Source organism: Streptomyces sp. NPDC058457, from assembly GCF_042720695.1.
GTDB lineage: Bacteria > Actinomycetota > Actinomycetes > Streptomycetales > Streptomycetaceae > Streptomyces.
In genome coordinates, this window is the sequence record NZ_JBHXLU010000072.1 from 1 (window position 1) to 57671 (window position 57671).

Sequence of the window (57671 nt, forward strand, 5' to 3'; positions counted from 1 at the left end):
GGCGCGTTCCACGGGGCGATGCCGACGACGACGCCGACCGGCTGACGCACACCGAGGGCGGTCAGGCCGGGCACGTCCGACGGGATCACCTCGCCCACGGCCGCGTAGGCCTGGGCGGCCGCCTCGACGAGCATGCCCTTCGCGACGTGCACGTTGAACCCGCACCAGGGCAGAGTGGCACCCATCTCACGGCTCATCGTGGCCACGATCTCGTCGGTGCGCTCACCGAGCAGGACCGCCGCCCGCTCCAGGACCGACCGCCGCGCGGCCGGCGGAAGACCCGACCACTCGGAAAGCGCGGCCGCCGCCGCGTCCACCGCACGGTTGACATCATCGACGGAGGCTGCCGCGACCCTCGCGATCGACTCACCCGTCAGGGCCTCGGTCGTCTCGAAGTAGCGGCCGCCCTTGGCCGGGACGTGCTCGCCCGCGATGAGGAGGTCGCTGGTCCGGACCGCGCCGGACGTGGGTGCCTTGATCTCAGTAGCTGACATTGTTGTCGCCTCGCCTCCACAACAGCGGCGATCGTCGTCGATCGCCGCGGGAACCTTCATGTCGAACTCTCTGCCGCCGGGCGCCCGCCCTGAAGCCTCTTGTCCGTTCATCGAACAGCAGCGTGAGGGGGATGCGGCCGGCCTTCTCGGGTGTCAGGCCGGCGGCATGCGCTTGGACTGGTGCATGTGCGCCAGGCGCCAGCCCTCCGCGGTCTTCTCCCAGACCCGGGTCATCACCTCCTGTACGGGGAAGGGCGGGAGGTTCTCGTCGAAGAAGATGTGCATCTCCTGGAGACACGTGGTGATCGCGGTGTCGCCGTGGACCGTGATGCTCAGTTCCTCGGCCTTGGCGAAGACGGTGCGGCGACGGGTCGAGGCGAAGTGGGCGAAGGCCTCCCGGCCGTCGATCTTCCCGACCGGGCCGTGGACGACGTGACTGTCCTCGAGCATGAGGGCGATCAGCGCCTTCTCGCCCTCGACGAGAGCCACGAGCCAGGCGGCCTCCGCCTGTTCGATCGCCTGGAGGGTCGCGGTGGGTGCGGTGGACGTGGTCGTTTTCATAGGTCCAGCTCCAGAATCGGTGAGAGTGCTCGCGATGAGCAGGTGGTGAACATGCCGTCGGCGCGTTCCTGATCGGTGAGGACGTCGTCGCGGTGGTCGGGCTCTCCGGCGAGGACACGCACGATGCACTCACCGCAGATTCCCTGCTGGCACGAGTAAGGGGCGTCCACGCCCTGGGCGAGCAGGACGTCGAGGACGCTCTGGCCTTCCTCGATCCGGTACTCGCCGCCGGTCCTGGCGAGCCGCACCCGGAAGGCCCCGCCGGCCTTGTGCGCCTCGGCGTCCTCGACGGGGGCGAAGCGCTCCTTGTGGATCGCTTCGGCAGGCCATCCCGCTGCGAGCGCGGAGGAGATCACGAAGTCCATGAAGCCTCCCGGCCCACAGACGTAGATCGCCGTGTGGGGATCGGGCTGGCCGACGTCGGTGCCGATGCCGAACCGCTGGTCGTCCGGGCCGTCGTCGAAATGGAGCCGGACCCTGGGGTTGTGCTCCAATTCGTCGAGGAACGCCGAGTCTCCCCGGCTGCGCGCGCAGTAGTGCAACTCGTATTCCGCGCCGCTCGCTTCGAGCACGTGCGCCATGGCCAGCAGTGGAGTGATGCCGATACCGCCGGCCACCAGCAGATGGCGGCGTGCCTCGCCCGAGATTCCGAACCTGTTCCGGGGACGGGAGATCCGCAGCCTGTCGCCCTTGCGGAGCCGATGCATCCCCAGCGAGCCGCCGCGCGACGCCGTCTCGGCCAGCACCGCCAGTCGATAGCGGGTGCGATCGTGCGGCGGCCCGCACAGGGAGTACTGGCGGACCAGCCCGGCGGCACTGTCGACCAGTACGTCGACATGGGCGCCGGCGGCGAACTCCGGAAGCTCGACGTCGTCGGGACTGACCAGGTCGAGCACCACGATCCGACTGGTCGCGTCGCGCCGGGCGTCCACGATGGTGTCGAGCCACTCGTTGCTCATGATCGTCGCTCAGATTCCAGCGGTGGCCGGGGCGTCGGCGTCGTCGCCCGCCGGGCGCTTGCCGAGGGTGAAGAGCCCGGACTGGGTGCGGTGAACCTCCGAGGGGTCGCGGACGATGTTGATCGGGTCGCGCCCGGCCTCGACGTCGTCGACCATCGTGAGCAGCATGCGGCGCAGCATGACGACGCCGCGGTCCGAGGTGGCCAGGGTCTCCACGGAGTCCAGGGTGATCGCTCCCTGAGAGCCCTGGGCCTCCGCGTCGCCGGGGAACCGGTGGCGCTCCTCGTCGGTCAGCTCGTGGTTCTGCTTGCCGTTCTGCGTGATGCCGATCACGAAGCGGACCATGCGCTCGGGATCATTGGTGCGGATCGAGAAGAAGAGCCGGTTGGTGGTGTCGTCGGAGGGTACGAGCCACAGCAGCTGGTCCGGATTGTCGGGGCTGATCTTCACGTAGTCTGGCAGGCCGAAGATGTTGGGAAGGTGCTGCTCGACCGCGAAGCCGTACTCGGTGACCTCACCGTCCTCGCCCTCGACCTCGAATCGCTGGGTGTACTTCACGCCGTGGTCGGTACGCTCGTATGTCACGCGCTCGGCGATAGTGGCCGGGTCGAAGAAGCTCTCGGGGTAGCCGAACGTCCCGGTGCCCAGCATCTGGTACCCGCTGTGCGTGGAGTGGAGCCAGGTGACGTGCGTCGGGTCGGCGCCGTTCTCGTACATGTTGAGCCAGTTGAAGTCCGCCGGCATGCCGAGGACCGCGGCGTGCGGGACCGGCCAGCTGGCGAAGTACTTCTCGTCCTCGGCGGGGTTTTCCAGCGCGTCGTAACGCGGGAGTTCGGGCTTGAGCTCGGGCGGGCCCATGTAGACGAAGACCAGGCCGTAGCGCTCCTGGACGGGGTACCACGGCTGGCGGGCGGCGTCGCGCCTGCGCCCCAGGGCCGGCTCACACGCCTGCTCGATGCAGCGGCCCTCGACGTCGAACTTCCAGCCGTGGTAGCAGCAGCGGATGCCGTCGTCCTCGACGCGGCCGTAGTAGAGGCTGGCGCCGCGGTGGGTGCAGCGCTCGATCACGACACCGGGCTTGCCCTGTCCGTCCCGGAACACGACCAGGTCCTCGCCCAGTACGCGGGTCTTCTGCGGCAGGGCACCGGCGACGAGCGTCTCCGAGCTGGCGATCGGGTGCCAGTAGCGACGCAGGGCCTCCCCCATGGGCGTACCAGGCCCGACCTCGCGCAGACGGGCGTTGTAGGAGGGCTTCGGGCGACCGTATCCGGTACCGGTGTCGACCTCTGAAGTGGTGGTCATCGTCTTGTCTCCCGTGCGGCTCGGGCGCACAGCTGGTGGCGCGTGCAGGGCTGTGGGTAACACCTGCGAGAGCACCGTCTCGCGCGACCCTCGAATGAGATTGTTGATTCACATTCGCATTTCACTTCGCGGTGCGTCAAGGGTCATCTCCAGGTGTCCGCCCGGCGAGGAGAGGCCGGTTTCCTGACGCTTGCGCCCCAGCCCCGAGCCGGTCGTGCACGGTGCCACCTCTGCACGGCGCTCGCTCGCCGGCCCGATCGCGCCACTGCTCACGGCCCAGCAATGCCAGGCGCAGGGCCGCCGGAACGAATGCCGGCGGCGTATACGCTGAGGCGGTGAGTACCGAACCTTCACTCGATCTGCCGCCGGCGCAGCAGGCGCGCAGCCGACTGACCCAGCAGCGGATCCTGGAAGCGGGTACGGCCCTCCTGACAGAGGGCGGCACCGAGGCGCTCACCATCGCGGCCGTCGCCGCTCGGGCGGGCGTCTCCGTGGGGAGTGTCTATCGACGGTTCGGCGACAAGGACCGCCTGATCGCCGCACTGCAGCACGACATGATCGATCACTTTCGCGCCGACATCATCCGCCGCTTCGCTCCACTGCGCACAGACCCGACCACACTGATCGCCTCGGCGGTCGCCGGGATCACCGAGACGTTCGAAGCACACGCACGCCTGATGCGCGTCTTCATCACCGCGGGCACCACCGACCCCGCAGTGTCCGAAATCGGGTCCGACGCCAGCATTGACTCCGGCCAGGTGTTCCGTCAGTTCCTGGAACCGATCATGCCGATGATCAGCGCCCCAGAGCCGGACTTGCGGATGGATGTCGCCTTTCGCCTGGTGTACGCGGCGTGCATGAACCGCGTGCTGCACGGCGAACGATTCGAGTCCGAGCGACCGCTGACATGGCGTCAACTCACCGACGAGCTGGCGAACATTGCCTGCCTGTATCTACTGGGCGCGTCGACGGAGTGAGCTCCGGGACCCCCTGATGCGAATGCGAGGTACGCTTCACATTCACCTCGGGCCGCGACACACTGTCGCGGGTTTCCAGCATGTCCGGAATCAGCGATGACCTGGACTGTCGACGCTCCGGGGATCCCACGGAAGACGTCCGGTCGACCACTCGGCCGCCAAGGGAAGGAACCGCCCCATGCGAGAGCCGCTCAGCTACGAGATCGCGCACGGCGCCGCTCTGGCCGCTCTGGAAGCAGGAAGGGCCGAGGGGCACCAGGTGTGCGCCGTCGTGGTCAACCGAAGCGGTGTCACGAAGGTTCTCCTCAGCGACGACGGCGTTGGTCTCCTCGGTGTGGAAACCGCGCGACGCAAGGCTTACACCTCGGCCGTGAGCGGTGTCCCGACGGCCAAGTTCGCGGCCTTCGCCGCGTCCCCCCAGATGCAGGTGGCGCCTCCTCACCTGGTTGATGCCAACCTTCTGCCGGTCGCCGGCGGCGTGCCGATCGTGACGGCCGACGGCGAGGTCATCGGCGCCATCGGCGTGGGCGGGGCGGACGACGTCACTGACGACCGCATCGCGCATCAGGCGCGAGACTCCGTCGCGAAGATCGTTGCGTAGGCATTCCTCCCGGTCGGTGAGGCAGCGACGTCGGGCCTTGCGGCGGTCGTCGCGCGCCCTGGGCTTGCCCGGAGCGCGTGTGCGCCTCGCCCAGCAACCGTCGGCCGGCCTGAAGGTGTCGCTTCCTCGCGTTGCCCGACGAGACCGGGAAACGGCCGTCGAGGAGGCGCTCCGCACGCCGATGACTCCGACGGTCCGACCCGACCCGACGCCCGCACCGGGCCGCCCGCACTCCCGCCACCCGCAAGGCAGGGCTGTTGCGCCATGCCAGGGCCGGCCCATCCAGCTTCGGTCGATCCGTCAGAACATCGCCTCAATGATCCCTACGGTGCGCACAAGGTGCGGTTCGGAGCGGTCGGCACGGTGGGCGACGGCCAGTTCCACCCGCGCGTCGGCCCCTGCCAGCGGTAGGTAGGCGACGCCGTCGAGCGCCAACGCAGTCACGGGCTCGGGCACGACGGCGACGCCGAGACCGCCGGCCACGAGCGTGACCAACGTCGAGGTCTCGCCGACCTCGTGGCGAATGTGCGGTTCGACGCCGGCGTCGCGCAGCAGGCCCAGCACGACGTCGTACATCACCGACCGGCGGTCGGCGGAGTGGACGATCAGGTCGGCACCGGCGAGGTCCGCGGCGCGCAGGCGTTTCCGGCGGGCGAGGAGGTGGTCGACCGGTACGGCGACGACGAGCCGGTCCCTGCGCAGGATGCTGACGGTGAGGGAGAGGTCGGCCACCGGAGGACGCAGCAGCCCGACGTCGATGGCGCCGGTGCGCAGCGCCTCGACCTGGTCCGGCGCGAGCATCTCGCCGCGGAACGAGAAGTCGACGCCGGGCAGCTCCTCCGAGAGCCGCCGCGAGAGCGCGGGCAGGAGGCTGTACGTCGCCGAGCCCACGCACCCGATCGCGAGGCGGCCCGCCGAGCCGGCGGCGACGAGCCGCGCATGCTGGGCGGCCTCGTCGATGTCGGCGAGGATCGCGCGCGCCCGATCGAGGTAGGCCCGGCCGGCCTCGGTGAGGTCGACCCGGCGTGTGGTGCGGTGGAGCAGTTCGATGCCGAGCTCGGTCTCCAGTTGGCGGATCTGTTGGGAGAGTGGCGGCTGGGCCATGTGGAGCCGCTCGGCGGCACGACCGAAGTGGCGCTCCTCGGCCACCGCTACGAAGTACCGAAGATGGCGCAGATCCATATGTCACCCATATCAATCAGCTCGCATATGTGTACTTCAGAATATCGCGGGCCGGGGCTAGCGTCGGTGCCATGAGCGCTTTCATCTACGCCGCGACGCGCACGCCGTTCAGCCGCTTCAACGGCGCGCTGGCCGGCGTCCGCCCCGACGACCTCGCCGCCGCCGCGATCACCTCGACGCTCGCCGCGGTGCCGGACCTCGACCCCGCCGCGATCGGCGACGTGGTGTGGGGCAACGCCAACGGCGCCGGCGAGGAGAACCGCAACGTCGGCCGCATGGCGGCACTGCTCGCCGGGCTTCCGGTGAGCGTGCCAGGCACCACGATCAACCGGCTGTGCGGCTCGAGCCTCGACGCGGCGATGACGGCCAGCCGGACCATCGAGTCCGGCGATGCCGAGGTGGTGCTGACCGGCGGCGTGGAGTCGATGACACGTGCGCCGTGGGTGCTGCCGAAGTCGGCGAAACCGTTCCCGGCCGGCGATGTCACCGCGGTGTCGACCACGCTCGGCTGGCGGCTGGTCAACCCGAAGATGCCGAAGGAGTGGACGGTCAGCCTCGGCGAGTCCAACGAGCAGCTCCGCGAGCGCTTCGGGATCTCCCGCGAGCGGCAGGACGCGTTCGCCGCCCGCTCCCACCAACTCGCGCACCAGGCTTGGGAGTCGGGCTTCTACGACGACCTGGTGGTGCCGGTCGCAGGCATCGACCTGACGCGTGACGAGGGCATCCGGCCCGGATCCACGCCGGAGGTGCTGGCCGGTCTCAAGCCGGTCTTCCGGACCCAGGAGCAGGGCGGCACCATCACGGCGGGCAACGCCAGCCCGCTCAACGACGGCGCCTCCGCAGTGCTGCTGGGCAGCGAGAAGGCCGCGGCCGCCATCGGGGCCGACCCGATCGCCCGTGTCGCCGGCCGCGGAGTGATGGCGCTGGAGCCGCAGGCATTCGGCTACGCACCCGTCGAGGCCGCCAACCGTGCACTGGCCCGGGCCGGGATCGGCTGGCACCAGGTGGGCGCGGTCGAGCTCAACGAGGCCTTCGCCGTGCAGTCCCTCGCCTGCCTCGACGCGTGGAAGGTCGACCCCGCCATCGTCAACCAGAAGGGCGGCGCCATCGCGATCGGACACCCGCTGGGCGCCTCGGGCGGTCGCGTCCTCGCCACCCTGGCCAAGGTGCTGCGCGAGACCGGGCAGCGCTACGGCGTCGCCGCGATCTGCATCGGCGTCGGCCAGGGCCTGGCTGTCGTTCTCGAGAACTGCGACACGACGGGTGCGGGCCGGTGAGCCGGGCGGAGATCGTCGAGAGCACGGACGCGGCGGTGGCCGGGATCGAGGACGGGTCCACCGTGCTCGTCGGAGGCTTCGGCCTGTCCGGGATGCCGTTCGATCTGATCGACGCGCTGATCCGGCAGGGCGCGAAGGACCTCACGATCGTGTCCAACAACGCGGGCAACGGTGATGTCGGACTGGCCGCGCTGCTGGCCGCGGGCCGGGTGCGCAAGGTGCTCTGCTCCTTTCCGCGTCAGGCCGACTCCTGGGTCTTCGACGGCCTCTACCTCGCGGGGAAGATCGAGCTGGAAGTGGTGCCGCAGGGCAACCTCGCCGAGCGGATGCGCGCGGCCGGTGCCGGCATCGGGGCGTTCTACTGCCCGACCGCGGTCGGCACACCGCTGGCCGAGGGCAAGGAGGAGCGGAAGATCGACGGCCGCAGGTACCTGCTGGAGTACCCGATCAAGGGTGATTACGCGTTGATCGGCGCGCACGTCGCGGACACTCTGGGCAACCTCGTCTACCGCAGGACGGCCCGCAACTTCGGTCCGGTCATGGCCACGGCCGCGACGACGACCATCGTCCAGGTCCACCAGGTCGTCGAGCCCGGGAAGCTCGACCCGGAAGCCATCGTCACCCCGTCCATCTACGTCGACCGGATCGTCCAGGCGACGGCCCGTCACTACACCGTGCAGGGGGCACGATGACCACCACGTACACAGGGGCGCCGACGGGCGCCGACCACCGGCTCTCGATGGACGAACTGGCCGCCGTCATCGCACGCGACATCCCGGCCGGCGCCTTCGTCAACCTCGGTATCGGGCAGCCCACCAAGATCGCCGACCATCTGCCGGCCGACTCCGGCGTGGTGCTGCACACCGAGAACGGCATGCTCAACATGGGTCCGAAGGCCGAGGGCGACACGGTCGACTCCGACCTGACCAACGCCGGCAAGGTCCCGGTGACCGAGCTGCCGGGGGCCGCGTACTTCCACCACGCCGACTCCTTCGCCATGATGCGCGGCGGACATCTCGACGTCTGCGTCCTCGGTGCCTACCAGGTCGCCGTCAACGGAGACCTCGCCAACTGGACCACCGGCAGGCCCGACGACATCCCCGCCGTCGGCGGCGCCATGGACCTCGCCATCGGCGCCAAGGACGTCTACGTGATGATGACGCTCTTCACCCGGACCGGCGAACCCAAGCTCGTACCGCGCTGCAGCTACCCGCTCACCGGCATCGGCTGCGTCAGCCGCGTCTACACCGACCACGGCGTCTTCGACGTCGGCCCCGACGGCATACGGATCCGGGAGACGTACGGCATCAGCGCCCACGAACTCGCGGAACGACTCGGCATCACGCCACCGGCGCGTCAGCCTCCAGCATGACCTGGATGTGTTTGAGCAACTGAGGTCGTACGGCAGATGGACGCGTTCGTCGCAACCGTTCACGGGTACCTCAAGTGCGAGCCGAGCGACAGCGCCATTTGAGGTACTCCGTCTGCGCGGTTCGGCGGACACAGGTTCACAAGGCCCCGGCGCAGGCTCTTCTGCGACCGGTACCAGGCCGGACTCATAGGCGAAAACCACCGCCTGGACGCGGGCACGGATTCCGATCTCGGCGTGGATGTGAGGGACGTGGGACTTGACTGTGGTCGAGGCGCCGGACAACTGTTCGGCGATGTCGTCGGCATCGGTTGGCCCGACGCCACAGCGGTGAGGACGTCACATCCGCGTCCGGTGAGGGTGTCGAGACTGATGTCGCGCTTGACCGGGCGGATGGTGGGTCATCGGCGGACAATCGATGAGCACACCAGGCAGACGGTGAGCGACCCGGTGGCAACAGCGCGTACCGCGAGGAGCTTTCAGGGCTTCGGTGACACCCTCGGGGACCTGGACCTGGCCGTCGGCGAACTGCGTACCGCCAGCCGCCAAGGTGACGCCGAGGCCTATGGCGCACATCGCCCCGGCCTGCAGCTCGTAAGTCAACCACTACGGCTCGATCACCCCCGGCCCCCATGAGCACGAACTCGCCAAGCTCGACGACCAGGAACACGGGCCCCGCGCACTTCCGCAATGAACGATTCCGGAGCCGGGTTGCGGCAGCCATCGGCTCGGCGCCACCCGAGAACGGGCGGCGCCGAGAACACCGCCGACGAGGCTCGTGCGGTCAGACAGTGGGCATCATGCCTGGGCGGGGGCTGTTCCGCGGACGGCCACTGTCCGCCGGTCAGTTCCACGTAGGGGGTGCCGGTGACCGGGTCCGCGGTGGCTGCTGCGCGCGGGCGGTCGAGGTGGTCCAATCTTCATATTCATCTGAGAGCCGTCAAACCGAGCCACGTGGACTGGCACAGTCTCGTCGCAGGACGGCCGGGACGGGAGGCGGGGTTGGGCGAGCACATCGGAGCGTGGGTGAAGCGGTTGCGCCCGGCTGTGAACCCCGGAGAGCCCACCTGCACTCGGGAGACGGTACGCCGTGCGACCGACCAGGTCGGTGACCAACCGGTCGCGTGGGCGGTCAGGGTGGCGGCCGACATCGTCCAGGGCGGCGCATTCACCGATCTGACCGGCGCCGGCCTGAAAGGCGCGCAGGTCATGCGCTCCGCCATCGAGTCGATCGTCATCTCGACGCTCCTCGCCATCGAGGCCGACGGCCACCCGCCGGCGCAGCTCCCGCCCGAGGCGGAGGCGCAGATCGTGGATCTGGTCCACCGCCGGGTTCCTCTCGACCTGATCCTCACCCATCAGCGCAGGATCCACTCACAGCTGGCCGACCACTTCATGGGCGGCTGCCGCTCCCTGGTATCGCTCCCCGATCTCGCGGCATCACTCGAGCACGTGTCTCATGTGCTCTTCGAGTTCGCCGACACGTTCGCCACCATGAGCGCCGAGTCGTACACCGCCGAGAACGAGCGATTCCTGAGAAGCACCGCCGCCGCCAGGTACGAGACGGTTCTGGCGTTGCTGGCGGGAGAGGGCTCCGTCGACGTGGCGTCCCGACAGCTGACCTACCCCCTGACGAACGCGTACCACATCGGCCTGGTGCTGCATCCCGCGACCTCGCCGAGCCATACCGGGGATCACCTGGACCAGGTGGCCCGGTCCCTCCTGCGCAGCATCGGCGCGAACGCTCAGCTGGTGGTGCCGGTGGACCGGACCGAGGCATGGGCGTGGGGAGCGTTCCGGGCGCGGCCACCGCGTGAAACGCCGCTGCTGCCCGGCGGGTCCGACGTGCTGGTGGGCATGGCGTCCCCTCACCGAGGCGTCCAGGGCTTCCGGTGCACCCACGAGGAGGCCCTCGACGCGGCGCGGGTGGGGGCTCTCGGTGTGCGCTCGACGGCGGACGCGAATGTCGTCCGGTACGACGAGGTCCGGTTGCTCTCGCTGCTGATCGCGGACCCCGAGAAGGCCGCTCGCTTCGTGCGGGACGAACTCGGCGTACTGGGATCGAGCGCGGGTTCCACACGGGTTCTCCGCCGGACAGTCCGGGTCTACCTCGACTGCCACGGCAGTCCGCAGGAGGCCGCCAGGGAGCTGCAGGTCGCGAAGAACACGGTCATCTACCGGGTCAAGCGGGCCGAGGAACTCCTGGGCCGCTCCGTCCGGGACTCCCAGCTCGAGTTGCACGCGGCGCTCCGCCTCGCGGAGCTCCTCCCCGATCTGGACGACACCGGTCACTGACGGGCTCACGTGACGCATCCCGCCCGCCGCCCTGGCCGTCGGGCTCTTCGCCACGCGCCGAGGGTGCGGGCTGATCGGCCTCCGGCTCGCGCCGTTCGACCCGCGAGCGCGGCAATCGCACCACCGTTTTGGGCCCCGGGTCCAATCGGCGTCGAAACCTTGGCGGGTCAGGCATACAGACCTGCGTCACACGCGGACTTCAATCAACAGCAGGACGACACGACCGGCCACCGCTTCGGCAGGTGAGCCCCCGAGGCAAGGAGGCCTCATGACGACTCTTGACGACGTCACGACGTTCGGACCGGAGACGCAGGGCGAAGCTCGCAAACGTCTCCTGCAGACCGCCCTCGACCTGCGGCCGCTCCTGCGTGAGCACGCCGACGAGTCCGAGCGCAACCGCCGTCTGGCCGAGAAATCGGAGCAGGCCCTGCGCGAGTCCGGGTTGTTCCAGGCCCTGACGCCAAGCCGGTCGGGCGGGGCCGGCGGAGACGTCCGGACCCTCATCGAGCTGTCGGCCGAGATCTCGCGAGGGGACTCGTCCGCGGGCTGGGTCGCCTTCATCGCCAACACGACCGCGTTCGGCATGGGCCTCTTCCCCGACGACGTGCGCGAACTGGTGTACGGCCCGGACCCCCGCAACGTCGCGATCAGCCAGTTCGCACCCAGCGGGACCGCCGAGAAGGTCGACGGTGGCTACCGCATCAACGGCAAGTGGGGTTTCGCCTCGGGCTGCTACCAGGCCCAGTGGACGCTGAACGCGTTCCTCGTCCTCGACGCGGAGGGCCGGCCCTCGGAGGTGCGGTGGGCGCTGATGCCGCTGGCCGACATGCGGATCGAGGACACGTGGTACGTCGTCGGCATGGCGGGGACCGGCAGCAACACCCTCGTGGCCGAGGACCTCTTCGTCGAGGACCGGTGCACCCTGGACCTCGAGACGTTCATGGGCACGGCCGTGTTCCCGATCTGGCACGAGGACGAGACCAACTACCGGGCGTCGCTGAACAGTCTCGCCTGTCTCGGCCTGTGCGGTCCGCTGCTGGGCATGGCCGAGGCCGCCTGGGACTTCACGATGGAGAACATCGGCAAGGGCCGCCCCATCAGCTACTGGGCCTACTCGGACCGTCGGGACGCCCCCAGCTACCGCCTCGCTCTCGCCGACGCGCGGGTCGCGATCGACGCAGGCAGGATGCACCTGCTCAGGTCCGCCGACGAGATGGACACAGCCGCCCGCGAGGGCCGGGTCCTCGACACGGCGGCCCGGGCGCGGATCCGCGGCGACTCCGAGATCGCGACGCGCAACTTCCGCCAGGCCGTGACGCTCATGCTCGACATCGTCGGCACGAGCAGCTTCGCCCAGTCCAACCCGCTCCAGCGCGTCTGGCGTGACCTGACCGTCGCCAGCGGCCACGGCCTGAACAACCCCCTGCTGAACCGGGAGGTCTACGGCCAGAGCCTCGTCGGTCGCGACACCGCGGAGATCGGTTCGCTCTGAGGTCGTCACGGGCCTGGGTCCTCGTGGCCCGGCCCTCGGGCCTCCACGGCGCGACTCGACACGTCGAAAGGAACTTCCGCCATGACGACATTCGCCATGCCCGAACACACTCATCCCCCGATCCACCTGACCGCAGCGGAACGGACGGAGTCACTGCCGGCCGAGACCTTCAGGTCGGCGTTCCGGATGCACCCCTCCGGCGTCGCCGTCGTGACCGCCGACCTGGGTGCGCGGCCGGTCGCGATCACAGTCAGCTCGCTGGCGTCCGTCAGCGCCGAACCGCCGCTGATCGTCTTCTCCGTCTCCTCGGGGGCCTCCAGCAGCTCGGTCCTGCGGCGGGCCGACAGCGTCGTCGTCCACATGGTGGGCAGCGACCTGCTCTGGCTCGCACAGCTCGGGGCCACCAGCGGGGTCGACCGCTTCGCCGATACGAGTACCTGGACGCGGTTGGCCACGGGCGAACCGGTCTTCACGGCAGCCCCGGTGTGGGTACGAGGGAAGGTGGTCTCCCGTATCGAGGCGGGAGAGGCCTCGATCTTCGTCGTCCACGCGGTGGCGGCGGCCGTGCCCGAAGGGGCTGCCGAGCCCGTGGCGGCTCCCCTCGTCTACCACTCCAGGTCCTGGCACCGGCTCGATGAACGCTCGATGCTGGCGTGACCCGGGCTGCGGTTCCCGTGACCGAGCGTCCACCCTTCGGCGAGCACCGCTCGGTGGAGAGCGTGGCCGCCGGCTTCGCGCGGTGCCAGGACCCCCGACTCCGAGATCGTCACCGTCGTCGGTGACCCATCCGATCTCCGCGGCATCCGAACACAAGTCGTCTCCGATCCACGACAGCCCCCGAGGAAATCTGAATGCCTGCGCTGCCGGGCCCGGGAGTCAGAACCACATTGGTGGTGAAGATCAGTACTCGGGAAGCCGATTCCGCTTGGAAGTCGGACTCAGCCAGGCTTCACATTCGTCCTTGATCTGTCCCTTGAGCCACGAGACCGCATCCGGGGCCTGCTGCCCCGTCCGCTGGCGGAACTTGGCCTGTACCACCCCGTAGCCGTCCCTGGCGTCAAGCACACTCGGATACGGCACTCGCCCCTCGAACGTCGCCTCGCGCCCGCCGTCCTTGCCGTCCCCGAAGACGGAGACACCGGGTCCGAGGATCTCCTGGGCCAGCGCTTGTGACACATGCTCGAAACTCACGGGTACTCAAGCCGTTGAGGTTGTGATCCACCCGACCATGATGCCGCTACGGCCTCCTTCCCGAGGATCCAGCAGAACTTTCACCAGCCCTCTGGCTCCAAAGGTGTGCCCTATGCGCACTTGCGTGCGCCCATCGTTCGACTCGTACCTTGCAGCGTCGACCTTAGGTCTCGCTGCGATCCACCGGGGAACAGGGGGAACAGGTGCCGAAGTCGACTGCAGAAGCACTGGAAGATCTCGCGCGGTATTCGAACGTCGCTGTCCATTCCACCTCGGCACTCGCCGGGGACGTTGGTGCCGCAGCCGCAGAGGACGACGAAGAGCGCAAAGAAAAGGATCTCGAAGCCCTCCGTCGCAAGCCGGGCCTGCGTCCGTTAGGTGCCTCAGATCTCGTCGGCTCCGTCCGGCTGACACCGTGGGACGTCCTGCACACCCTGGCGCGAACCATCTCCTTGGCCCGCCGAGGGGCAGTCCGCGGCCTGGCCGAGCACTGGGGCAGCGAAATACAGCCTGGCCCTCAACGGGAGCCCCACATCGTTCATGGGGCTCTCCGCCGAAGGGCGGGACACGGCCGACTACTACAAGGCGCTCCAGTCCGGAGAACTCGGGGTCGGATTCGCGCTGGCCGTGGCGGAACGGATTCTCCGCCGACGCTACCCGGATCACGCGGTGTCGATCGTTCCCTCGGACACAGCCCTCCGCGCGGGCTGGGCCCTGAACAGCAAGGAAAAGGGCGCCACGGTGGGCTACCGGTACCGCCTGCAGTACTTCGGCGAGATCTGGAAACCAGGAGAGCCCTCGCGGATCTTTCCCATCGTCTCCCGCGGAAACCATGGCACGGCGACCACCTCCTACGGCCAACTCGCTGACGCCTCTGCCTACATAGAGGGAGTCCACGTCGGCGCCTACGACGAGACGCCCGGCCTGGTCTTCAGTACGCAGCTGCCGCTGGATGAGGCGCTCACCGTGCACGCTCTCAAGGCCGAAGGCTCGGACGGCTGGATGTCCGCTACAAGCACTACCCCGCTCGGGAGCCTGAACACACTGCTCCAGGACGAGGCATGGCCTCCAGGCATTCACCCACCGGCCGAAAATGGCAAAGGGCCGTCCGCAGAACCCGGCATTCACGTCACCGAGGAAATCACCGGGTGGTTCCAGCGAGACCTCGCGCGCACATCCGCCGCGGGGCTCACCGCCTTCGCCGGCGACGGGAACTCCACCACCCCGTACCTCACTACCCGCCAGGGATACCGCCGCTTTTCTGCCGGCGTCGCCCACGCGGCCACCGACAGCGTCCAGGACGCCAAATACAGTCTGCTCGGCATCCCGTTCGTCGGCACCGACCACATCTTCCGACTCAATGGAACACGCGTGGAGGCATTCTCCGGAGTCCACGCCGATCTCTTCGGCCACCTGAGCCACGGCCGCCTGGAGCAGTACCGCGGAGATGTCTACGCTCTGCGCTCCGCGTGGCCTTCGGACACGTGGGACGAGAACTGGGACGGTCCCGTCTCGATACACCAGGACGGCTCCGTCCTGGCCATTCACCTGCCGCCCTGACGAATGGTACGCCGCCAAGTGGACCAGTATCTTCCGGTGGTCATAGCGGCGCACGCAAAACGGGTGGCAGCGACTTCCGACGGCTTTCTGCCCCGCCCCTCGGCAGTAACTTTCTGCGCTCACTTGATCCGCCGGAGCAGCTTCTCTGGCACGCCCCACCGACCACGCGCGGGGCCGTTCCCTGGGGAGAATCTGGAGAGTACGAGCGGCTCTGGGGAGCGCGTGGGGAGAATCGACTGCGTAACCGGGCACGAGCGTGAAAGGCTCAGAAAGACGGATCGGCCCAGGCCAGAGAGGCTCGCAGCAGCATCGCCGCAGGTCAGCGCCACCAGGTAGACGACTTCAAGAAGATCTCTTCGTCCTCCCGGCTTCGCGCATCACGCGCGGTCTTAAGCGAGGCCCTCTCCGACTCCGGCTTCGCCCAGTTCACGACCAAGATCCGGACCATATACGGGCCAGAGCCCACCGGCCCTGCTTCAAAGCTCGCATTCGTACTGGTCAGAGCCATGGAAGTCGTGTACCACCAGCAGACGAAGAGTCTGCTGTCATGCAGGCGAGCACCAACGTCCCATGCAGGCCGTCAGGCGGGGATAACGGGGCCTCGCAACGGGACCGCAAGGGCCTTCAGTGCCTCTTCCAGGCCACGCAGGTGAGCCAGAGCCACTTCGCCGCCGGAAGGGTGAGGTGAGGCACCGGGCGCCTCGATCTCGCCTCGCTCCGTTTCGGGCGTGGTCAGTGCCTGCACCGCCGCTTCCACTCGCCGGCACGCAGCGGCGAGCCTGGCGTCGTGGGAAGCATCCGGGTCCGCCGCGACGGACGCCAGGCCCCGCACCTCCCGGGCACACCGGTCAAGCAGTTCCATCACCTGACGGGCCCGCGCCTTGCGCGCCCACAGCGGAGTGAACGGGTGCACCAGCGGGGCCACCGAAAGCCTGACCCTTCCCAGCAGCAGCTCCAACTCAGCAACATGTCGGGCGGGATCCGCATCTGGAGAGCCGGCCAGGCGAGCCGCGGCCTCAGAAGTGCACGCATGGACGCAATGCAGCGCACGCCGGACACACGCGTCAGTGGTGGCATGCGTGGTCACCGGCAGCACCAACAGGACAGCGAGCGCCGCGCCCAGCGCGCCCACCCCCGTCTCCAGCACGCGCAGAGCCAGCAGCCCTGGATTCAGAACTCCCAGCAGCCCGTAAAGCAGCCCGGCCATCACCGTCACCGCCAGCATCATCCACGTATACGACACCGCGGCCGTATAGAAGATGCCGAACACACAGAACGCCACAATCACCGCGGTCGGAGCGCCCGCCCCATCCAGCGGAACAGCGATCACGAGGCCGACGGCGATCCCGATCACGGTGCCCAAGACCCTACGGAAACCACGCACCAGGGTCTCACCCCGCGATGTGGTGTTCACGAAGATCCACCACACCGCACCCACAGCCCAATACCAGCGCTCATGCGACACCAACTGCCCCACCATCAGGGCGAAAGCACCGCCTACCACTCCCTGGACCGCCTGGCGCGTGGTCACCCGGGAAAACCCCGTACCCGCCGGAGCCACCACCGGAACAGCGGCCGGAGAAAACCGCCGCTCATAGCACCACAGGCCAAAACGCACCGCAGAGGACGCCACCAGAGCGAGCGCCACCGCCGCACAAAGCTCCAGCAACTGGCCCGGCACCGCATGCAGGAACTGCGCCGCGAAAAACATCATGAACGCAAACGTCCCCAGAGAATGCCCTCGCGGCCCCCACCGCCGCGCATACATCCCCGCACCCAGGACAGCGACGAAGGCCACATCGCGCACCCACGGGAAATCGTGCAATGCCGCCGCGAGAGCCAGCACCGGGAAACCTGCCACCGGCAACAGGGCCGTCGTGACCGCCTGTCCCCGCACCGACGAATCGACCACCGTGAACAAGGCAAGCAAAGCGGCAAGCCCACCAGCGATCGCCGCCGGCAGCGACCGCGTCGCCAGATCCGACATCATCACCGCCAGAGCTACACCAAGGACACCCCGCACAGCACTGCGCAACCTCAGCCGCCCTGGATCCGGCGCGACGAACACCCGCTTCAACACAAGACTCCCCTGACACCCAAAACGATCAACTCATGAAACTGACGCACCGTCAGGAAAGTCAGCAAAGAGTCAGCATCAGTCCGCCCACAGACTCCCGAAGACGCCCACACCTGCACATCAAACGGCACCAAGCAGACCGTGTCTGATCTGCGAAAACACGCCCCAGGCCCGCCACCCTCGCGATCCGCCCGGTTGACGCAACGAAGAACATCATCCAGGTGTAGGAGACGGCGGCCGTGTAGAAGATGCCGAAGACGGCGACCGCGACCAGGGCGGCGGTGGGTGCCGGGGCGCCGTGCACGGGGGCGGCGACCAGCAGGCCAAGCGCGATGCCGATGAGGGTGCCGAGGACCCGGCGAAAACCCCGTACCAGGGTCTCGCCGCGCGAGGCGGTGTTGACGAAGATCCACCAGGTGGCACCGACCGCCCAGTACCAGCGCTGGCCGGACACCAGCTGGCCCGCCACCAGCGCGAAGCCCGCGCCCGCGGTCGCCTGGACGGCCTGCCGGGTGGTCACCCGGGCCAGGCCGGTGCCGGCGGGCGGGGCGGGAACCGGTGGCGGGGGCAGGCGGCGCTCGTAGCGCCAGAGGCCGAAGCGCACGGCTGCGGCGCTGAGCACGGAGAGCAGGACGGCGGCGGACAGCTCGGGCAGCTGAGCGGGGGCAGCGTGCAGGAACTGGGCGACGAAGAAGGTCATGAAGGCGAACACGCCCAGGCTGTGGCCGCGCGGACCCCAGCGGCGCGCGTAGACGCCCGCGCCGACCACGGCGAGGAAGACCAGGTCGCGGGCGACCGGAACGTCGTACAGTTCGGCGGCGGCCGCGAGCACCGGCAGGCCCACGGCGGGCAGCAGTGCGGTGGTGACGGCCTGTCCGCGCACGGTGGCGTCCGCGACGGTGAACAGCGCGAGCAGCGCGGCGAGCCCACCGGTGACGGCGCCCGTGAGGGAGTGCCCGGCCAGTCCGCAGACCACGACGGCGAGCCCGATGCCCAGCACGGCCCGCGCGGCGAAGCGCAGCCGCACCCGCCCCGGGTCCGGCGCCACGAACACCCTCTTCAGCACTGCTTCCCCTCCCGCGGACGGCACGGAAATGGCGCCGCGGGGATCCGCAGCGCCATCGACACACCCATGAGAGCATCGGCGGGGCGACTGGCTCAAGTGACGTCGATTCCGCAGGGCCATTGGTCCAGTTCCGAGGCGCGACGCGCAGCGGCCGTCATACCAATGGCGCAGGTCGGCGAGGATCATCGGTGAGCCATTGGTACAGTCGTACATCATGACCGTGGACGAGCTGGACACCCGCATCCTGCGGCTGCTGCTGGAGCAGCCGCGCACCAGTGTGCGCGAGTACGCCCGGGTCCTCGGGGTCGCCCGGGGCACGCTGCAGGCCCGGCTGGACCGGCTGGACCGGGACGGTGTGATCACCGGGACCGGCCCTTCCCTCTCCCCCGCCGCGCTGGGCCACCCGGTACTGGCCTTCGTGCACATCGAGGTCACCCAGGGGCATCTGGACGACGTCGGGGACGCGCTGGCCGCCGTACCGGAGATCGTGGAGGCGTTCTCGATCACCGGCGGCGGGGATCTGCTGACCCGGGTGGTGGCGCGGGACAACGCGCACCTGGAGGATGTGATCCAGAAGCTGATCAGCCTGCCGGGCGTGGTGCGCACCCGCACCGAGGTGGCGCTGCGCGAACGCGTTCCGCACCGGCTGCTGCCGCTGGTGGAGTCCATCGGCCGGGCCGCCCGCGCCTAACGGCATCCTGGTTCCATGAGCGATCTCGGCAACCTCTCGGTCGTCTTCGACCTCGACGGAACACTTGTGGACAGCGAGCCGAACTACTACGAGGCGACGCGGCAGATGCTGGCCGGGCACGGCGTCACGGACTTCACCTGGGCGGAGCACGAGAGGTTCGTCGGCATCAGTACGCTGGAGACGGTGGCCCTGCTGCGCGACCGCCACGGACTGCGGCCCCCGGTGGCCGAGTTGCTCGCGGAGACGAACCGGCGCTATCTGGAGCTGGCCCGGACCCGCACGCGCGTGTACCCGGAGATGCGGAAGTTCGTGGAGCTGCTGGCGGCCGAAGGAGTCCCTACGGCGGTGGCCTCGGGTTCCTCCCCCGAGGCGATCGAGGCGGTCCTGGCCGGCACCGGGCTGGACGCCCGTCTGCGAACGGTCGTCTCGGCCGACGAGGTACCGCACGGCAAGCCGGCGCCGGACGTCTTCCTGGAGGCGGCCCGCCGCCTCGGGGCCGACCCGGCCGACTGCGTGGTCCTGGAGGACGCGGCGCCGGGCGCGGCCGCGGCGCACGCGGCCGGGATGCGCTGCATGGCTATCCCCTATGTCGCCGCGCAGGCCGACCGGTTCACCACCGCCGACCTGCTGATCCGTGGTGGTCAGGCGGAGTTCACTGCGCGGGGCGCATATGAGTGGCTCACGCGGACGGCTGGGGCCGAAGGTGTCCGAAACCGGCCACTTCACGAAGGAGCTCATCTAGATTCTTGAGAAGTGCCAGAAGGGAGCGGCAGGTTGGCGGAGGGCAGCACCCACAACAACATCGTGAGCGGCAACGCGACAGCCATCAACGCCGAGTCGATCGGGAACGTGAACGTCAACGTCCATCTGACGGCATCGCCCTCGGAGACCGATCCTGTCACGCGGGACCGTTGGGTACGGGAGGCCGTCGGTTCCGGCGTCTGGCGCCATGTCCCGGCCGGCCGGGACACTGCGCACCACCGGGAACAGGTCGCCGCCATCACCACGTCCCTGGCCCGGATGCGCGACGAACTGGAACGGCGCCTGGAGCAGGATCCGTGGTGCGACGCGCGGATCGCGAGCACGTTCCTCGGCAACGTCGACTGGCTGCTCGGCGAGCCGCCCCAGGGACAGGCCCGGGCGCAGTCGGACGGTCTCGACCTCTATCCGGCCGAGGCCGCCCTCCTCGTGCTGTTCCCCTTCCTCCACCGGGTCCACTCCCTGCGGCGGACGGCACGGCTCATGGAAGTACGTCCCTGGTCGCTGCGGACCGAGCCGAACGCCGGGCCGTTGAGAAAGGCGTACGAACTCTTCGCGGAAGAGAACGACGTACTGGTCCAGCGCGCGCTGCGTGACCCGGAGGCCGAACCGCTCGTCGGCTGGTGGATCTGCCACCGCTGGCTCAGCCAGCACGAGGAGTTCGCCGATGCCACGTCGGTCCCCGATCTCCTGCGGGAACTGGGCAGGGACGCCGAGGAGTTGGACAGGGTGCTCGCGGCCGACCGGCTGGCCGCGCTGTTGCACGGGTTGCGCCGGGGGCCCGATGTCTGTCATCCGGAGTTCCTGAACCTCCTGCCTCCCGACGAACGGGTCCGCTGCGGTCCGGGTCACCAGCAGATCCGCTTCCAGCGGGCCGCTCTGCTCCTGGCCCTGGGCTACAGCATGTCCGCCGAGATGACGACACTGCCTGACATCGTCGCCGAGCATCTCGCCATCCCGCACCCGGTGGACCTGGACGAACTGCGTCGCACGCTCACGGCGGCGGACTGGGGTGGCTCACGCGACCTGCCGGTCCTCCGGGCCGAATGTCATCACGAGGCAGTCGTCGAAGGACTGAAGGAGTACACGGGCCGCGCCGACACCCTGCTGCACGCCGTACGGCGCACCGTACGCGAACGGGTCAACCAACCCATGCCGGACCTCCCGACCCGGCTGTCCGCCGACGGTGTGGTGCCCCGTGACGGCGCCTTCGACGGGTACGCGAGATTCCGCAGCGACGGGCGTCGTGTCCTCGATCTGGCGATGGGTATCGAGCTGTACAAGGATCGCGATCTCGCCGTCCGGGAGCTGTACCAGAACGCGCTCGACGCCTGCCGTTACCGGCGAGCCCGCCAGGAGTACCTCGACCGCACCACCGGCTCGCACGGCACGCCGTACCCCGGGAGCATCTCCTTCGTCCAGGGCGTCGACGACGACGGCCGGGCCTGTCTCGACTGCGTGGACGACGGCATCGGCATGGGCGAGGCCGAACTGCGCGGTGTGTTCTCGCGCGCCGGGGCGCGCTTCGCGGAGCAGTTGGAGTTCAAGCTGGAGCGGGCCCGGTGGGAGTCGCTGGACCCGCCGGTGAGGCTGTATCCGAACAGCCGCTTCGGCATCGGCGTGCTGAGCTACTTCATGCTGGCCGAGGAGATCCGGGTCACCACCTGCCGGATGGACACCGACGGACTGCCGGGGCCGGTCCTCGATGTGTCGATCTGCGGCCCGGGCCACCTGTTCCGGATCGTGCAGACCGCTACGCGGGGGCGCCGGCCGGGAACACGCGTCCGGCTCTATCTGCGGTCCGACATCGATACGGCGTCCTGGTCCGCCGTGGATGTCCTGGAACGTGTGCTGGCCCTCGCGGAGTTCCCCGTTTCGGCACAGCACGGTGGGCGGACCAGCACCTGGACCGTGGGACAGCTCAAAGAGCGGGACGCCAGGGACCGGACCGAGAACTTCGGACTCAACGCCCACGGGCGTCAGGCGTACTGGCCTCACGGCTCCTCCGATCCGCAGGTCATCTGGTGCGAGGAGGGCGGCGCGCTGCTGGTGGACGGCCTGCTCGTCGAACCCACGGTACGGGGCGGAGTGCTGTCGCCGAACGGCTCCGGCCTTACGGGCGCCGTGGTCAACCTCTCCGGTGAATCGGCCCCGGCGCGGCTCTCGGTGGACCGCAGGAACGTCGTCGACGACGTGGCGTCGCCCGTCCGGGAACTGCTCGGCGCCGCCACAGCCGTACTGACCGAAGGCGACGGCCGGTGGGCGGACTTCGTGTGGCTCTGCAACGTGGCGGAGGGCAGCGCGGTACTGGGCGACATCGTCGCGTCCGCGCTCTCCTCGGCGGCGCTCGATGTCACATACCGGGGGTTGGCCTTCGGCGACAGCCGGGTGGGCTTCTTCCCGGCCGACGTGTCCCTGGTGCCGAGCGACCGGTACACAGGGGGTGGCGCGCGGGCTCGGCCCAACTGGACCATCGTCAGTGGCGAAGTCCCGGACCACATCTATCTGTGGCGGGTCATGGCTCGCCGTCCGCGCGCGGCATTGCGGGCGCTGATCGAGGTGTGCCCGGAGATCGAGGGGTTCGGGCCCGTACACGCACCCACGTTGTCCGACCAGTGGCTCCTGCGGTCCGAGAACAGGCAACGTGGATGGAACGGAGCCAGGAGTCCGGTGGTCATCGCCCAGGCCGCGGACAGGCTGCACCTCACGGGGCGCGAGGTCGCCCGCCGGGTCGCCGATCTCGGCTTCGACGACAACGATCCCCGGCGGTGGTCGGACGACGCCGAGCTCACCACAAGCAACTGCAGAACGTTTGGGGACGCCTACGGCAACTCCCTCAGCCGCAATAAGGCCCTTACGCCGGATGATCTCCTGAGTGCGGCTCGACGTTCCGGAACAGGTGTCACGTCGACCGCCGGGTTCCTGCGCAGCTTCGGCTATCACATCTCGGACAGCGTCGTGGCGCTGTCCGAGGCAGCCGAGAAGCACGATCTGCTCTGGCTCAATCCGGAGAACAGGGCCGACGGCTGCCTGGACCCGGACGCGAAGGTTCCGCTCGGCCACATCGCGCATGCGAGCATCGAACTCGGCCGGCCCGTGCCCGAGGTGTGCAGCAGGCTGGCGGCCCACGGACTGCGGACCGACGCCGGCCGGCTGCCGGCACATCCGTCGGACGAGACCCTTCTCCTGCTCAGCGTCAACGTCGACGGCAAACGCCCCTGGCTGCAGGGCACGTCAGTGCCGGCGGGACATGTTCTGGCAGTGGCAGAGGAACTCGGGCTGAAGCCGCCAGAAGTGCTGGCACAATTCGCATCCTTGGGGTTCACGCTTCCTCAACCCTTTCCCGCCGACGCCTCGGAAGACGACATCTGGCTGCTGTGGGACGGGGTCTACGGCGAATACCTCACGCCACAGAGCCCGCTCCCCTATGGCACGGTCTTCAACCAGGTCAAGGACCTGGCGGTGTTGAGGTACAAGACCGACAGGATGCGGGCCTTCGGTATGGACGTCCTCTTGGAGGTGCCGATCCGCCCCACCCGACTGGACCGGGAACTCCTGCAGGAGAGCGGTCCTGTCAGCTGGTGGTCCGTGGCGGGCCGGGTCGTGCCGTTCAGCCACGTCCTGCTGGCCGCCCGTGAGGTGGGCGCGAGCCCCACTGCGGTGGCCAGGCGGCTGCAAGCCTGCAAGATCCCCACCTCACACGACAGCCTCCCGAAGGGTCTCGCCTTCAGCGAAGCCCTACGGCTCCTCCGGGTGGACGAACTGCCCGAGGGCGAGCTGCCGGAAGTGGAGCACTTCCCGCTCGAGTATCTGCACAAAACCGCTCTCCGCAAACGCACCGGCGTCCCCGAGATCGTCTCGCTCATCCGCCAACTCGGTGTCCCGCTCCCCGACCCCGCCGAAACGATCCGAGCCGCACTCGCTCGCGTCCCCCGCCCCCGACTCCCCTGAGTGCGCATCCGATCCGGACCCATTGACGCTCCCTCACCTCACTCATAACGTCTGGGCAGCCCCCCGAACACTGTCCGCGATTTCGAACAACTTGATCCCTGGAGGAGCCCATGCCCCAGCCCCTCTCCCGAAGGACCCTCCTCCAGGTGTCAGCCCTGATCGCCGCGGCCGGTGGGACCGATGTGGCGGTCGGTGGTACGTCGGCCGCAGCCGAACCCGCCTGGAAGGTACGGCCGTTCGGGCTCGGTGACGTGGTGCTGGAGCCCGGGCCGTTCGCCGAGAAGCGGGCGTTGATGCTGGACCACGCGCGCGGCTACGACGTCAACCGGCTGTTGCAGGTGTTCCGGGCCAACGCGGGGCTGGACACGGACGGCGCGGTCGCGCCCGGTGGCTGGGAGGGGCTGGACGGGGAGGCCAACGGGAATCTGCGCGGGCACTACACCGGGCACTTCCTGACCATGCTGGCGCAGGCGTACGCGAGCACCGGGGAAGAGGTGTTCGGGGCGAGGATCCGCACCATGGTGGGGGCGTTGGACGAGGTGCGCGAGGCCCTGCGGCAGGAGCCGTCCGTGCTGAGTGTGCCCGGGGTGTTCGGCGGGCGGGCCGCCGAGAACGAGCGGGGGGCGTACCGGTACGTCGAGTTGCCGGCCGGTGTGCTCGGGGACGCCTTCGCCGTCACTCTGGCCGCCTGGGTGAAACCCGGCCATGAGGACTCCTGGGCGCGGGTGTTCGACTTCGGGAACGACACCACCCGGTATCTGTACCTCGCCGTCAGGAACGCGAGCGGGGTGCCCCGGTTCGCGATCACCACCGGAGGCGCGGGCACCGAGCAGGGGCTCGACGGCACCGCCGCGCTGCCCCTGGACCGGTGGAGCCACCTCGCGGTGACGATCGCCGACGGCACCGGCACACTGTACGTCAACGGCACACCCATGGCCCGGAACACGGCCATGTCCCTCACCCCGGCCGCCCTCGGCACCCTCGCCGATCACTGGCTGGGCCGCTCCCACTACGCCGCCGACCCCGTCTTCGCGGGCACCTTCGGCGGGTTCGACGTGTGGTCGCGGGCGTTGGGCCCCGATGAGATGGCCGGGTTGCAGAGCGCGCCGGCGAGCGGCGACCTGGTGTCGTACGCCTTCGGCGAGACTTCGGGGCCGGGGTTCGCCGACGGGTCGGGGCGCGGCCTCGACGCCGTCCTGCGCCGTACCTGGGGCGGGCCGAGCCATCCCGGGTTCCTCGCGGCCTGTCCGGAGACGCAGTTCATCCTGCTGGAGACGATGACCGGCAGCGACTACACGAAGGTGTGGGCGCCGTACTACACCGCGCACAAGATCCTGCGGGGGTTGCTGGACGCACATACGGCGACCGGTGACGAGCGGGCTCTGGACCTCGCGTCCGGCATGGGCGACTGGATGTACTCCCGGCTGTCCGTGCTGCCCGCCGCCACGCTCCAGCGGATGTGGGGGATCTTCTCCAGCGGCGAGTTCGGCGGGATCGTGGAGGCGATCTGCGACCTGCACGAGCTCTCCGGCAAGGCCGAACACCTCGCGCTGGCCCGGCTGTTCGACCTCGACAGCCTCATCGACGCCTGTGCTGCGGGCACGGACACACTGGACGGGCTGCACGCCAACCAGCACATCCCGATCTTCACCGGTCTGGTCAGGCTGTACGACGCGACGGGCGAGGACCGCTACCTCACGGCCGCGAAGAACTTCTGGGGCATGGTCGTACCGCACCGCATGTACGCCATCGGCGGCACCAGCACGACCGAGTTCTGGAAGGCGCGGGACGTGATCGCCGGGACCATCAGCGCTACCACCGCCGAGAGTTGCTGCGCGTACAACATGCTGAAGCTGAGCCGGGCGCTGTTCTTCCACGAGCAGGATCCGGCCTACCTGGACTACTACGAACGGGCCCTGTACAACCAGGTGCTCGGCTCCAAGCAGGACCGGGCCGATGCCGAGAAGCCTCTGGTCACGTACTTCATCGGGCTGACGCCCGGTCACGTGCGGGACTACACGCCCAAGCAGGGCACGACGTGCTGCGAGGGCACGGGCATGGAGTCCGCCACCAAGTACCAGGACTCGGTGTACTTCGCGGCGGCCGACGGCAGCGCCCTCTACGTCAACCTCTACAGTCCGTCCACGCTGACCTGGGCCGAGCAGGGCGTCACGATCGGCCAACGCACCGCTTTTCCCCGGGAACAGGGCAGTACGCTCACCGTCGGCGGCCGGGGACCGGCCCGTTTCGCAATGCAGTTGCGGGTGCCGGTCTGGGCGACGGCCGGGTTCCGGGTGACGGTGAACGGGCACGCGGTGCCCGGCACTCCGCGGCCGGGCAGCTACTTCGCGGTGTCGCGGACCTGGCGGCCCGGGGACACCGTGCGGGTGTCGATCCCGTTCCGGCTGCGGGTCGAGAAGGCCCTCGACGATCCGTCGGTGCAGGCCCTGTTCTACGGGCCGGTCAGTCTGGTCGGGCGCAACACCGCCACGGACTACCTGGAGTTGGGGCTGTACCGGAACGCCGGACTCTCCGGTGATCTGCTGCCGTCCCTGACCCCGGTGGCGGGCAGCCCGCTCCATTTCACCCTGGACGGACTGGACGGACTGGATCGACAAGACGGAACGGAGTTCGCCCCCTTCTACGAGGGGACCGAGGATCCGACGCACGCCTGCTTCCGCCGTTCGGAGCCGACGGTGGTGTTCGGCGGCCTCGACTCCGGGGTCGCCAACCCGGTCGGGTCCGACGGCGGCTCGCTGCTGGACGAGGTCTGGGCCGCGGCGCCGTTCCGCGACAAGGGGGCGCTGGTGGCGCGGGTGCGGTCGGTGGTGGACGCGTGGGTCGCGGACGGGCTGCTGACAGGAGCGGACGGCGACCGGGTGCTGGCCACGGCCCGGGAGGCGTCGTACGCGCCCTGACACGGGAGGTGTCGTACGTGTGCCGGCGCGGAGACGCGGGGCATCACTCGGAAGGAGCAGTTCGGCCATCCGTTCGCTCCGCCGGTCGTGCGATGCCCGGAATGACTGCATAGCGTGGCCGCATGACCACGACCTGGGCAAAGCCACAGCGGCCGGCCACCGAGGACCGGCGCTGGAAGGCGCTAGGGGTCTGTCTCGCGGCCGGCTTCATCTCGCTGCTCGACACCTCGATCGTCAACGTGGCGCTGCCCTCGATGGAGCGCGGGCTGGGAGCCACGGAGGCCGCCCAGTCCTGGGTGGTCTCCGGGTACGCCCTGACCTTCGGACTGGCCCTCGTCCCGGCGGGCCGGCTCGGCGACATGCGCGGGCGACGCCAGGCCTTCCTGGTCGGGCTCGCCCTGTTCACGGTGGCCTCGGCGGCCTGCGGGCTCGCCGCGAGCCCCGACCGGCTGGTGGTGTTCCGGCTGATCCAGGGCGCGGCGGCGGGCATGGTCGCGCCGCAGACCTCGGGGCTGATCCAGCAGATGTTCCAGGGCACCGAACGCGCCAAGGCCTTCGGGCTGCTCGGCAGCGTCATCGGCGTATCGACGGCGGTCGGCCCGCTGGCCGGCGGTGTGATCATCGACGCCGTCGGCACCGGCGACGGCTGGCGCTGGGTGTTCTTCGTCAACCTGCCCATCGGGATCGCCGCGTTCGCCGCGGGTGTGCGGCTGCTGCCCCGGTACCCCGCGTCGACGGACCGGCGGGAGCGGTTCGACCCGCTCGGGGTGCTGCTCCTCGGCTCCGGTGTGCTCGCGCTGATGCTGCCGCTGGTGCAGGAGCAGCAATGGACCGGACGGGAGAAGTGGGCGCTGTTTCCGGTGGGCGCGGTGCTGCTGGGCCTGTTCTGGGCGTGGGAGCGGCGGCAGGGCCGGCTCGGACGGGCGCCCCTGGTCGATCTGAGCCTGTTCTCGCAACGGTCCTTCACGCTCGGCGCGCTGATCAGCCTGTCCTACTTCGCCGGCTTCACGACGGTCTTCTTCGTCCTCGCCCTGTTCCTGCAGAACGCGGCCGGATACAGCGCGCTGGCCGCAGGAGTCTCGGTGCTGCCCTTCGCGATCGCCTCGGCGGTCGGTGCCGCCCTGGGCGGCCGGCTGGTGATGCGCCACGGGCGCAAGCTGGTCGTCATCGGGCTCTCCGGAGTGGCGCTGGGGCTGCTCGGGATCATCGCGGTGGTGTGGCTGGTGCCGATGGAGAGCTTCGGGTGGGCCGCGGCGGTGCCGATGGTCGTCGGAGGCATCGGCTCCGGCATCACGGTCTCCCCGAACACCACGCTCACCCTCACCCGCGTCCCGGTGAAGCGTGCCGGTGCGGCCGGCGGGGTGCTGCAGACCGGCCAGCGCGTCGGCTCGGCGGCCGGGATCGCGGTGGTGGGCTCGGTGTACTTCGCCCACCTCGCGCACCGCGGCCCGGCCACCGAGGCGCTCCAGCTGGGCCTGCTCACATCCGTCGGGTTCATCCTGGTGGCGCTGGGCCTGGCGGTGGCCGATCTGGGCGAGCGGGCGAAGGAGCCGGATGCACTGGACGATCTGGAGACGCCCCGGGGCCGAGTGCTGAGGGGCGCACCGGACGACTGAGCGGCGGACGTCCTAGGCGGCCACCGCCTCCACCACCGAGAGAACGGTCGACGTCGGCACGACCCTGGACAGTTTCAGACCGGCGGACTCGAACAGCGTGGCGAACTCCGCCTCGGTGCGTTCCCGGCCCACCAGGCACGCCATCAGCAGCAGGTCGAGCGCCTTGGCCTGATGGGGTGCGTTGCCGGGCGGGACCACGGCGTCGACGACCAGGATCCGCCCGCCCGGAGCCAGCGCGGCACGGCAGCGGTCGAGGAGGGTCACGCACTGCTCGTCCTCCCAGTCGTGCAGGATCCGCTTGAGCACGAGGACGTCGCCCTCCGGTACGACGGTGAAGAAGTCACCGGACTCGGTGGCCCAGCGTCCGGCGGTCGCGGGCGTGTCCAGCCGGTGTCCGGCCAGCACGTGCGGCTGGTCGTACAGGACGCCGTGCAGACCGGGGTGGCGGTCGAGGACCGCCAGCAGCAGGCCGCCGTGGCCGCCGCCGACGTCGACGACCGTCCCGGTGGGCGGCAGGTCGCAGGCGGCGACGATGGGCTCGTTCTCGGCGTCGGACATCGCGGCCATCCCGCAGTGGAAGACGTCGGCGGTGTCCTCGTCCTGCGCGAAGTAGTCGAAGAACGGCAGCCCGAAGAGGTGCTCGAACGCGGAGGTCCCCTCGCTCACGCAGCGGCTCAGGTCGGCGGTGGGCAGCCACATGCTGCGGTCGGTGTTCATCAGCACGGCCGAGCGGGCCGAGCACGGTGCGTCGGTGCGCAGCGCGTCACCGGCGGCGGTGAGCCGGAAGCGGCCGCCTGCGTCCTCCGCGAAGACGCCGCGCGTGGCGAGCAGCCGGAGCACCCGGTAGAGGTTCCGCGGGTCGGTGCCGGTGGCCTCGGCCAGTTCGGCCGGGGTACGGGGGCCGTGGTCCAGGTGGTCGGCGACGCCGACGACCGCGGCGGCGCGCAGGGCGGCCGGGAACAGGTAGCCGAGTGATTCGTTGACGAGGAACGCGGACGAGGCACGGGGGTCGACGGCTTCGTCCGGGTCTGCTTCTGGGCTCACGGGCGCCTCCAGCGGTGGATGTCCGGGATGTCCGGAGGCATCGTGACATTGCGCGGGCCCGGGATCGGGGAAGACGATCGGGGCGCGCGGAAGCAGATCGGGAGCGGGCGAGAGGCAGGTGGGGGGCGGCCGTGGCCTACGAGCTGCGGCGGGGCTTGCCGCGCTTCGCGGGCTTGGTGGGCTTGGCCGACTTCGCGCCGGTGGTGCGGGCGCGTGCGCCGCGGGCCGCGGGCGTCGCCTTGGCCGCGGCGGCCGGCTTCTTCGCCCGCTTGGCCTTCTCCGGCGAGGCCCCTGCCGGCTTCGAGGTCGGTGCGGCCTGGCGGCCACGCGTGCTGTTGACCGTGCGGCCGCGGACGATACCGATGAAGTCGTCGACCATGTCCGTGGTGGCCTCCTCGGGCCAGGACAGGGCGACGATCGACTCGGGGCCGTCGGTGAGAGGCCGGTAGGTGAGGTCCCGACGGTGGTACAGGCGCGCCAGGGACTGCGGGACGACCAGGAGGCCCACACCGGCGGCGACCAGTTCCACGGCGTCCTCGGTGGTCGCGGGGCGCTCGAAGGCGGGCTCGCCGGGCGGGGCGTCCCAGTCGAAGACGTCGTCGAGGGGGTGGAAGAGGACCTCTTCGCCGAGGTCGGCCACGGTGACCTCCTCGACCGCCGTGATCAGGTGGTCCTTGGGGACGACGACCACCGTGGTCTCGGTGTAGAGGGGGATCGCGCTGAAGAACGTACGGTCCACCGGGAGCCGTACCAGACCGGCGTCCGCGTCACCCGCGCGCAGCAGGTCGGACGCCTCGGCGGCGGAGACCTGGTGGAGGGTGAGGGGGATGCCGGGCCGGCGCTCGTTCCAGATCCGAACCCATTTGGCGGGCGTCACGCCGGGGACGTACGCGAGCCGGAACGACGGTGTTTCCTCCGAGCCTGTCACCAGCCCAGGTTAACGGGCCCCGGCCGACCGCTCGGCACCGGCCGTGGTCGGCCGCCCCGCACCGGTCGTGGTCGGGGCTTCCGCACCGGCCGTGGTCGGGGCTTCCGCACCTGGCCGATACCCTTGACCTCATGAGTTCGCACCAGACCGCCCAGACGATGAAGCCCGCGACCGCGGCGAAGAAGCTGGGCGTGTACCTGCCCGCCACGCCCACCGCCTTCCAGGAGGGTGTCGTCTCGCGCGCCGAGCTGACCGAGCTCCAGGCGAATCCGCCCGAGTGGCTGCGCGAGCTGCAGGCCAACGGGCCGCACCCGCGTCCGGTGGTCGCGGCCAAGCTGGGCGTGTCCATCGCGGGGCTGGCGCGCGGCGGGGTGACGGAGCCGCTCACCACCGAGCAGATCGAGGAGCTCAAGCGCGAGCTGCCCGAGTGGCTGGAGAAGGAGCGCGCCACGCAGGCCGAGGTCCGCAAGGAGACCGTGCGGCTGAAGAACGTGAAGCGGGAGAAGGAGTCGGGGCAGGACTGAGCCCTCACCCGCGCGACTTTCCCACGGCCCCGGTCCAGGCACCTCCGCCTGTACCCCGGGGCCGTCGCCGTACCGGCCGCGCCTCTGTGCCGGTCCGCCGGGCTTCCATCCCCCATCGCCCATCCCCATCCCCCGGGCCCTCCCAACTCCCCCCGCCCTCAATCCTCTTCACCGGCCACCCGGGCCGCCGTCCTGTCCCGCTCCCCCGCCGGCCCCTGCCACCCTCGCTGAGCTGCGGTTTCCCCATCCGGAAACCGACCGCGGAAGGCGTTGTCAGTGGTCTCCCCTACAGTCGCCATCACTTGATCACTGCGGTGCGGGGAGGCACGCATGGGGTGGGTGACGGCCGGGGACTACGAGGTGGCCCTGGACGACGGGAAGGTGGTCTGCCGCAACACGGCAGGGCGGCGGCTGAAGTCCGTGCCCGCGAAGCTGGCGGACGATCCCGCCGTGCTGGGTCTGCGGCAGCTCGCCGAGTGGCTGGAGCGGCACGAACGGCAGTGCCTGGCCGACGTGGAGCGGTGGATGACCCGCTCGCTCCCGGTGCCGCTCGCCGTCCTGGCGCAGGTCTGGCCGGACCCCGCCTGGCAGGCGGCGCTCCGCGACCTGGTGGTGACCGGCACGGACGGCGAGGTCGCCGGGTTCCTGCGGGACGCCGACGCCGGGCGCGGGCTCGGCCTGGTCGACCTCGACGGCGACACCGTGCGCATCGCCCCCGAACTTGTCCGCCTGCCGCACCCGGTGCTCCTCGAAGACCTGGAGGAGCTGCGGGAGTTCGCCGTCGAACTCGGCGTCGAGCAGAAGGCGCAGCAGCTCTTCCGGGAGGTCTGGCACCGCCCGGCAGCGCTGGACGCGGAGGGCACCCAGATCGAGGAGTACGCGGGCGGGGTCTTCAAGGAGCTGCGGTTCCTGCACGGCAGGGCCACGCAGTCGGGGTACCGCGTGCGCGGCGGATACGCGGTGTGCTCCGTCCTTGAGGAGGGCCGCGGGGTCGAGGCCCGGGTCTGGATCGGCGACTACGACAGCTACTTCGAGACCGAGACCGGCCCGCTGGCGTGGACCGATCCTGCCGGCCGGACGCTGAGGCTGGGTCAGGTCGGCCCGGTCGCCTGGTCGGAGGGGATGCGGATGGCGGCGGCGCTGTACGCCGGGCGGGACATCGAGGACGAGGAGCGGGCGGCATGACCACGTACGACGACAGCACGGCCGCGCTGCTCGACGCCGGCGCGATCCTGCCCTCGGGCACGACCACGCGGGAGGACTCCGACGTCCTCACCGCACGCACGTACACGCACCCCGCCCTGGACGGGCGGACGGTGGTCCGCCTGGTGCCGGGCACCCTCGGCGAGGCCGAGGACCTGGCCCTTGAGTTCCTCGGTCTGGCCCGGGAGCCGGCGGCGCCCGAGGTCGGCCAGGTGCGCCGGGAGACTCTGGGCTTCCCGGCCTGGGCGCTGGTGCACGACCCGGCCAACGGCCATCACGCCCTCGCCCTGGTCAAGGACGTCGAGCGGCTGGCCCGGCAGGCCAAGTCCAAGCCGGGCAACGCGAAGGAGGGCTTCGAGGCGCTCGGCGAGCGGCTCGGCCGCGCGGTCCCGCACTTCCTGCCGACCTTCTACGAGCAGGCCGCGCGGGTCTTCCTCCAGCACGAGAACACGACCTACGCGGCCGCCTTCTTCGGCAAGGCCCGCGAGGCCGAACGGGTGCACGCGCTGGCCGTGGACGAGGAACGGCAGCGGGCGGTGTTCCTGGAGTTCGCCTTCGCCGGGGCGCTCACCGTCAAGGCGCTGAAGGAGTACGTGAGGGACCTCGCCCGGCGGCTCGAACCGGCCACCGCCTGGGCACAGTTCCGGCAGCTGACGGTGGAGCGCTGTGCGGCCGGAATGCCGCCGTACGCCTCGCTGCCGCAGGACGCGCGCGGGCTGATCAAGGCGGCGGGGCTCGACCGGGTCACGGAGGAGTGTGCCCTGGTCGCCGACCTGCTGGCGTCCCCGGCCGCCGTACGGGCGCCCGCCTCCTTCTGGAACGCCTACCGGAGCGTGCTGCCCGTCCTCGCCGAGCGGCGGCCCGGGATCCGGGTACGGCTGCTGGAGATCATGCCGGCCGGCCTCGGCCGGGAGGTGGAGGACGACGAGTTCTGGCTGGCGCTGCTGGCCGAGTGCGGGGCGGACCAGCTGCTCACCGAGGACGACGGGGAGAACGGCGGGGAGGCCGACGCGGCGGACTGGCTCAGCCGTTGGGCCCAGCACCGCAAGCACGGGGCGGCGTACTCGCACCGCTCCCCCGCGACGCTGGCGCTGGTCGAGCGGATGGCGTCCCGGCTGCGGGCGGGCGGACGGCCCGTCGACCTCTTCACCGGGCGCTGGCAGGCGGGGGCGGACCTCGATCTGCTGGACCTGTGCGTGGCGGAGGGCATCGCGCTGGCCGTACCCGACGCGGACACCCATGTGCATCTGCCGCTGGGCATCTGGCTGCGCGACAAACGGCCCGGACAGCGGGACCTGAAGGCCGTCGCCGCCGAATCCCGTTACCGGGCACTGCTGTTCGAGGCCGTCGAGGGGCTCGGGCGGGGTCAGGGACCGGCGGAGCTGCCCAAGGTGGCCGCGCATCCGGTGCTCGGCGAGGTACTGCGCGAGTGGCTGCAGGAGGCGACCGCGGAGTTCGCCGCCACCGCAGGGCTGCCCGGCGCGGACACGAAGCTGGAGCGGCTGCGCCCCTTCCGGGCGGTGGTGCAGGAGAGCCCGCAGGCCGTCCGCCGGCTCACCGGGTACGACATCGTCCCGGTCCTCGGCCGTACGCTGCGCGCCGGGATCCTGGACGAACTGGGCTGGCCCGCGCTGGAGGAGGCGCTGGAGCTGCTCGACGCCGAGGTGCGCAAGGACCGGGACGACACGCTGTCGGTGACCGAGGCGTGGCCCGCGCTGATCCTGGCACGGGGTCACAAGGCGGTCGTCGTCGGCCCCGAGGGGATCCTGCTCACCCACGACCTGCGGCTGCCCACGGACCTGGACCGCTGGCACCGGCCCCGGTTCCGGTACGTCGACGGCGAGTTGCTGGTGATGTGGCGGGACGGCTCGAAGCAGCACGGTTACTGGTCGAACCGCCCGTCCGAGGTGGTCCCGCTCGGTGGTGAGCAGATTCCCAGCTGGTGGTCCGGCATGGACGCGGCCAATGCGTCGATCCCGCTGCCCGATGGCGGCCGGGCCACCGGCGGCCGCACCCTGCACGCCGGGGACACGGTGCTGCCGCCGAGCCGCCCGGTCATCGGCGACGGCACCACGTACTGGCGGCAGGGCAGGCAGGGGCGGCAGTCGCTGTGGCTGGAGTACGACCCGGCGACCGGCGAGCACGGACGTGCCTCGCTGCCCGCGCTGCTGGCGTCGGCCGTCCGCGAGGACACCTCGCTGCTGCCCGGTTCCTGCGAGGTGCTGCCGCTGCAACCCGGTCTGGAACACAGCCCGTTCGGCACCGACGGCACGGTCCTCGGGCGGTGGGTGCGCACGGAGGGCGAGGGCGCGGAGGCGCGGACGACCGCCGGTACCCCGGACGGGCGGACGGCGACCCTGCGGGCGGCCCGCAACGGCCGGGTGCCGGGGGTGCCGCTGGGCGCGCTGCGGCTGCCGGGCGGGGCCGCGCCGATCGCCGCGCAGACGTACCAGAGCGTCGCCCTGCACGCGGACGACGGCACCGAGCTCGGGCGGGTGTCCTTCGGCGAGTCCGGCGGGACGTACGCGGCCGGTACCCGGCTGGTGCCGCCGGTCGCGTTCTGGCACGCGCTGCGCCCCCGCGACGAGCGCGGGTCGGCCGTACTGCGTGCCCTGACCGACGCGTCGGCCGGTGAGCTGATGCGGGCGACGGCGACGGCGCTGGACGAACGGCAGCAGGCGCTGGCCCGGGCCGGGAAGGACGACAGGGCCAGGGCCGGGGTGCCGACCGCCGACGCGGTCACCGTGGCAGCGGTGGCGCGGGTGCTGCCCGGACTGGCCGACCGGCGGCTGCTGGCCGGTGTCGCCGCCCTCGTCCACGCGGCACTGCGGGTCGCCGAGGCGGCCGCGTCCCTGGCCAGGCCCCCGAAGGAGCGGCCGCGGCAGCCCCGGCAGCGGACCGAGGGGATGTTCGCCGACTACTCCCCGCTGCACGGCGGGGACCGGACACTGCACGACGCCGCGACCGGCGTCGTGACCCTGCAGAACGCGTGGCACGGCGGCTGGGCCGCGCTGCGCCAGATCCGCGCGGTGAACCAGGTGCTGTCCGGCCGCCCCGCCGACGGCAGGCCGCTGCCGGAACGCGAGCGGCTCGCCGTCGTCGGAGACGGCTGGCTGAGCGACGAGCACACCATTCCCACCATCGGCGCGGAATGGCCGCCCGTCCTGGGCGTCCTGCGGCCGCTCGCCTACCGCGCCGCCTCGCCGGCCCTCACCGACGTCCAGCGCGAGCCGCTGCTCCTGCTGTTCGAGGCGCTCACCGAGGGGCCGCTGGCCGGGCTCGGGACCACGCTGCGCGCGGTCGTGCTGGGCGAGCCGCACGACGAGCAGCAGCGGGTGGGACAGGTGCTGCGCCGGGACGGCCGTACCGTGGTGGTACTCGGCTGCCAGAGCGTCGACGCCCGGCTGGGCGCGGTGGAGTGGCTGGCGCTGGACCACGACCCGTCCGGGGCGTTCGGTGCCGTCGGGCACTTCACGCTGGTCCGGGAGAACCGGTACACCACCGGGATCCCGGCGGACCGGCTGGCCGAACTGACCCGGCTGATCCGGGAGAAGGGCGCCGCACCCTGGCGACCCGAGGCCCCCGAGGCACTGGTGACCGCGACGAACGGCGCGCTGGGCCCCCTCCAGGCCACCGTACTGCTGGCCGGACACCCGCACGCCCCCGCCGCCGAGGGGCTCGCCGCCGTCGGCCTCAAGCCGCGTCAGCGGAGCTTCGGCGCGCAACTGCTGGACTCGCTGGGCCAGGACGAGCAGCGGGCGCTCCTCGGCGCGCTGCTGCCGGACGACCCGGCCGCGCTGTGGACGGCCGGCCCCGACACGGCGGCCGCGGGCCGGCTGTGGGCCGAGCGCCTCGGCACCCTGGTACGTCTGCCGGAGGAGCTGAGCACCGATCTCGCCGGCATGGGCGTCGGTCACGCCGAGGCCGTGCTCAACCCCGCGCGCACGCCCTGGCTCGCCCGCACCACGGTGTTCCGGACCGGCAGGGACGGCGACTTCGCGCCCGCCGACCCGTCGGCGGTGCCCGGTTCGTACGTGCTGGCCGGGGCCGTGGAGAGCCTGGCCGCGCTGGCCTACGTGCTGCCGTACGGACATCCGCTGCGGGCCGGGCTGACGGACGGGCTCGGCGCACTGCGCCGCCGGCTGGCCGACCCCGGGCTGCTGCTCGACCTGAACCTGGAGTGGACGGAGAAGGGCGGCCCGACGTGCGTGCAGCTGCGCAAGGTCTTCGGCCTGCCGGAGACCGGCGGCGCCGACGCGAACGGACTGACGAGGGCAGGTGACGCCCTGGTGCTGCGCCCCTGGTACTCGGACACGGAGCACGTGCTGCTCCGGCCGGGAGCGCTGAGCGGAGCCGACGACCCCGTGTTCGGGCTCCTGGAGGGGCTGCTCGGCGAGGGGCGGGCGTCGCGGCTGCGTGCCGTCCGGACGCTGCTCGGCGACGACCTCGCCGGTGCCCTCGCGGCCGACGGGCACGCGGGGTACGCCCAGGACCCCACGGTCGGCGTGCCCGCGCTGGTCGCGGAGGTCGCCGGGGCGCACGGACTCGGCGAGGACGCGGCGGCGCTCTACCTCCAGCTGCTGGCGCTGCCCGACCCGACCGACCGCAACTGCGCGCGCTGGACCGGCTGGAAGCCTGCCCGGATCAAGAAGGCACGTGCCGAACTGGCGGCGACCGATCTGGTCGTCGAGGCGAAGCGGCCGCGCGCCGGCCGCACCCTCTTCCTGCCCGGCGGCTGGCGTGACCTCAAGGCTCCGGCCCTGCCGGTGGAGACCTGGAAGGAAGCCCTCTACCCGGTCTCCGACGGCAACCGGACCCTCCCGCCGGTCCCGGTGCCGGAGCTGTTCACCCGCGCCTGGGAGCGGATACGCGCCGGGGACGCCCCCGGGTACGAGCAGCTGACCACACGGGCGACCCGCGGCGGCCGTCGCCGATGACCACGATCCGTACCACCACCGGCCCCGCCACCCGCATCACCGCCCGTGCCGCCACCCGCTCCACCCCTCGTAGCGCCGCTAAGGACGACCACCGATGACCGCCAGCACCGCACCCCTCCGCCAGATCGTCCCGCCCGAGGACCGGTACGCCACCGAACTGGCCTTCCTCGCCGCGTACGACGCCGGTCCGCGCCCGCCCGCCTGGCGGCTCACGCCCCGGGCCGTCGTCACCTTCGTCATGGGCAGCGGCGGCCAGGCGCTGCGGCTGCCCGACGACGCCGGGGCACCGGAGGGAGTGCCGCGCCGCCTGGTCGTGGAAGGCAAGTTCGTCGGCGACCGGGCCCTCGTCGAGCGGTGTGTGGTGACCCTCGCCGGTGAGCGGGGACTGCTGCTGGTCGGCGAGCCCGGCACCGCCAAGTCGATGCTGTCCGAGCTGCTGTCGGCCGCGGTGTGCGGCACCAGCGGCCTGGTCGTGCAGGGCACCGCGGGCACGACGGAGGACCAGCTCAAGTACGGCTGGAACTACGCCCTGTTGCTCGCCCAGGGCCCGAGCCGCCAGGCACTCGTGCCCTCCCCGGTCCTCACCGCGATGTCCCGGGGTGCCGTCGCACGCGTGGAGGAGGTCACCCGCTGCCTCCCCGAGGTGCAGGACTCGCTGGTCTCACTGCTCTCCGAGCGGCGCATCGCGGTACCCGAACTCGCGGGCACGGACGACGCGTTGGCGCATGCGGCACCCGGGTTCAGCCTCATCGCCACGGCCAACCTGCGGGACAAGGGCGTCTCGGAGATGTCCGCCGCGCTCAAGCGGCGCTTCAACTTCGAGACCGTGGGCCCGATTCCGGACCTCGACGCCGAGACCGCACTGGTACGCGGCCAGGCCCGGGCATCGGTGGAGCGGGCCGGGGCGCCCTTCCAGGTCGACGACGCGGTCCTGGAGGCCCTGGTCACCGCGTTCCGTGACCTGCGCGAGGGACGGTCGGCGGAGGGCTGGGAGGTGGAGCGCCCGTCCACGGTGATGAGCACGGCGGAGGCGGTGGCGGTGGCGGGCGCGCTGGCCCTGGCGGCGGCCTACTTCCCCGGGGACCGCGACGTCCTCGGCCTGCTCCCGGGCCATCTGCTGGGTGTCGTACGCAAGGACGACCCCGCCGACGCGGCCCGGCTGCGCGGCTACTGGGACGGTCCGGTACGGCGGCGCGCGGAGCAGGGCTCGGCGACCTGGCGCACGCTGTGGGACCTGCGCACGGTCCTGGAGGCGTGACCCCGGTGTCCGACTCCCCCGAGGCGGCCCTCGCCGCCCTCACCGATCCGGCCGGGCCGTACCTGATCGGCGTACGGCACCACGCGCCCTCCCTGGCCGCCGCCGTACCCGCGCTGCTGGCCGCGGCCGAGCCGGAGGTGCTGCTCGTCGAACTGCCCGCGGAGCTGCAGGAGTGGCTGCCGTGGCTCGCCCACGAGGAGACCGGGGCTCCCGTGGCCCTCGCGGCGGCACCGGCCGACGGCAGCGGCGGCCCGGCGTTCTATCCGTTCGCCGACTTCTCCCCGGAACTGGCGGCGGTGCGGTGGGCCGCACGGAACCGGGTGCCGGTGGTCGCTTGCGATCTGCCGCTGGCGGATCGGGGGTGGCGGGAAGGTGAGCGTGCCGCGCAGGGGCCAGGTCGGTTGTCGGACGTCCTGCGTTCCCGGCTCACCGGGCGGCCGGGTGACGACCTCTGGGACCGGCTGGTCGAGGCCGCCGCGCCCGGTTCGACACCGGAGGCGCTGCGGCGGGCGGCGCTGCTGACGGGGTGGGCGCTCCGGGAGGAGTCGGCCGTGTCGGAGGTGGACCTGCGACGCGAGGAGTGGATGCGGTCTCGGCTGGCCGCCGCGACGGCAGACGGTAAGCGCGCCTGCATGGTAGTGGGTGCCTTTCACACTCCGGCACTCTTGCGCCCCCTCGGGGGCGCGGGGCTGCATTCGATTTGCGGCTACCGCCGCGTGGGCGCGACAAGCCCCCACCAGCCCGCACCCGAATGGACAACCTCCCTCATCCCCTACACCTACGCCCTCCTGGACGAGCGCTCCGGCTACCCCGCCGGTATCCGCGACCCCGAGTGGCAGCACATGGTCTTCGAAGCGGCCGGTGAACCCGACGTTTTGAATGACATGCTGACCCGCGCGGCCGTCCGCATCTCCGCCGAACTCCGGCAACTGGGCCACCCCTCGGGCCCCGCCGACGCCCGCGAGATCACCCGCCTCGCCGGAGACCTCGCCCGCCTCCGCGGCCTTCCCGCCGCAGGCCGCGGCGAACTGGTCGAGGCCGTCCAGACCGTACTGACGCAGGGCGAGCCCTACGGCCGGGGCCGAGCGGTGGCAAGGGCGATGGAGAACGTCCTGGTCGGCGACCGGGTCGGCCGCCCCGCGCCCGGCGCGCCCCGCAGCGGTCTCGCCCCGGCCGTGGAGGCCGAGCTCACCGAACTCGGCCTGCCGGGCCCCGCGGACAGCGGCCCCGGCGCCGCCCGGGACCTTCGGCTCGACCCCCTCCGCTCGGATCTCGACCGCCGCCGCGAACTGCTGCTGCGCCGCCTGATGTTGTGCTCCGTGCCGTACGCCGAGCGCAGGTCGGTGACCGGCACGGGCGGTGCGGACGCCCTCACCTCGCGCTGGGAGGTGCGCTGGACCCCGGCCACCGCCGCGATGCTGACGGCGGCCGGGATCCGGGGGGTCACCCTCGCCCAGGCGGCCGAAGGCCTGCTGCGCGAGCGGAGCCGCAAGGAGCGGGACGCCGGTGGCCCGACGGCGGCGCAGGTGCTCGACGGCCTGGAGCAGGCGGCGCACAGCGGCCTGCCCGGCCTCGTGGCGGAGCGGCTCGACGACACCGCCGAGGTGCTCCAGGCCGCCGGCACCCTCCCCGAACTCCTCGCCGGGCTGGCCCTGTTGGACCGGCTCAGGACCGGTCACATCGCGGGTCTCGACCCTGACGAGGACCGTACGGCCAGGGCCGTCGCCGTGGCCGAGCTGCTGACCGCGGCCGCGGTGCGCCAGGTGGACGGCCTGACCGGTTCCGAGGACCCGGCCGACGCCCGCGCCCTGCTCGAACTCGCGCACCGCGCCGACCTGTCGGGCGGAATCCGGCTCGCCGACGCCCTCGCCCGGCTGGCCGCCGACGGCTCCCCGTTGATGCGGGGCGCCGCCGGAGCCGTTCGCGTGCTGCTCGGGCAGGAGGAACCGGAGTCGTTCGGCGGCCGGGTCGCCTCCTGGGTGGACGGGGCGGTCGACGCCGAGTCCCGGTCCGCGCTCGCCGCCCGGCTGACGGGTCTGCTGACGGCCGCCGGACGGCTGCTCGAGGCGGCCGCACCGGCGTTGGAGCCCCTGGTCGACCGGGTGTCGGGGCTGTCCGACCGGGACTTCCTCGACCGGCTGCCGGCCCTGCGCGGCGGTTTCGACACACTGAGCCCGGCCGACCGTGAGCGGCTGCTGACCGGGGTCGAGGAGCGTGTCGGCGTCGACCGGGTGGCCGACACCGGCGCGATCGACCCGGCCGGGCTGGCCACCTGGACCCGCGCTGACCTCGCCGCACGCGAAACCCTGCGCACGCTCGGCCTGCTGCCTCCGCCAAGGGTACGCAAGGAGCCCGAGCCGGCCGGCGCCGCCGTGGCGGTGACGGACCACCGGCTGGCCCCCGCCGACCGCTGGCGTCTGCTGCTCGGCCGCCGTACCGACCAACTTCCCAAGTCGGCGCGCTCCTTGGCCACCGCGTTGGACGAGCTGTACGGCCGCGGCCGCGGCGAGGGCAGCCGGGGCGACCTCGGCGGCAGGGGCGGCGGGCGCCAGGCGTCGTATCCCGGGGTGCGGGAGTGGTCGGAGGAACTGGCGGCGCTGTTCGGGCCGGGCATCCGGGAGGAGGTGCTGGCGGCGGCCGCCGAGACGGGACGGCCGGACGTGCTGGCCGAGCTGGATCCGGAGAGCGTGCGGCCCTCCGTGGACCTGCTGCGCTCGGTGCTGCGGCACGCGGGCGGACTGCCCGAGGCCCGGCTGGCCGCGCTGCGCCCGCTGGTCCGGCGGCTGGTGGACGCGCTGACCCGGGAGCTGGCGACCCGGCTGCGCCCCGCACTGCACGGCACCGCGCTGCCCCGGCCCAGCCGACGCCCGGGCGGCGGCCTGGACCTGCCGCGTACGCTGCGGGCCAACCTGGCCACCGCCCGCCGGGCGGCCGACGGCACGGTCCAGGTGATCCCGGAGCGCCCGGTCTTCCGGACCCGGGCCCGGCGCGCCGCCGACTGGCGGCTGATCCTGGTCACGGACGTGTCCGGGTCCATGGAGGCGTCGACGATCTGGGCGGCGCTCACCGCCTCGGTACTGGCCGGGGTGCCGACCCTGTCCACTCACTTCCTGGCGTTCTCCACCGAGGTCGTCGACCTCACGGGGCACGTCGAGGACCCGCTGTCGCTGCTGCTGGAGGTGAGCGTCGGCGGCGGCACCCATATCGCGGCCGGGCTGCGGCACGCGCGCGAACTGGTGACCGTGCCGTCCCGGACGCTCGTGGTCGTGGTCAGCGACTTCGAGGAGGGTTATCCGGTCGGCGGACTGCTCGCCGAGGTGAGGGCGCTGGTCGGGGCGGGCTGTCAGGTCCTGGGGTGTGCGAGCCTCGACGACTCGGGGCGCCCCCGCTACTCCACCGGCATCGCGGGGCAGCTGGTCGCCGCCGGGATGCCGGTCGCCGCCCTGAGCCCGCTCGAACTCGCCCGCTGGGTAGGGGAGAAGATCGCATGAGCACGGAACGCACGAGCACGCAGCGGGACCTGCCCGCCGTCGCCCCGGCCGTGACCGCCGAGCTGGTCGCAGCCCTCTCGCCCCGGCTGCGCAAGCGGCTGGACTCGGGCATCGCCAAACTGGCGGACCGGCCGGTCGTCCGGGACGGCGACACCGTGCGCATCACCGTCGACGACGAGGGCTCCGAGCTCGAACTGGCCGCCCCCGGGGGCTTCGTGGCCGATGCGGCGGCCATCCGCTGCGGCTGCCTGCTGGCCCCGGGCTGCCTGCACCGCGCGGCGGGGGCTTCGGCGGCACCGGTGGCCGACATGACGGGGACCGCCGGGACCATGGGAGGCGCGGGCAACGCGGAGGGCGCGGAGAACTCCGAGCCCGCCAAGTCCACCGCGACCGCGAAGCCCACGGCGACCGCCACGTCTGCTGCGGTCGCCGAGCAGCCGGCGCTCCTCTCGGCCGGGCATGAGGAACCCGCCCCCGAAGAGTCCGCGACGTCCCCGCAACGCACCGCCGCCCACGCCGTTTTCGACGCCGTGGCCGCCGTGCTCGACATCGGTACGGACGGTTCCGGGGCCGTGCTGCAGGCGGAGTTGCTGCGTGCCGCGCACACCGCGCGCCTCGCAGGGCTGCCCCGGGCGGCCGCGGCGGCGGTCTCCGTGGTCACCGCGTTGCGCGCGGCCCGTGCGGCCGACCCGGCGTTCCGGCTCACCGAACTCGTCGGCGCCGTGTCGGAGACCCTGTTCGTGGCCCATCGCGTCCCGTTCGCCACGGGCGCCGAACTCGCCGGACTGCGCGGCACCGTACGGCAGCCGTACACGCCGGACGGTTCGCTCCGGCTGTACGGCCTGTTCTCGGAGCCGGTGCTCACCGCGAGCGGCTATGCGGGTGCGGTCACCTGGACCGCCGACGCCGAGGGCCGGCTGTACACGCTCTCGGACGTGGCACCGGGCGGTGCGGGCCGGGCGGTGGGCGCCGCCGACCGTGCCGTACGCGTCGGGGACACGGCGCTGACGCACCGGGAGTTGGCGCGGGCGGGCCTCGCGGTGTCGGGGGCGACGGTGTCACCGACCGGTCGGCTGGGGGCGGGCGCGGGGGTACGGGCGGTGCGCGCGCCGGGTGCGGACTGGCGGGCCGCGCCGCTGGACCGGTTGTGGGCGGTACCCGTGGCCGAGCAGGTCGGTCGGGCGCTGAGCGGCGGCCACGATCTGCTGTTCCTGGAGGTGACGCTGGTCGGCGCGGTGCGCGAGGCGGCGGGTGACTGTCTGCTGGCCGACTGCGGCGGTGTGCCGTTGCGGCTGACGGCGGCGCACGACCATCCGGCGCTCCCGCACCGCGACAACCTGCGGCTGCTGGCCGCCGCGCGCGGCAGCCGGCTGCGCGTGATCGCACGAGTCGCCACGGCCCCGCACGCCCGCGCTCACCTCCTCGCGACCGAGCACCCCACGAGCGCCGGGAACCGTGTCGACGTGGGGCTGGACCGACTCCAGCAAGCGGACCTGCCGACTCCGGCACCTGCAACTCCCTCTGCCCATGCCCATGCAGCTGTGCCTGCCTCGATCGACGCGGTGCTCGCGCCACACGAGGCGCCCCTGCACCTGCTGCACCGGCGGGTCGGGCAGGCGGTTTCGGGCGGGCGGCGCGTGCTGGCCTTCCCGGGTGACTCGACGGCCGATGCCCGCCGTCTGCACCGGCACGGTCTGGGCACGGCCGGCGATATCCTCGACGAGTTGCTCGCCGCGGCGGCGGAACGTTCGCGCGACGCCTTCGGACGTCTCCTTCCGGCGGACACCGGCCGCTTCGCCCGGGCCTGGCTGACCGCGGCACGCTACACGGACGAGGTCGACCGTGTGCTGTGTGCCGCCGCCTGGGGCGGCTGATCGGGCAGGGCGGCCTTATGCGGGCCGCCGCTCCCCCGTGCCGGCGGCCCGCGTGACCGGAGTCGTCCCGTCCGGTGCCGGTGCCAGGTTGAAGCATGCGGCACCCCGCCGTTGCATGGGTATGCGTATAACTGCGTAGGGGCACGACCAGAGAGGAACACGTGTTACAGGGGCTGGACAGGGCCTATGAACGCCTCACCGAACTGGCCGTGGCCGCGCTCAGCGAACGCGCGCCCGAACGGCTCTGGCCGCTGCTCGCCGACGCGGTGACCGCTCTGTGCGGCGGGGAGACGCTGATCTACAAGCTGGACGACTGGAGCGAGGGCAAGGGCACCCTCGGGATGTCGCCCGCTGCCGCCGCCGCGCTGGGCCGGCTCGGTGACGAGTCGCTGGGGGTGCTGCGCTCGGGCTACCCGTTCGCCCACCACTACGCGGCCGGCCTCGGCCGGGCACCGGTCACGGCCCGTCGGCTCGCGGGCCGCGCCTGGCCGGTGAGCGAGACCGCGCAGGTGCTCGCTGACGGCCTGGACCTGGACCAGGTACTGGCGCTACCGCTGCCCGGTACGGTCACGCCGATCACCGGCTGTCTGGTCTACCGCTCCGGCTCGGACTTCACCGACGACCAGGTGCGGATCGCCGAGCGCGCGCAACCGCTGCTGGCCGCCGTCGAGCAGCAGCGCCGGCTCCTGGAACAGTGGCGCCGGCTGTCCGCGACGGCCGGCGAGCCGGCGGAGAGCGCGGCGGACTGTGCGCTGACGCCCCGTGAACTCACCGTCCTCCTCCTGCTCACCGACGCCCTGACCGCCGACGCGATCGGCCGCCGGCTGGGCATCTCGGCGCGCACGGTCCACAAGCACGTCGAGAACATCTACCGCAAGCTCGGCACCCGCGACCGCCTCGGCACCGTCCTGCACGCCCAGCGGTTGGGTCTGGTCCCGACACCGGACCAGGCGCGGGCCGGCAGGGGGCCGTCGACCGGGAAATCCCGTGGACAGCGACTTCGTCCGCCCGGCACAGTGGCCGATCGTGACGAGCAGTGAACTGTGGAGCCAGGCCGAGGCCGACCGCTACGACGGTGAGGAGAACGAGATGTCCTCGGCCGCCGTGCTCGGTCCGACCGTCGGCTTCCTCGCCGAACTCGCCGGAGACGGGCGGGCGTTGGAGTTCGCCATCGGTACGGGACGGGTCGGTGTCCCGCTCCGGGAACGCGGGGTGCCCGTCGCGGGCATCGAGTTCTCCGAGCACATGGTGGCCGTCCTGCGGCGGAAGACCGACGAGGAGACCCTGCCGGTCGTGATCGGGGACATGGCGACGGCCACCGTGCCCGGCGAGTTCGCCCTGGTCTATCTCGTCTACAACACGATCTCGAACCTGCTCACCCAGGACGAGCAGGTCGAGTGCTTCCGCAACGCGGCCCGGCATCTGAGGCCCGGCGGCCGGTTCGTGATCGAACTCGGGGTGCCGCCGCTGCGGTTGCTGTCACCGGGGCAGGTCGCGGTGCCGTTCGACGTCTCCGCGGGGCACCTCGGCTTCGACACCTTCGACCTGGTCGAGCAGATCCTGGTCTCGCACCACCTCACCCGCGACGGCGAGGACGGCCGCTACCGCCGGGACGCCTCCCGGCACCGGTATGCGTGGCCCGCCGAACTGGACCTGATGGCCCGGATCGCGGGCCTCGCGCTGGAGCGCCGGGTGGCCGACTGGGACGGCTCTGCGTTCACCCAGGACTCCACGAAGCACATCTCGGTGTGGCGCAAGCCTGCGTGACCGTCGCGACCGTACCGGTCACCCGCTCGCCGGCGTCCACTGGATCCGCGTGCTGCACAGGGACACCACGACGGCCGCCGCCGCGACCACTCCGAGGCCCCACACCAGGCTGCTCGAACTCGCCACGAAACCGATGAGCGGCGGCCCTGCCAGCAGGCCCGTCGTGCCCATGGCCGCGACCAGCGCCAGCGCCTGCGAGCCCTGTTTCGCCGCGGCGACATAGACGCACGGGGTCACGGCCGCACAACCCAGTCCGACACAGGCGAACCCGACCAGCGCCGCCGCCACTCCCCCGCTGAGCAGGGCGAAGGCCAGCCCGGCGGCGGCCAGGGCGCTGCCGAGCAGAACGACGCGCCCGTCGCCCCAGCGGCTGCGCCAGCCGTCGGCGAAGAGGCGGGCCAGCACCATCATGCCGGAGAACACGGCGATGCCCATCGGCGCCAACTCCGCCGTCGACTTGGCGACTTCCCGCAGGTAGAGCGCGGACCAGTCGTTCATGGCACCCTCGGTCACCGTGCCGAACGCCATGGCGCAGCACATCCAGAGGGTCACCCGGGACGGAAGGCTCCATCCGGCGCGGCTCCTGCCCGGCTTCTCCGCCGCGGGAGCCTCGTCCTCGAGAAGGCCGGGGCGGGCCAGCGCCGTCAGCAGGACGAGGACGACGGCGGCCACGCCGAAGTGCGCCGTGACCGAGGAGGTGGCCGCGTTCATGCCGGAGGCGAGCAGCGCGGCGAGCAGGGAGCCGGCGCTGAACGTCGCGTGCAGTCTGGCCATGGTGTTGCGTGCGTACCGGGTCTCCAGGGCCGTGCCCTGTGCGTTCATGGCCACGTTCAGACACCCCACGCCGACGCCGTCCGCCACCATGACCAGCAGGGCGACCGGATAGTCCGGGGCCAGGGCGAGTGCCACGAGCAGCAGGGTCAGGCAGAGGGCCGACAGCAGCGACAGCCGTGCGGAGCCCAGCCGTTTCATGAGCACCGGCACCAGCGGGAACGAGGCCACGGCGCCGATGCCGGCCGCCATCAGCAGCACCCCCACCTCGGCCGCGGTCAGCCCGAGGTCCGCCTTGACGGCGGGGATCCGCGAGGCCCAGGTGGCGTACTGGAAGCCGAGGGAGCAGAACAGTGCGGCGATGGCCAACTGGCTGCGGCGGAAGGGATCACGGACAGGGAACACACACATCAACTCGTTTCGTCGACTCGGCCGTCGCACGGGACATGTAGACGGCGTTCGCGCCGTATCCGTCCGGGGAGATCCCCGGGTACGCGGTGAACCCGCGCGCCGACCAGAACGGCTCGCTGCGGCCGACGGCGATCAACGAGATCCGTTCGAATCCGCGTGAACCGGCGGTCAGGGTGAGGTGGTCGAGGAGCCGCTGCCCCAGTCCTCTGCCGCGCAGCCGTTCCGCGACCACGATGTCGTGCAGATGCAGATTGCGTGGGTGGCGCACGGAGACCTCGGACTCCTCCGCCCGTTCGAGGTCCGGATATCCGAAGGACGGATACGGCAGTGCCAGCAGGTACCCGGCCGGCTGCGCGCCGACGTCCAGGACGAAGCAGGTATCCGGCGAGGCGTCCGCCCTGGACCGCAGGGCCGCGAGACCCTCCGAGAGGCCGAGTTCCGCATAGGCCCGGGATTCCATCGCGGCGATGGCGTCCCAGTCGGTGTCGGTGATGTGGCGTACGCGTACGCCGTCGCCGTTCACGGCCGGCCTCCGCCGACGCAGGTGTACGGGAGCGGGGCGAAGCCGTTGAAGCCCTGGGTCGTGTAGCTGATCGCGTAGGCGCCGCTGGCGAGCACCCAGACGGGATCGCCTGACGCCAGCTCTCTCGGGACGTGGACGAGGGCGTGTCCCTGGGGGTAGGCGTCGTCGCTGTCACAGGTGGGACCCGCCACGACGGCGGGGACGTACCCGGCATGGGGGTGGGTGGGGAAGACGAGCGGGTACTGCAGCGCGTCCATCTCGTAAAGGCCGTTGAACTTGCCGCAGGTCAGGTAGAGCCAGTGCTGCCGCTCGCCGTCCGGTCCGCGCCGCTCGGCGAGACGGGTGACACGGGCGCGGATGGCCCCGTGGTCGGCGACGAGGTGGCGCCCCGGCTCCATGACGAACGCGAGGTGTTCGCCGTGGACTTTCCTGAGGTGGCGCATGCCCTCGCGGACGACGGCGAAGATCTTGTCCAGCGGGGGTTCCAGGGGCAGGCCGTGCGGGTCGAGGTATCCGAGGGCCGGCAGACCTCCGCCGAGGTTGACGTGGTCCAGGACGATGCCGCGCCGGCCCAGGGCGGTCAGGACGTCCGCCAGGCACTCGACGGCGCTGTGCCAGGCGTCGGCCGTCATCTGCTGGGAGCCGACGTGCACGGACAGGCCGGAGGGTGTCAGGCCCGTCTCCCGGGCCGCCGCCAGGATCCGCACCGCGTCCGCGGGCGAGCAGCCGAACTTGTGGCTCAGTCCCCACAGCGCCCCGTCGCCGCTCGTCGCCAGCCTGCAGAACACGCGGGCTCCCGGGGCGTGGGCCGCGACGGCCGCCAGGTCCTCGACGCTGTCGGTCGCGAAGTCCCGGACGCCGAGGCGGTGGGCGGCGGCGATGTCCCGGTCGGACTTGACGGTGTTGCCGTAGTGCATCCTGCCGACCGGGACGCCCGCGCGCAGCGCCTGCTCCAGTTCGCGGGGGCTCGCCCCGTCGACCCCCGCGCCCTCGCTCGCGAGACAGGCGAGGACCTCGTCCACGGGGCAGGACTTCATGGCGAACCGGATGTCGACGCCGGGCAGTTCGCGCCGCAGGGTGTCGTAGCCGCGCCGGATCCCGGCCAGGTCGAAGAAGATCCCGTCCTCGGTGGCTCCCGCCAGCGCGGCGAGCAGGGTCGCGGAGGCATGGGCCGTGGCCGCCGTCACCGCTGCCGCCCGGGCGTCCGCGGTACGTAGGTGCGGCGGGCCGCGCCGACCAGCGGCTCCCACGCCTCCGTCAGCAGGGCAAAGTCCTCGATGTCGCCTCGCGCTTCGTCGAGGAGGCGCTCGCGGCGCCGGTCGAGAAGGTCGGCGAACTCGGCGTACCGGCCGCCGAGTTTGCGGTACGCGGCGTCGAGGACGTCCAGCCGTTGGACGTTCTCGCCCCGGTCGAGCCCCGCGCTCTCCCTGGCCAGCCGGGCCACGGCGGCCGCGCGCACCTGCCCCTGTCCGTCGAGCAACGACGTACCCGCCCCGGCCATGCGGTCGTAGACGAAGTTGAAGTAGAGCATCGACAGCAGGAACTTGACGAAGCGCAGCTGGTACGCCGTGAACCCGGAGTCGGTACGGCGTTCGCCGGTGTAGAAGTTGACGATGTTCCGGTTGTGCAGGACGCCCGGCAGCGCGGCGTCGTGGACCAGGTGGATCAGGAAGTAGTCGCTGCCGATCGTGTCGGTCGCCGGCGGCAGGGGCACGCGTTCGTGCACGCCGTGGAAGGCGATGTTGCACATGTCGACGCGCATGGGGTCGACGACGGTCAGCGTGGAGTGGTCCGCGGTGAAGGCGTCCGTGCCCGCGCCCCGGAAGGACTCCTCGACGAGTTCCCTCTTCTGCTCGGGCGACCAGTCCACGGGCGCCCACAGACCGACCATGTCGTGGTACACGCCGGGGTCGATCCGGAGTATCTCGCCGATGTCCACGGACAGTTCGCCGACGAAGGAACTGCCGACCATCGCCACCCGCCGGTCCATGCGGTCGGCGGCGAGTGCGGTCTCGGTGACGTGGGGAGCGGCGTCGGCCGCGCGCCTGCCGAGTGACAGCAGTTCGTGATGGACGGGGAAGACCTGCTCGCCGTCCACGGCCTGGTACCGGCTGTCGGAGTCCCTGCGGTGCACGGACTCACAGCCGAGCGCGGCGGCGAGCAGGAAGGCGCGGTTGGTGCAGGCGCCGTAGGAGAGGCGGGCCGGGAGCATCAGGTCCAGCAGGAGGTCGGGCTTCGTGGCCGCGGACCGGTCGATCGTGCGGCGCAGGAAGTCCCGCTGCCGCACCTCGTCGAGGTGGTGTACGACGATCCGCGGGTCGTCCGGTATCCGGCGCACGGCCTCGGCGTGTTCGGCGTAGGCCGGTGCGGCGCAGGAGTCCAGGATCAGGAGGTGCACCTCGACGTCGAAGTGCCGGGCGGCGTAGGCCGCTTCCTCGGCCACGGCCGTGATCGTCGCCGTGCAGGGCCTGTTGGTCGGCAGGGTCAGGCAGATTCGGCGCATGTCTCTTCTCCGGCCGGCTGCGCTGCACCGTCGAGGTCCGCCCCGCTCCAGGAGGTGCGGCCCAGCAGCTTGGCGCCGAGTTCGTCGAGCGTGGCCCTCCCGTACCGCAGGGACTCGTGCCGTGTGGCGTCGCCCAGCAGCGTTCCGTTCCAGTCGGGTGTGGCGAGGGTGCGCCACGACTCGACCCGGGAACGCCTGAGCTCCTCGTGGGAATCCAGCGCCGGCATCATCGACAGGTACTGGACCGCACGCACCGTCTGGTCGGAGGTGTTCGGTGCCACGCCGTGTGCCAGCAGCCCGTTGAAGATCAGCAGGTCGCCGGCTTCGAGCTCCGGACGGACCACGGGGAACTCGGCGCGGTCGATGCTGGGCCGGATCGGGTCCCGGTCGTCCGGCTGGAACGCCTTCCACTGGTCGAACCGCTTGAACAGCTCGGGGCAGCACTGGAAGCCGCCGAGTTCCGGACTGGTGTCGGTCAGGGCGATGATCCCCTGGACCCGCTGCGGCAGTACGCCGAGCGTGGTGTCGACGTCCCAGTGCAGCTCGATGTCGAAGCCCTCTTCCGTGCCCGGGATCAGGGCCCGGTCACGGTTCTTGATGTTGGGCGGGTTCAGGTTGAGCCGGTCGAGCGTCACCCAGAGCTCTTCGCAGTCCCAGATGTCGACGAACGCGTCGTAGACCCGGCGGGTCTGGCGGCTGTCCCAGATGAGCTGGTGGTGATAGGCCTCGACGAAGCCGTAGATGTGCAGATCCCGGTCCAGGTCGGAGCGGTACTCGCGCTCCTCGTACCAGGTCTCCGGGCGCTCGGGGTCCAGTCCCTGGAACTCCCAGGCGAAGTCGAGCAGTTCGCGGGCCGAGGCGGCGGGGATGGCCTGCTTCACCACCACGTAGCCGTACGTCTGCCAGTGGGCGAAGTCCTCCTCGGAGAGGACTCGCAGCGGGCGGCTCTTCGTCAGGTCCCGCAGGGGTGTCCGGGCGAGGTAGGTCTCGCCGTCCGAGCTGAAGTAGGGGATGTCCGAAGGGGCTCGATGGAGATAACGGTCAGTCGTGGGCATTCGGTGCTCCACACCTCGATCTCAGGTACCGGCGGCCCGACCGGGTCGCCAACTGCGCGGAGTGAGGGACGGGGACCGCTCCGGCAGGGTCACTGCACCACGGGCCGCGCCAGCCCCTCTTCGAACTCGCGTACCTCCAACTTGGACTAGACCAACTCATCCTGTCAAACACCGCAGTTGAGGGCGCGTTTCACCAACAGGGCACGATCCGGGCCCACTTGACACGGGTGGTTAGCTGACGGAGACGCATTGGTCTGTACCAACAGGAGGGCGCACGCTATGGTCTCCAGCAAGCACAGCGAGGAGTTGCGACGACTGGCGCGCTCCGTCCTGCAACCGGGGTTCGTGGGCACCACGGCCCCCGACTGGGTGCTGCGCGAGATCGGGGACGGACTGGCCTCGGTCGTCCTCTTCTCCCGCAACATCGTCACGCCCGAACAGGTAGCCCGCCTGACCGGGCAACTACGCGCGGAGAACCGGGAGTTGATCATCGCGATCGACGAGGAGGCCGGCGACGTCACCCGGATCGAGTCGGCGACCGGCTCCACCCGGCCGGGCAACTTCGCACTCGGAACCGTCGACGACACCGAACTCACCGAGGCCGTCGCCGCCGACCTGGGCCGCCAGCTGCGCGCGGCCGGTGTGAGCCTCGACTACGCACCGAGCGCGGACGTGAACTCCAACCCCGACAACCCGATCATCGGGGTCAGGTCCTTCGGCGTCGACGCCAAGGTGGTGGCACGGCACACCGGCGCCTGGATCCGGGGACTCCAGTCGGCCGGCGTCGCCGCCTGCGCCAAGCACTTCCCCGGCCACGGCGACGTGGCCGTCGACTCCCACCACGGGCTGCCCGTCTACGACGCCGACCGCGAGCGGATCGCCGAGCAGGCCCTGCCGCCGTTCCGAGCCGCCATCGACGCGGGCGTCCGTGCGGTGATGAGCGGCCACCTGCTGGTCCCCGCCTACGACCCCGAGCTGCCGGCCACGCTGAGCCGGCGCATCCTGGACGAACTGCTGCGTCAGGAGCTGGGGTTCGACGGCATCATCGTCACCGACGCCATCGAGATGGGTGCCGTGACCGGCCGCTACGGGATCGGCGGGGCCACTGTCAGGGCCGTCGCCGCCGGTGCCGACGCCGTCTGTGTCGGCGGCGAGAACGCCGACGAGGCCACCGCCGGACTGCTCGTCAACGCCCTCACGGAGGGCGTCCTGGCGGGCGGCCTGCCGGAGGAACGGCTCGCCGAAGCGAGCCTTCGCGTCCGGGAGTTCGCGGCCTGGTCGGCGGGTCTCACCCCGGTCGGCGCCGCCGCCTGGGACGCCGACGGCATCGGCTTCACGGCGGCCCGCCGCGCCATCCGGCTGGCCGGAGCCGTACGGCACGCCCTGCCCCTGGTCAACGCACCGCACGTGGTGGAACTGGTGCCCACCACCAACCTGGCCATCGGGAAGGAGACCCCGTGGGGCGTGGCCGCCCCGCTGGGCGAGCGGCTGCCCGGGACGACCTCCGTCCGGGTGGGCCGCGAGGAGCTGCTGTCACGGGCCGGGACGCTGGAGGCGCAGGCCCTCGCGCCCGCCTCGGGACGGCCCCTGGTCGTGGTGGTGCGCGACGCCGCCCGGCACGCGTGGATGGCGCAGGCCCTCGCGGAACTGGTCGCCGCCCGCCCCGACGCGATCGTCGTGGAGATGGGCCTGCCGGGCACCGTCGTCCCCTCGGCCGCCCAGATCTTCACGCACGGTGCCACGGCCGCCTCCGGGGTGGCCGCCGCCGAGGTGCTGGCGGGTGCCCTTTAGTGCAGACCTGGGGGCAACTTCCGTACCCGTGAGCGACGTTGACGCCGGGCCTGCCCTTCCCTACGTTCCGAGAGCGCTCTCACCTCCGTCCTTCGAAGCAGGGAGGTCCCATGCCCTCCGCGCACAGACCGAGAGGCCGCCTCCTTCTTCGCCGACTGGCGGCGGCACTCGCTCCGGCTCTGTTCACCGTCCTCATCCCGCTCACGCCCCCGGCGGCCGCCGCCGACACCTCCGCGGCGGCCGCCATCTGCAACAGGTACTGCGACACCCGGGACCCCGCGCTCTCCCCGGGTGACCGCACTCCGGTCACGGCGAGCGTCTACTCCCGGTCGATCGTCCTGCACTTCGACGACGCCGACGCCATGGGCTGGGCCTCCATCGACAACGGCAACCCGGGGGACGAGGTGTGGCTCGACCGTTCCTTCGACGGCGGCCGCACGTGGAGTTCGGGCAGCAAGCTGGGCGACACCACCGTGCCCACCGGGCAGCGCGGCTGGCGCACACTCATGTACAACGTGGACGACTGGAACAACCTCGGCGTCGGCGCCCTGCGCGCCTGCGGAAAGGCCGGGGACCGCGCCGAGATCGCGTGCACCCCCTGGGCCCGCACCACCTGGAACGCGGGCGAGCCGCGCACGGCCGCGGCCACCGGCCTGATGACCTTCTACGACTACGGAACCGGCCTGTTCGACACCACCGGCTGGTGGAACTCCGCGAACGCCCTGACCGCCGTCATCGACAACATCCGTGTGACGGGCATGGGCAGTTACCGGTACGCGATCGCCCGCACCTACGACCTGAACATCAACGCCCAGGGCGGGCAGTTCCGCAACGACTACCTCGACGACACCGGCTGGTGGGGCCTCGCCTGGGTCGCCGCCTACGACCTGACCGGCGACACCCGCTACCTGGACACGGCCCGCGCGGACGCCGACCACATGGCCGCCTACTGGGACGGCACCTGCGGCGGCGGGGTGTGGTGGAGCACGGCGAGGACGTACAAGAACGCGATCGCCAACTCCCTCTACATCCAGCTCAACGCGGCTCTCCACAACCGTGTCCAGGGCGACACTACGTACCTGGACCGCGCCCGGGCCGGCTGGTCCTGGTTCCAGAGCACCGGCATGATCAACGGCTCGCACCTGGTCAACGACGGCATCGACCTGTCCACCTGCGGCAACAACGGGCAGGCCGTCTGGTCGTACAACCAGGGCGTCCTCCTCGGCGCCCTGACCGAGCTGTACCAGGCCACGGGCGACGGCCAACTGCTCACCACCGCACGGCAGATCGCCGACGCCGCCACCACGACCTCCCAGCTCCACACCTCCGACGGCATCCTGCGCGATCCGTGCGAGAGCGGTGACTGCGGAGCCGACGGGCCGTCCTTCAAGGGCGCCGACGTGCGCGGCCTCGGCAAGCTCGACTCGGTGCTGCCGGACCACCCCTACTCCGCGTACCTCAAGCGGCAGGCGGACCGCGCCTACGCGAGCGACCGCAACGCCCTCGACCAGTACGGGCTGCGCTGGTACGGGCCGCTCGACCAGGCGGACGCCGCCCGCCAGCAGAGCGCCCTCGACCTGCTCGACGCGGTGCCCTGACCTTCCGACGGCCTTGCCCGGTGCGCCGACTCCCGCAGCTTCGAAGCCCACTTGACTCTTGTGACGGCCAACCGCTGTCCGTTGGCCAGCCGTTAGGGGGACCTATGCAAGATGTGGTGCCGGCGATGCCCGCGAAGGAGCCATCGCACGGCTACCACCTGCGTGAGTGGCCGTCCTCACCACCCTCGGCCCGCCGATCCGTCACACAGACCCTCAGCGCCGGGACCACCTGAACCAACGGGCGCCAGGGACGCCGGGCGAGCCGGGCAGGTCAGGAGCCCCCGAGAAACGTGACACGCACCTTTCGCCGGGGATTGTCCCTGTTCGTATCCACCAACCTCCGTTAAGGCAACCCGCAGCATAGCCAGGGATCTCCAGGCCCAGTCCGGGTGGGCGGCTCTGCACAGCGGTACGTGGGAATCGGTGGTGTGGTTGCTATATGCCGGCTGCTGTACCGACCCGAACGACCTGCTGACGTAGCAGGGGCGGAGCTGGCGGGCGGCACCTACCGTAGGCTGCCCCCCGCTGTCCCTGGCCATCAGCGATGCATGGCGCGCTGGCTGCGGCGGAACGCCGATCGCCTTCAGACGCCGGCCGAGGGTGTGCGGGTCGATCGGCTGTCCGGGGTAGATGCCGTGGAACAGCCACTTGGGTTCCTCGATCGGAACGGTGGCCGTGCGGCCGTTCCCTCGTTCGGCGAGTTGCCGAATCAGGTCGTCCAGGGACGACCAATGGACCTCTCAGGCCGCAGCCGAGCTCCTGGTGGCGTTAATGGTCCTGACTCGACCCCACTTTTCCGGCCCGAGTTGGCCCCACCGGCAAGATGCTCGCGTTCGGCGCGGGAGACCATGTCGGCGAACTGAGCCCGCATGGTCGGCAGGCGCAGGACGCGGCAGGCGGTGTCGATGGCGGCATCGGAGACGGGCTCGGTCAGGGTGTGGTGCGGGCCGATCATCGTGGGTCCCTGCCAGGTCGATGATGCAGGAGCGGGTTCCAGCGCTCAAGCGCTGGAAGAGGACGCTGGTCGGGTGGCAAGCGAGCGGTCCAGCGTTCGGTCAGGCTCGGCAACGGCATCTCCGGGGGACAACTGGTTGTAGCGGTGAGACGGTGACCATCGGGGACCGGCCCTCGGCCTCGGCGGCCTTGCGCGCGACCGCCTGACCTCCAACGGCACCATCATCGAGACCGGCACCGAGTCCTACCGACTCGCCCGGACCCGGGCCAAGCAGCAGGCCGGCCGATAGCAGGACGCGCACACATCCGCCGGGCCGTCGTGTGGTTGGATCACGCCCAACGAAATCGTCGCGGCGGTGGGAGGGCGGCTCGCGCGGTGCTTTTCGCCCTAACCGCCCAAGACGCCGAACGCATCCTGGCCTGCCCGGGCGACGACGATGTCATCGCACTGGTCGAAGAGGTCGAGGACCGTTGGGACATGGACCACCTCTTCGAACTCGACAAGTCCTGGGACGCCCTGCACCGCTGCTTCACCGACGGCGACCTCGCCTTCGAGAACGGCGAGTACCCCTTGTCGCACGTCATCCTCGGAGGGGTACCCCTGCACGAGGGCGACGACTACATCGTCTGCTACGTCGCCTCGGACCAGGTCCGCGAGGTCGCGGCAGCCCTGGAACCCCTGGACAACCAGTGGCTGAGCAACCGCTTCGCCATGCTGACGCTCGACGCCTACCAGGGCACCGGCGACGCCGAGGAAATCGCCTACACCCAAGCCTTCCTGCCAGGGCTGATTCGGAGGTCTGGGAACTGGCCAGCCATCGGGCTCCGTCTTCTCTCGTGGATGCTTTTCCACAGTTCAACGGGGTGTTCATAGTCTCCGTGAACCCGTGATCACGCTCGCTGTAACGGTTTCGCGAACGCCAGAACTGCACTGCGTGGTGTTGAAGCGGCGGGTGGTGCTTTCGACAACCTCCACCAAGGTGCAGCCCTTACGGTGTCAGTTCGAGCGATCTCTGCTCTGCGTTGGCGGGAGACGGCGGAGAAACACCGTCGTCGCCCCCAACGGCGCGCTGCGGACCGAGACGAACGACGCCCTCGGCTCCAGCGGCTTCCTTGCCGACACCCCACTCCAGCAGCCACCCCACTACTGCATGCTCGCCACCAGCAGATACCCGCTGCTCCTCGCGATCGACTACGCGGAGACCCGCCGCGACCAAGTCGACCAGGTCCGCGACGTCCTCGCCGCACGCCGCAGCAGCACGCCCGTATGCGTCCTGCTTCTTGCCCGCGGCCGCGGCAACTGGTGGCCCGCCCTCCGCCGCGCCCGCCAGGGCACCGCCGTGATGAGCACACCTGGGCCGCTGGGGTGACCAGGTCGACCGTTTCCCGTGCGAGCCGGTCCACGGCGCGTGTCGCCGGCGTCGTCTCGGCGATCCGGCGCACGTCGTCGTCCAGGGCGCCGAGCTCGGCGAGGCCAGCGCGCACCGACGTTGTACGCCTCGGCGACCACGTCCACACCTCAAGGTCGACCGCAGTCGCGAGCGAGTCGGCGACCTGCTGCGCGGCTCGCCGTAGCGGCTGGATGTCGGCGAGCTCGGCCACCGCCCGCCCCGGAGCCTCGAACCCGTCGGTGAGCTGCCGCGCGACGATCCCCAGCAGCCGAGCCTCGGCGTCCGCGTACAGATTGCGGACTCCGACGGACAGGTCCTCAACGATTCTTGGATGAATCATCATATTTCACCCACCCAGTTACTGTTGTCCACCGGGGTTTGAAAAGGCGATGTAGATAAAGATTTGGTCTGCTGCTGAAGTTTTTTCCCGAACGGATTTGGGTCGACGGCTGGCGGGCCTTAGATTGATGTGCGCCGACTTTCGGGGCGGATGGATCGACGAGGCATCCGGACAAATTTTCGGGTGTCTCGCAGATTAATCCGATAACCCTAGAGATCGGAGGCGCGATGTCGAGTCGCCCTGAAGAGCCGAAGCGTTCGGAACTGACGGATGAGGAGGCGGAGCGCCGCAGGGGTCGCAGTCACGAGCTGAAGCTCAAGATCGTGGAGACGGCCGGCAAGATCCTCGGAAAGCTCCTTGACCGGATCTAACCCCGAGGTAGCACAACGGCCCGGCGGTAACCGGGCCGCTGACCTGCGGTAACAGGTAAATAGGTAAGAGCGGCCGTCCGCCTGGTGTAGTGACCAGGGTTACCGGGCGGCCGTTCCCTTGTCCCCACCTTGCCTTGGTACCTCCATGGCGGGTCCGTCCCAACACCTTAGCGGTGGAGCATCACCCACCCCCCTCTCGTGAACCGTATCACAAACTATTTGATGCGCTCTTTACCTTTAGGGTCACTCGGAAGAGTGAATTAAGGCGAAAGTGGTGGCGCGTTAATTATTAGATGAATACGTCGACCCACATAGGACTGGGCAGCAGTTGGCCAGTTTCGATAAGAATTCAGTCAACTTTGGTTGGCATTGCAGTGTCGTCCCACTCACAGGGCCGATTCAAAGTGCTGGTGACCTTGAAGAGTTGCTGGTCACGGAGGTGTGAAGGGGTGGTGGCGGGCCGTCACGAAGACAACGAGGCTCCGGTTGACGGGGTGATCTGCCAAGTCGCCCTTGCCACGCCAGCGTGAACTGCTCGACATCGCAAAACGGTTGGCGACACTGTCGGATCCACGTGACCGCCGTGGCCGATGGCTGCT

The 57671-nt window shown here is 71.0% G+C and carries 42 protein-coding genes and 2 pseudogenes (1 of these 44 running past the window's edge); 29 read left to right on the forward strand and 15 right to left on the reverse strand.

Going from position 1 to position 57671, the window contains the following annotated elements; translation table 11 throughout:
- The 4 genes from ACFWPS_RS39170 to ACFWPS_RS39185 all read right to left on the reverse strand — a co-directional run.
- The coding region (locus ACFWPS_RS39170) for an aldehyde dehydrogenase family protein (protein WP_383714657.1) at positions 1–494 on the reverse strand (494 nt) is incomplete at its 3' end.
- 153 nt (positions 495–647) lie between these two features.
- Positions 648–1055, reverse strand: coding sequence for a nuclear transport factor 2 family protein (locus tag ACFWPS_RS39175; protein WP_383714659.1), 408 nt, complete (start codon positions 1053–1055; stop codon positions 648–650).
- Positions 1052–2014 carry a PDR/VanB family oxidoreductase gene (locus ACFWPS_RS39180; RefSeq protein WP_383714662.1) on the reverse strand — a complete coding sequence of 321 codons (963 nt, stop codon included), beginning with the start codon at positions 2012–2014 and terminating at the stop codon, positions 1052–1054. The genes ACFWPS_RS39175 and ACFWPS_RS39180 overlap by 4 nt, the downstream gene beginning before the upstream one ends.
- Positions 2015–2023: 9 nt before the next feature.
- Positions 2024–3316, reverse strand: coding sequence for a Rieske 2Fe-2S domain-containing protein (locus tag ACFWPS_RS39185; RefSeq protein WP_383714665.1), 1293 nt, complete (start codon positions 3314–3316; stop codon positions 2024–2026).
- Between the two features lie 335 nt (positions 3317–3651).
- Here ACFWPS_RS39185 and ACFWPS_RS39190 point away from each other — a divergent pair, with 335 nt between their 5' ends.
- Together ACFWPS_RS39190 and ACFWPS_RS39195 are read left to right on the forward strand one after the other, a co-directional pair.
- Positions 3652–4293 (forward strand): TetR/AcrR family transcriptional regulator, encoded by a 642-nt coding sequence (locus ACFWPS_RS39190; RefSeq protein WP_383714667.1) that lies wholly within the window; start codon positions 3652–3654, stop codon positions 4291–4293.
- Between the two features lie 178 nt (positions 4294–4471).
- Complete coding sequence (locus ACFWPS_RS39195; protein WP_383714669.1) at positions 4472–4894, forward strand: heme-binding protein; 423 nt, start codon at positions 4472–4474, stop codon at positions 4892–4894.
- A gap of 300 nt (positions 4895–5194) precedes the next feature.
- On the opposite strand, the gene ACFWPS_RS39200 is transcribed toward ACFWPS_RS39195, so the two are convergent.
- The gene (locus ACFWPS_RS39200) at positions 5195–6076 is read right to left on the reverse strand and encodes a LysR substrate-binding domain-containing protein (RefSeq protein ID WP_383714672.1); all 882 of its coding nucleotides are present in this window, start codon (positions 6074–6076) and stop codon (positions 5195–5197) included.
- Between the two features lie 71 nt (positions 6077–6147).
- Here ACFWPS_RS39200 and ACFWPS_RS39205 point away from each other — a divergent pair, with 71 nt between their 5' ends.
- From ACFWPS_RS39205 to ACFWPS_RS39230, 6 genes are all read left to right on the forward strand, one after another.
- Positions 6148–7353, forward strand: a complete 1206-nt coding sequence (locus ACFWPS_RS39205) for a thiolase family protein (RefSeq protein ID WP_383714675.1) — start codon at positions 6148–6150, stop codon at positions 7351–7353.
- A complete protein-coding gene (locus ACFWPS_RS39210; protein ID WP_383714678.1) occupies positions 7350–8045 on the forward strand; it encodes a 3-oxoacid CoA-transferase subunit A in 696 nt (231 codons plus the stop codon). Before ACFWPS_RS39205 ends, ACFWPS_RS39210 begins: the two co-directional genes overlap by 4 nt.
- Positions 8042–8725, forward strand: coding sequence for a 3-oxoacid CoA-transferase subunit B (locus ACFWPS_RS39215; protein ID WP_383714680.1), 684 nt, complete (start codon positions 8042–8044; stop codon positions 8723–8725). Before ACFWPS_RS39210 ends, ACFWPS_RS39215 begins: the two co-directional genes overlap by 4 nt.
- A 999-nt stretch (positions 8726–9724) precedes the next feature.
- The gene (locus tag ACFWPS_RS39220; RefSeq protein ID WP_383714682.1) at positions 9725–11017 is read left to right on the forward strand and encodes a PucR family transcriptional regulator; all 1293 of its coding nucleotides are present in this window, start codon (positions 9725–9727) and stop codon (positions 11015–11017) included.
- Positions 11018–11285: 268 nt separating this feature from the next.
- A complete protein-coding gene (locus tag ACFWPS_RS39225) occupies positions 11286–12509 on the forward strand; it encodes an acyl-CoA dehydrogenase family protein (RefSeq protein ID WP_383714685.1) in 1224 nt (407 codons plus the stop codon).
- An 81-nt stretch (positions 12510–12590) separates the two neighbouring features.
- Entirely contained in the window at positions 12591–13166 is a 576-nt protein-coding gene (locus ACFWPS_RS39230) for a flavin reductase family protein (RefSeq protein ID WP_383714688.1), read from the forward strand.
- 243 nt (positions 13167–13409) lie between these two features.
- Here ACFWPS_RS39230 and ACFWPS_RS39235 read toward each other — a convergent pair whose 3' ends face one another.
- On the reverse strand, positions 13410–13700 hold the full coding sequence (locus ACFWPS_RS39235) for a hypothetical protein (RefSeq protein WP_383714691.1): 291 nt from the start codon (positions 13698–13700) through the stop codon (positions 13410–13412).
- A gap of 540 nt (positions 13701–14240) precedes the next feature.
- Between ACFWPS_RS39235 and ACFWPS_RS39240 the strand changes: the two genes are divergently transcribed.
- Positions 14241–15260, forward strand: a complete 1020-nt coding sequence (locus ACFWPS_RS39240; RefSeq protein WP_383714692.1) for a hypothetical protein — start codon at positions 14241–14243, stop codon at positions 15258–15260.
- A 580-nt stretch (positions 15261–15840) separates the two neighbouring features.
- Here the strand turns inward: ACFWPS_RS39240 and ACFWPS_RS39245 are convergent.
- Positions 15841–17340: an FUSC family protein gene (locus tag ACFWPS_RS39245; RefSeq protein WP_383714695.1), complete on the reverse strand. Its 1500-nt coding sequence runs from the start codon at positions 17338–17340 to the stop codon at positions 15841–15843.
- 199 nt (positions 17341–17539) lie between these two features.
- A pseudogene (locus tag ACFWPS_RS39250) lies at positions 17540–18403 on the reverse strand (FUSC family protein); the annotation flags it as partial.
- Positions 18404–18617: 214 nt separating this feature from the next.
- Here ACFWPS_RS39250 and ACFWPS_RS39255 point away from each other — a divergent pair.
- The 5 genes from ACFWPS_RS39255 to ACFWPS_RS39275 all read left to right on the forward strand — a co-directional run bounded on the left by ACFWPS_RS39255 (position 18618) and on the right by ACFWPS_RS39275 (position 28338).
- On the forward strand, positions 18618–19094 hold the full coding sequence (locus ACFWPS_RS39255) for an Lrp/AsnC family transcriptional regulator (protein WP_383714697.1): 477 nt from the start codon (positions 18618–18620) through the stop codon (positions 19092–19094).
- A gap of 15 nt (positions 19095–19109) precedes the next feature.
- Positions 19110–19844: an HAD family hydrolase gene (locus tag ACFWPS_RS39260; protein ID WP_383714700.1), complete on the forward strand. Its 735-nt coding sequence runs from the start codon at positions 19110–19112 to the stop codon at positions 19842–19844.
- Positions 19845–19868: 24 nt separating this feature from the next.
- The gene (locus ACFWPS_RS39265) at positions 19869–23804 is read left to right on the forward strand and encodes an ATP-binding protein (protein WP_383714703.1); all 3936 of its coding nucleotides are present in this window, start codon (positions 19869–19871) and stop codon (positions 23802–23804) included.
- A 110-nt stretch (positions 23805–23914) separates the two neighbouring features.
- Positions 23915–26722 (forward strand): beta-L-arabinofuranosidase domain-containing protein, encoded by a 2808-nt coding sequence (locus ACFWPS_RS39270; protein WP_383714706.1) that lies wholly within the window; start codon positions 23915–23917, stop codon positions 26720–26722.
- 122 nt (positions 26723–26844) lie between these two features.
- The gene (locus ACFWPS_RS39275; RefSeq protein WP_383714709.1) at positions 26845–28338 is read left to right on the forward strand and encodes an MFS transporter; all 1494 of its coding nucleotides are present in this window, start codon (positions 26845–26847) and stop codon (positions 28336–28338) included.
- A 12-nt stretch (positions 28339–28350) separates the two neighbouring features.
- On the opposite strand, the gene ACFWPS_RS39280 is transcribed toward ACFWPS_RS39275, so the two are convergent.
- Positions 28351–29382, reverse strand: a complete 1032-nt coding sequence (locus ACFWPS_RS39280; protein WP_383714712.1) for a methyltransferase — start codon at positions 29380–29382, stop codon at positions 28351–28353.
- A 136-nt stretch (positions 29383–29518) separates the two neighbouring features.
- Complete coding sequence (locus ACFWPS_RS39285; RefSeq protein ID WP_383714715.1) at positions 29519–30310, reverse strand: LysR family substrate-binding domain-containing protein; 792 nt, start codon at positions 30308–30310, stop codon at positions 29519–29521.
- Between the two features lie 131 nt (positions 30311–30441).
- Here ACFWPS_RS39285 and ACFWPS_RS39290 point away from each other — a divergent pair, with 131 nt between their 5' ends.
- The 8 genes from ACFWPS_RS39290 to ACFWPS_RS39325 all read left to right on the forward strand — a co-directional run bounded on the left by ACFWPS_RS39290 (position 30442) and on the right by ACFWPS_RS39325 (position 45364).
- The gene (locus ACFWPS_RS39290; protein WP_383714717.1) at positions 30442–30834 is read left to right on the forward strand and encodes a DUF5997 family protein; all 393 of its coding nucleotides are present in this window, start codon (positions 30442–30444) and stop codon (positions 30832–30834) included.
- A gap of 330 nt (positions 30835–31164) precedes the next feature.
- Positions 31165–32019 carry a DUF4132 domain-containing protein gene (locus tag ACFWPS_RS39295; RefSeq protein ID WP_383714720.1) on the forward strand — a complete coding sequence of 285 codons (855 nt, stop codon included), beginning with the start codon at positions 31165–31167 and terminating at the stop codon, positions 32017–32019.
- On the forward strand, positions 32016–36974 hold the full coding sequence (locus ACFWPS_RS39300; RefSeq protein WP_383714723.1) for a hypothetical protein: 4959 nt from the start codon (positions 32016–32018) through the stop codon (positions 36972–36974). The genes ACFWPS_RS39295 and ACFWPS_RS39300 overlap by 4 nt, the downstream gene beginning before the upstream one ends.
- Positions 36975–37068: 94 nt before the next feature.
- Positions 37069–38232, forward strand: a complete 1164-nt coding sequence (locus tag ACFWPS_RS39305; RefSeq protein WP_383714726.1) for an AAA family ATPase — start codon at positions 37069–37071, stop codon at positions 38230–38232.
- A 5-nt stretch (positions 38233–38237) separates the two neighbouring features.
- On the forward strand, positions 38238–41723 hold the full coding sequence (locus ACFWPS_RS39310) for a DUF5682 family protein (protein ID WP_383714728.1): 3486 nt from the start codon (positions 38238–38240) through the stop codon (positions 41721–41723).
- A complete protein-coding gene (locus ACFWPS_RS39315; protein WP_383714730.1) occupies positions 41720–43597 on the forward strand; it encodes a hypothetical protein in 1878 nt (625 codons plus the stop codon). The genes ACFWPS_RS39310 and ACFWPS_RS39315 overlap by 4 nt, the downstream gene beginning before the upstream one ends.
- A 161-nt stretch (positions 43598–43758) precedes the next feature.
- Positions 43759–44637: a LuxR C-terminal-related transcriptional regulator gene (locus tag ACFWPS_RS39320; protein ID WP_383714733.1), complete on the forward strand. Its 879-nt coding sequence runs from the start codon at positions 43759–43761 to the stop codon at positions 44635–44637.
- A complete protein-coding gene (locus ACFWPS_RS39325) occupies positions 44624–45364 on the forward strand; it encodes a class I SAM-dependent DNA methyltransferase (RefSeq protein ID WP_383714735.1) in 741 nt (246 codons plus the stop codon). The genes ACFWPS_RS39320 and ACFWPS_RS39325 overlap by 14 nt, the downstream gene beginning before the upstream one ends.
- Positions 45365–45382: 18 nt before the next feature.
- Here the strand turns inward: ACFWPS_RS39325 and ACFWPS_RS39330 are convergent, their stop codons facing one another.
- From ACFWPS_RS39330 to ACFWPS_RS39350, 5 genes are read right to left on the reverse strand one after another with little or no spacing between them, the layout of a single operon-like run.
- Positions 45383–46546 (reverse strand): MFS transporter, encoded by a 1164-nt coding sequence (locus ACFWPS_RS39330; protein ID WP_383714738.1) that lies wholly within the window; start codon positions 46544–46546, stop codon positions 45383–45385.
- Positions 46524–47006 carry a GNAT family N-acetyltransferase gene (locus ACFWPS_RS39335; protein WP_383714780.1) on the reverse strand — a complete coding sequence of 161 codons (483 nt, stop codon included), beginning with the start codon at positions 47004–47006 and terminating at the stop codon, positions 46524–46526. Before ACFWPS_RS39335 ends, ACFWPS_RS39330 begins: the two co-directional genes overlap by 23 nt.
- Positions 47007–47065: 59 nt before the next feature.
- Positions 47066–48256, reverse strand: a complete 1191-nt coding sequence (locus ACFWPS_RS39340) for a type III PLP-dependent enzyme (protein ID WP_383714739.1) — start codon at positions 48254–48256, stop codon at positions 47066–47068.
- On the reverse strand, positions 48253–49572 hold the full coding sequence (locus tag ACFWPS_RS39345) for a DUF6271 family protein (protein ID WP_383714741.1): 1320 nt from the start codon (positions 49570–49572) through the stop codon (positions 48253–48255). Before ACFWPS_RS39345 ends, ACFWPS_RS39340 begins: the two co-directional genes overlap by 4 nt.
- Positions 49554–50627: a phytanoyl-CoA dioxygenase family protein gene (locus ACFWPS_RS39350; RefSeq protein ID WP_383714744.1), complete on the reverse strand. Its 1074-nt coding sequence runs from the start codon at positions 50625–50627 to the stop codon at positions 49554–49556. The genes ACFWPS_RS39345 and ACFWPS_RS39350 overlap by 19 nt, the downstream gene beginning before the upstream one ends.
- Before the next feature lie 279 nt (positions 50628–50906).
- Here ACFWPS_RS39350 and ACFWPS_RS39355 point away from each other — a divergent pair, with 279 nt between their 5' ends.
- The 7 genes and pseudogenes from ACFWPS_RS39355 to ACFWPS_RS39385 all read left to right on the forward strand — a co-directional run.
- Positions 50907–52418, forward strand: a complete 1512-nt coding sequence (locus ACFWPS_RS39355; RefSeq protein ID WP_383714746.1) for a glycoside hydrolase family 3 protein — start codon at positions 50907–50909, stop codon at positions 52416–52418.
- Positions 52419–52528: 110 nt separating this feature from the next.
- Positions 52529–54016: a glycoside hydrolase family 76 protein gene (locus tag ACFWPS_RS39360; RefSeq protein WP_383714749.1), complete on the forward strand. Its 1488-nt coding sequence runs from the start codon at positions 52529–52531 to the stop codon at positions 54014–54016.
- Between the two features lie 1151 nt (positions 54017–55167).
- A pseudogene (locus tag ACFWPS_RS39365) lies at positions 55168–55260 on the forward strand (AAA family ATPase); the annotation flags it as partial.
- Positions 55261–55346: 86 nt separating this feature from the next.
- Positions 55347–55844 (forward strand): DUF1877 family protein, encoded by a 498-nt coding sequence (locus ACFWPS_RS39370; RefSeq protein ID WP_383714752.1) that lies wholly within the window; start codon positions 55347–55349, stop codon positions 55842–55844.
- Positions 55845–56121: 277 nt separating this feature from the next.
- Positions 56122–56340 (forward strand): hypothetical protein, encoded by a 219-nt coding sequence (locus ACFWPS_RS39375; protein WP_383714754.1) that lies wholly within the window; start codon positions 56122–56124, stop codon positions 56338–56340.
- Between the two features lie 588 nt (positions 56341–56928).
- Complete coding sequence (locus tag ACFWPS_RS39380; RefSeq protein ID WP_383714757.1) at positions 56929–57072, forward strand: hypothetical protein; 144 nt, start codon at positions 56929–56931, stop codon at positions 57070–57072.
- A gap of 513 nt (positions 57073–57585) precedes the next feature.
- On the forward strand, positions 57586–57671 hold the beginning of the coding sequence (locus tag ACFWPS_RS39385) for a hypothetical protein (RefSeq protein WP_383714760.1). 625 nt of this gene lie beyond the right edge of the window; the window shows 86 of its 711 coding nt (coding positions 1–86); the start codon lies at positions 57586–57588; its stop codon lies beyond the right edge, outside the window.

What these genes read in the sequence shown, in the direction of transcription:
- ACFWPS_RS39175 (WP_383714659.1), bottom strand. Translation starts at nt 1,055, where the DNA reads ATGAAAACGACCACGTCCACCGCACCCACCGCGACCCTCCAGGCGATC.
- ACFWPS_RS39180 (WP_383714662.1), bottom strand. Translation starts at nt 2,014, where the DNA reads ATGAGCAACGAGTGGCTCGACACCATCGTGGACGCCCGGCGCGACGCG.
- ACFWPS_RS39185 (WP_383714665.1), bottom strand. Translation starts at nt 3,316, where the DNA reads ATGACCACCACTTCAGAGGTCGACACCGGTACCGGATACGGTCGCCCG.
- ACFWPS_RS39195 (WP_383714669.1), top strand. Translation starts at nt 4,472, where the DNA reads ATGCGAGAGCCGCTCAGCTACGAGATCGCGCACGGCGCCGCTCTGGCC.
- ACFWPS_RS39200 (WP_383714672.1), bottom strand. Translation starts at nt 6,076, where the DNA reads ATGGATCTGCGCCATCTTCGGTACTTCGTAGCGGTGGCCGAGGAGCGC.
- ACFWPS_RS39205 (WP_383714675.1), top strand. Translation starts at nt 6,148, where the DNA reads ATGAGCGCTTTCATCTACGCCGCGACGCGCACGCCGTTCAGCCGCTTC.
- ACFWPS_RS39215 (WP_383714680.1), top strand. Translation starts at nt 8,042, where the DNA reads ATGACCACCACGTACACAGGGGCGCCGACGGGCGCCGACCACCGGCTC.
- ACFWPS_RS39225 (WP_383714685.1), top strand. Translation starts at nt 11,286, where the DNA reads ATGACGACTCTTGACGACGTCACGACGTTCGGACCGGAGACGCAGGGC.
- ACFWPS_RS39230 (WP_383714688.1), top strand. Translation starts at nt 12,591, where the DNA reads ATGACGACATTCGCCATGCCCGAACACACTCATCCCCCGATCCACCTG.
- ACFWPS_RS39240 (WP_383714692.1), top strand. Translation starts at nt 14,241, where the DNA reads ATGGGGCTCTCCGCCGAAGGGCGGGACACGGCCGACTACTACAAGGCG.
- ACFWPS_RS39255 (WP_383714697.1), top strand. Translation starts at nt 18,618, where the DNA reads ATGACCGTGGACGAGCTGGACACCCGCATCCTGCGGCTGCTGCTGGAG.
- ACFWPS_RS39260 (WP_383714700.1), top strand. Translation starts at nt 19,110, where the DNA reads ATGAGCGATCTCGGCAACCTCTCGGTCGTCTTCGACCTCGACGGAACA.
- ACFWPS_RS39270 (WP_383714706.1), top strand. Translation starts at nt 23,915, where the DNA reads ATGCCCCAGCCCCTCTCCCGAAGGACCCTCCTCCAGGTGTCAGCCCTG.
- ACFWPS_RS39275 (WP_383714709.1), top strand. Translation starts at nt 26,845, where the DNA reads ATGACCACGACCTGGGCAAAGCCACAGCGGCCGGCCACCGAGGACCGG.
- ACFWPS_RS39290 (WP_383714717.1), top strand. Translation starts at nt 30,442, where the DNA reads ATGAGTTCGCACCAGACCGCCCAGACGATGAAGCCCGCGACCGCGGCG.
- ACFWPS_RS39295 (WP_383714720.1), top strand. Translation starts at nt 31,165, where the DNA reads ATGGGGTGGGTGACGGCCGGGGACTACGAGGTGGCCCTGGACGACGGG.
- ACFWPS_RS39300 (WP_383714723.1), top strand. Translation starts at nt 32,016, where the DNA reads ATGACCACGTACGACGACAGCACGGCCGCGCTGCTCGACGCCGGCGCG.
- ACFWPS_RS39305 (WP_383714726.1), top strand. Translation starts at nt 37,069, where the DNA reads ATGACCGCCAGCACCGCACCCCTCCGCCAGATCGTCCCGCCCGAGGAC.
- ACFWPS_RS39315 (WP_383714730.1), top strand. Translation starts at nt 41,720, where the DNA reads ATGAGCACGGAACGCACGAGCACGCAGCGGGACCTGCCCGCCGTCGCC.
- ACFWPS_RS39330 (WP_383714738.1), bottom strand. Translation starts at nt 46,546, where the DNA reads ATGTGTGTGTTCCCTGTCCGTGATCCCTTCCGCCGCAGCCAGTTGGCC.
- ACFWPS_RS39335 (WP_383714780.1), bottom strand. Translation starts at nt 47,006, where the DNA reads ATGGAATCCCGGGCCTATGCGGAACTCGGCCTCTCGGAGGGTCTCGCG.
- ACFWPS_RS39345 (WP_383714741.1), bottom strand. Translation starts at nt 49,572, where the DNA reads ATGCGCCGAATCTGCCTGACCCTGCCGACCAACAGGCCCTGCACGGCG.
- ACFWPS_RS39350 (WP_383714744.1), bottom strand. Translation starts at nt 50,627, where the DNA reads ATGCCCACGACTGACCGTTATCTCCATCGAGCCCCTTCGGACATCCCC.
- ACFWPS_RS39355 (WP_383714746.1), top strand. Translation starts at nt 50,907, where the DNA reads ATGGTCTCCAGCAAGCACAGCGAGGAGTTGCGACGACTGGCGCGCTCC.
- ACFWPS_RS39360 (WP_383714749.1), top strand. Translation starts at nt 52,529, where the DNA reads ATGCCCTCCGCGCACAGACCGAGAGGCCGCCTCCTTCTTCGCCGACTG.
- ACFWPS_RS39375 (WP_383714754.1), top strand. Translation starts at nt 56,122, where the DNA reads ATGCTCGCCACCAGCAGATACCCGCTGCTCCTCGCGATCGACTACGCG.
- ACFWPS_RS39380 (WP_383714757.1), top strand. Translation starts at nt 56,929, where the DNA reads ATGTCGAGTCGCCCTGAAGAGCCGAAGCGTTCGGAACTGACGGATGAG.